This is a genomic window from Dermabacter sp. HSID17554, assembly GCF_003989295.1.
GTDB lineage: Bacteria > Actinomycetota > Actinomycetes > Actinomycetales > Dermabacteraceae > Dermabacter > Dermabacter vaginalis.
The window spans coordinates 115344-173014 of the sequence record NZ_RBLW01000002.1; the positions used below are offsets into that span (position 1 = coordinate 115344).

The window sequence follows — 57671 nt, forward strand, 5'->3', positions numbered from 1 at the left end:
CAACTTCAGCGCACGGGTCTGCCGATCCTCGTGGCGCTCACTCATGCCGATGAATTCCTTGAGCGCGGCGGCAGTGTGGACGTCGCGGCACTGTCGAAGGCGCTTGGCCACCGCGTTCTCGTCGTGACGGCCGGAAACCACCGAGAGCTCGACGCGCTGAAAGCCCAGCTGGCGTCGGAACGGGACTGGCCGAGCCCCGCCGTACCGGCGCCCACCAACCCGAAGGGCTCCGCCGCGTGGATCGAGTCGGTGCTCGAGGCTGCGCACTATCGCGCGCCCGGCACCCACGCCCGCACGCGCAAGCTCGATGCGGTGCTGCTGCATCCCGTGTGGGGCAGCCTCGTGTTCTTTGCGGCGATGTTTGCGCTGTTCCAACTTATTTTTACGGTCGCTGCGCCCATTCAGGGCTGGATCGAAGAGGGCTTCGCGCTCCTCGGAGATGTCGCGCGCGAAAATATCGCTCTCGACTGGCTCGCCGGTCTCGTGGCCGATGGCTTGATCGGTGGCGTGGGCGGCGTGCTCACGTTCGTTCCCCAGATTTTCCTGCTGTTCTTCGCGCTTGCCATTCTCGAGGCATCCGGCTATATGTCGCGGGCGGCGTTCCTCATGGATCGGGTCATGGCGGGCGCGGGCCTCGAGGGGCGGGCCTTCGTCGCGATGCTCTCGAGCCTCGCGTGTGCGATTCCGGGAATCATGGCCACACGTTCGCTTCCTTCGGCGAAGGATCGACTCGCGACGATGCTCACGATCCCGCTCATGACGTGCTCGGCGCGCCTTCCCGTGTACACGATGCTCATTGCGATGCTGATCCCGGCCGATGCCCGCCTCGGCGGAGTGATCGGCGCGCAAGGAGCGGCGCTCTTTGGGTTGTATGTCCTCGGGGCATGCTCCGCGATGGGCTCGGCGTGGGTGTTCTCGAAGATCTTCGGGCGCGGTCGGGCGAGCCTTCCCTTTTATATGGAAATGCCCACCTACCGCATCCCGACTTTGCGCGAGCTCGTGACGAACACGTGGATTCCCGTGAAGGGCTTTCTCACGAAGGTCGGTCGCATCATCCTCCTGCTCACACTCGTGCTGTGGACGCTCCTCAACCTCCCGGCTGTGGGCGATACGGAGCTCGCCGCCGCGGGCATCGACCAGTCAGATTCGGCGGCCGTCACGACCTACCAGCTCGAGCATTCCTACGCTGCGGGCCTCGGCAAGGCCGTCCAGCCCGTGTTCGAGCCTCTCGGTTTCGATTGGCGCGTGAGCGTCGGTGTCGTTGCCTCGCTCGGTGCGCGCGAGGTGTTTGTGTCGACGCTCGGCCAGATCGCGAGCGCCTCGGACCCCGAAAACCCCGGCGATGCTCTCTCCTCTCTCACGTGGGGCCCGGGCCCCCACGAAGGCCAGCTCCTCTTCACGCCTGGCACGATCGCCGCGCTCCTGGTGTTCTTCGTGTTCGCGCTGCAGTGCACGAGCACGATCGCGGCGCTGCGCCGCGAATCCGGGTCGTGGAGGTGGCCCGCCCTCGCCTTCTGCTACATGTTCGCGCTCGCGTGGGTGGGAGCGTTCATCGCGAAGGTCGCGGTGGGGGCGCTCGCGTGAGCCACGGGTCCGACGGTTCCTCGGCAAGCGTCGGACCCGACGCCTTGCCCAGCGAAGCCGAGCGATTCGCGCCAAGTCTTGGCCATGCCGCCTCCGTCCCGGCGAGCGTGACCGGGGCGGAGCGAGCGCTCAGGTGGAGCGTGCAGGGGGCGTCGTTGCCGCTCGGCTGGGAGCCAGTTCCGGAGGCGCTGCCGCAGCTTGAGCGAATCGTGGCGGAGCCGCACGGGCTCTGGGTGTGGCTGCGTGCCGGACGCTCATGGCGCGACGACGCAGACTCGGTGCGCGAGGGACTTGCCCGCTTGCTTGACGAGGCAGCGCCCCACTTCGCGAAAATGGAGGCGCAGATCGGGGCGGACAGGCACGCCGAGGCCTTGCGTCTCGCCGCGACGGATGTGATTGACGGTGACCTCGCGCCGTACATCGCCTCGCACGGGGGAGAGGTCCGCATCGTCGAGGTGGAATGGGGCGATACCGGGGGAGTGGTGAGCGTCGAGTTCGCGGGGGCGTGCAAAGGGTGTGAGCTCTCCGAGGTCACGCTGCACCTGCGTATCGAGAAGGCGCTCGCGAAGCGCGTGCCCACACTTGCTCAGGTGCGGGATGTGACGCCACGCACCGGGCCTCGGCTCTTCGAAGGGCTTTTTCGCCGGCCGCCAGCGTCCTCGTCGTGAGGGTATAGGCAGGTGCCTCATCCGCCCTCGTGGCGGGCGGCACGCGCACGCCTTGGCTGTTTTTTGGAAAAAAATTCACGTGGGCGTCACTTTTATTGCGGATGTTGGTCCCTCTTGTAGAGCACTGTAACTGCGTCCGGTCACCAACCACATTGAAGGGATGCCTCCAATGGTGCTCCACCTCCCGCTCCTCATGAAGGATCACGTTCGCGGCAAGCGCTCCGCCGTGACCTGCGCACTCAAGTGCGATAACCAGTGCGCGAAGCCCGCATGCAACACGAGCAACAACTCCTACCTCGGTGACATCGTCTCCGCCGCGATCAGCCGCCGCTCGCTCCTCGGCGGTGCTGCCGCGAGCGCCCTCGTGATCGCCGCCGGCGGCACGCAGGGCATGGGTCAGGCCGCCTTCGCTGCCGACCCGTCCGCGCCGAACCCCACGATCGGCTCCGCTCCTGAAGCGCCGAACGGCTCGAAGCTCCGCTTCACCCCGATCGCCCCCGTCAACAAGGATGTCGACGAGTTCAACGTGCCCGAGGGCTACCGCTGGGAGCCCGTCATCAAGTGGGGCGACCCCCTCTTTGACGACTCGCCTGAGTTCGACTGGAACAACCAGACTCCCGAAGCCCAGGCGAAGCAGTTCGGGTACAACAACGACTACACGGAGATCCAGGAGATCCCCGGCTCGGATGGCCTGCGCGCCGTCATGTTCGTGAACCACGAGTACACGAACGCGAACATCATGTTCCCGGAGGACACGCCGAAGCACGATCAGGTCGCCATCACCATGGCAGCCCAGGGCCTCACCGTCGTGGAGCTCGAGCGCAAGGACCGCAAGTCGCCCTACACCTACGTGAAGGGTGCGAAACTCAACCGCCGCTTCCTCCTCGACACGGAGTATGAACTCACCGGCCCCGCCGCGGGCTCCGACTTCGTGAAAACGAAGGACGACCCCGAAGGCCGCACGATCCTCGGCACCTTCGCGAACTGCTCGGGTGGCCTCACCCCGTGGGGCACGCTCCTTTCGGGCGAAGAAAACTTCCACGGCTACTTCGTTGCCGATGAGAACATTCAGTCGAACGCCCGCCTCGGCATCGACTCGAAAGAATCGGTGTACGGCTTCGAAATGATTGACCCTCGCTTCAATGCGACGAACCCCGGCTACGAAAACGAGGTCAACCGCTTCGGTTACGCTATCGAGATTGACCCGTGGGACCCCACCTCGACCCCGAAGAAGCACTCCGCGATCGGCCGCTTCAAGCACGAAGGCGCGAACGTCATCATCGCCGAGGATGGCCGCGCGGTCGTGTACTCGGGTGACGATGAGCGCTTCGAGTACATGTACAAGTTCGTCTCGAAGGAGAAGTACGTCGAGGGCGATCGCAAGCACAACATGACTCTGCTGAGCGAGGGCGATCTCTACGTCGCGCGCTTCTACGGCAACTCGCCCAAGGAAGAAATCGACGGCAGCGGTGCCGTTCCGTCGGACGGTCAGTTCGACGGCACCGGTGAATGGGTTCCGCTGATCCTGGGCGGCGAGTCGCAGGTTGAGGGCATGACCGTCGAGGAGATCGCGGTTAATACCCGCACCGCTGCCGACAAGGTGGAGCCCACCAAGATGGACCGCCCCGAGGACGTCGAGCCGTCGCACCACTCGCGCAAGGTGTACGCGGCCCTCACGAACAACTCGAAGCGTGAGATCTTCCAGGTGGATGAGGTCAACCCGCGCCAGAAGAACCGCGACGGTCAGGTGCTCGAGCTCGACGAGCGCGGCGACCAGACGAGCACCGAGTTCGCATGGAATCTTCTCCTCGTGGCCGGCGACCCCAACGGTGGCGACCAGACCTTCTACGGCAACGTCGATCCGAAGTCGGTTTCGCCCATTTCCTGCCCGGATAACCTCGCGTTCGACTCGGTGGGCAACCTCTGGATTTCGACCGACGGTGCCCCGAGCGGGATCGGCTACAACGACGGTCTGTTCCGCGTGACCCTCGAGGGAGACATGCGCGGCAACGTCGAGCAGTTCCTCTCTGTGCCTCGCGAGGCAGAGACGTGTGGTCCGATCGTTCGCGACGAGGATTACTCGGCATTCGTGTCGGTTCAGCACCCGGGTGAAGACGGCAAGTTCAGCGAGCAGCACTCCTTCTTCCCTGAGTACAACCAGACCGGCCCGCGCCCGACGGTTGTGCAGGTTCTGCCGATTTGGGAAGACGCTGAGGAGCCGAAGCCGGAGCCGAAGCCTGAAGAGCCCAAGCCCGAGCCGAAGCCGGAACAGCCGAAGCCTGAGGAGCCCAAGCCCGAGGAGCCGTCGGCACAGCCTGCGCCCGGCAAGGACCCGAGCGACGCGGCTGTTCCGGTTGCGCCCGCTCCCAAGAAGCCGGAGAAGAAGCAGCCGAAGAAGCCGGTCAAGAAGGTTAAGAAGGATGCAGAAAACAACCGTGGCCCGCTTCCGCGCACCGGTTTCGAGGCCGCTCCGGTTGCCGCAGGCGCCGCAGCTTTGCTCGCAGCCGGCGGCATGATGGCGGCAAAGTCCGCCAAGGACGCGGTGCCTGCAACCGAGGCTGAAGGTGACGGCCAGGCCGACGCCTGAGCATGAACCGCTGAGCCCTAGGGCTTGAACGGGAGGGGTCTCGCGCTGCGGCGCGGGGCCCCTCTGCTATTCCCGATCCGCTCGTGGCCCTCGTAGCGCCCCAGTGTTTGGTGGGGCAGTTTTTGAACCCCCTGAAACTGCGGGGCGATACCGCATGGCTGTGAAACGCGATCCCAGCGGTCAGCATGTGACAGGAAGCAAGACGCTGCAATGCTCTATCGTGAGTGTGCACCGGGGATCTGATACTGCACGATGTTTGGACCGCCGAAGGGTGTACCTTGCGTAGTCTTGCGTGCGGGACACGCATGATATCGGGGCGTTGGAAAAGCCTCGACAACGAGAACTGGAGCTGCGCCCCTTTTGATTGAAATGCTGTTGCTTATTGCCGTCATCGCCTTCACTCTGATGCTGGCGTACGTACCCGGCTACACCTGTATCCGGGTTCTTCGCGGCTCCGCGCTTCTTGCCGTGGCCTTCGCTCCCGCCATCAGCATGAGTATTGCTGGTCTCGCTGCCGTTGGCGCTGGCGCCATCGGTGTGCGGTGGGGGATGGTGCCCTTTGCGCTGGCGTTTGCGCTTCTCACCGCGTCATGCGGCGTGGCGCGAGGCCTTGGGATTACGCTGCCGCGCACGCACCTGCAGGCGTCCCTTATGGCATTCTCCTCGAAAAAATCGTTAGTGGCGTGGAGCGCGGCACTGCTCGCCGCGCTTGCGATCTGCCTCGGGCCGCTATTTATGGTGGCGCGAACCCCCGCGGCGATTCTCGAACGCTATGACGCGCTGTACCACCTCAACGCCCTTGCGTTCATTCGTGATCGCGGCGATGGCTCGAGTCTCAGCATGAATGCGCTCACGCGCACCGATCTTTCATCCGCTTCCTATCCGGCAGCCTTTCACGATCTCGCATCTCTAGTGCCGATCGAGCACATCCCGGTCGTGCTGAATGGCTCTGTACTGGCGTTAGCCCTTGTGCCGTGGGTTGTCGGCAACGCTCTTTTGGCGGCAGTGGTGTTCCCTCGCGTGCGGTGGGCGGGTCCGACGGCAGCCGTCGGCGCAGCGCTCGTTCCAGCGAGCCCCGTGGACCTGTGGATCCACCTTTCGCCGATCCCCAACCTCATTGGTTTCGCGATCCTCCCGGGGCTGCTCGCTGCTGCCTACGCCCTGTGGCTCACCCTCGAAGATGCTGTCCAGCCACAAGCCCCACGTGGAATCCTGAGTGCGCGAGCCTCGAGCTCTTTGCACGCTCCTTCCGGTTGGCGTAAAGCTGCGGCGTGGGTGAAGCCGCTCGTGTGCATGGGTGGCGTCGCCTTCCTCGCACTCGTGGGTCTCGCACTTTTGCACCCGAACACCGCGGTCACACTGCTTCTGCTTATCGGTGTGCTGAGCGCCGTACGGATTCTGCGCGCGCCAAAGCAACGGAGGGTGCTGTGGGCGATTCCGGTGCTTGCGCTTGCCCCCGTTTTCGCGGTGGCCTTCACGCCGATCGGCGCGCGTGCGACCGGCTTTTCCGGTGGTTTGCAGGTGCCGATGAGCACGGCATTCGGCGAGGTGTTCCTCGGTCTCCTTACGGTGTGGCCCATGCCGCTCGGGGTCGTGATGGTACTCCTGTGGCTGCCGGGGCTTGTTGTGAGCCTTGTACGCGGCGAACGTTGGCTCGCCGCCTGCTGGGTCGCCGTGGCGGTCCTGTACTTCGATGCTGCCGTTGATTCGCCGCTGAATCTTTCGGCCCTCTACTTCCGCGGCCAAGATCGACTTTCGATCCCACTCGCGATGCTCTCGATCGCCCTCATGATTCCTGGAATCGAGGCGTTGCGTGGGTGGCTGCGAAAAATTTGTGGCGAGCGGAGTCGTAAGCGTGCGGTATTCGTACGAGGTGTAGCGCTCGGGCTTGCCATCGTGGCCGCACTCAGTTCGATTCCATTCCGCTACTTGAATGCCGCGAAGAATCTCGAGCCCGAATATCCGGGTAGGGGAAGGTTCTTGCAAGTGGGGGAGCGCGAAGAGTTCGCGTCGGCACTGTCGACAATGGACCCTGAGCGCTCCATTCTCGCAAGCCCCTACTCGGGAGCGGCCCACATGTATGCGTTAGAGGGCGCCAAGGTGTATTTTCCGGTGGCGGGGATGGCGCTTTCCACGAAAGACCGCGCCGTGATCGATGCGGTGCCGCGTGCGGCTTCCGATCCTGGTGCGTGTGCCCTGCTCGAGGAGGCGGGAATTGGGTACGTGTACCAGGAGAGGGATCTCTATCAGTACGACCCGTCGTTCAATCCCTTAAACGTGGCACTTCCCGTGCCCGGAGCAACCATCTTTGAAACCGACCATTCTCGACTCATAGAGATCGATTGCCGCTAACGAGAAGAGTGGGGTGTCGCTGCTCGAGTGGAGCGGCGACACCCCCCATGTTAAGCGGTCTCTACGGCCGTGCGAACCGCATCGATCACGCGCTCAACATCGCTATCGCGCAGATCAGGGAACATCGGCAGGGAGATTTCCCGACGGTAGAAGTCCTCGGCAACCGGGCACATTCCGCGCTTGTAGCCGAGATCTTCGAAAACCGGGTGCCAGTAGGCAGGAATGTAGTTCACCTGGACGCCGATCCCCTGCTCGCGAAGCGACTCGAAGATCGCCCTGCGCCTCTGGGCGGGCACTCGAAGCGGATACAGGTGCCAAGCAGGCTCGGCTCCCTCGGGTGCGAACGGGATGTCAACACCGTCGAGGTCTGAGAGCGCCTCGTCGTAGGTCCGCTTGATTTCGGCTCGACGAGCCACGAAATCATCCAGACGCTGAAGCTGCGAATTGCCCAGCGCACAGAGCACATCCGGAAGGCGGTAGTTGATGCCGAAGGAATGAACTTCCTGATGCCACGGCCCCTCATCGGGATAGCGCTGGAGTTCCTTATCGCGCACAAGACCGTGATTCTTGAACCGCCGAGCTCGAGTGGCGAGATCGTCGTCATTGGTCACCAGTGCGCCGCCCTCGGCGGTGGTGAGGTTCTTGGTAGGGAAGAACGAGAAGCTTGTCATGTGCGCGAGCGAGCCTACGGGCTTGCCGTTGCGCTTAGAGCCGATTGAGTGCGCGGCATCTTCCAAAAAGAGCGCATCGTTTTTTTCGGCGAGGGCCCTGAGGGCGTCGGCTTCCACGGGAACGCCCGCGTAGTCCACCCCAGCGATGACTTTGGTGCTCGGTGTGACGGCGGCTTCAGCGGCGGCCGGATCGAGGTTACCCGTTTTGGGGTCGACGTCGGCGAATACGATCTTTGCCCCAAAAACGGCCGCCGTGGCTGCGGTCGCCACGAAAGTCAGGGGAGTGGTGACCACTTCATCGCCAGGACCTACGCCGGCTGCGGCGTAGGCGAGGTGGAGGGCTGCCGTTCCGGAAGTAGCGCTGACGGCATGCGCGGCGTTGGTGCGCTTCGCGATCGACTCTTCGAAACGATCCACCTCGGGACCGGTCGTAAGCCAATCGCTCCCGAGTGCTCGGGTGACCGCTGCTACATCGTCTTCGTTGATTGATTGACGACCGTAGGGAAGCATCTCAGATCCCTTCAGCAATGATGTCGGCGATCTGCTCGCGGGTATACCACGCGTCGTTGGAATCTGAACGGAAGGCGAAGCCTTCTTCCACAGGTTCGGCATCTGCCGGGGTCTCGTAGCCCCAGGTCGCGAGATCCGGCTGGATGATGTAGTACTTACCGCCAGCGATTTTGACCGCTCGGCGGCCCTCCTCGGGGCTGATCATTTCCTCGTGGAGCTTTTCGCCGGGGCGCAGGCCAACGTCCACGAGTTCCGCACCGGGCACGACGGCGTGGGCGAGATCGACGACCTTCATCGACGGGATGCGCGGGACCAAAAGTTCGCCACCCTGCATGAACTCGAACGAATCGGTCACCATTTTCACTGCCTGCGGCAGGGTGATGAAGAAGCGAGTGCAGCGCAGGTCCGTGATCGGCAGGGACTTGCCCTCTTCGCCGAGCTTGCGGAAGAACGGAATGACTGAGCCGCGCGAGCCCATCACGTTGCCGTAGCGAACAACAGCAAAACGGGTGGGGTAGGCAGCTGCGTAGTGGTTGCCACAAATGAAAAGCTTGTCGGCGGTGAGCTTAGTGGCACCGTAGAGGTTGATGGGGCTGGAGGCCTTATCCGTGGAAAGCGCTACGACCTTCTTTACGCCCGCATCGATCGATGCTTCGATCACGTTCTGGCTACCGAGAATGTTGGTCTTGACGAACTCGAAGGGGTTGTACTCGGCGGTGTCGACCTGCTTTAGTGCGGCGGCGTGAACCACGTAGTCCACTCCGTGAAGCGCGCGGCGAAGCCGCTTCTCGTCGCGAATATCGCCGATGAACCAACGCAGACGCGGATCGTTGTTGAACTGGTTGCGAACCTCGTACTGCTTGAGTTCATCGCGGGAGAAAACCACCACGCGGCGGGGGTCGTGGTTCTCGAGGACTTCCTTGAGGAACGCCTTACCGAAAGATCCGGTTCCACCGGTGATGAGGATGGATGAACCGCTGAGGATCGACATTTGGGTCTCTTTCGTTGATCGATGTCCACACGCCAGCTCGCCTGGTATGGCCGAGGCTGCTAGATTCGCGTTGTTGCGCGTGCCATTATGGCACGCTCATACCTGCATGTGCCATTATGGCGCAGTGAGTTCAAAGCGAGTTGTAGCCGTCATCCAAGCCCGAACGGGATCGTCACGTTTGCCTCGAAAGGTCCTGCGTCCGCTTGCGGGCCGGCCGGTTTTGGAATGGATGGTGCGGGCAGCTAGCGAAGCACACGGAATCGAAGAAGTGGTGATTGCCACCTCGACTGCCAGCAACGATGATGAGGTCGAGGCGCTCGGGTCGCAGCTCGGCGTTAGGGTTGTGCGTGGCAGCGAAGACGACGTGCTTTCGCGCTTCATGCTTGCACTAGAGGCTACGGACGCCGATGCCGTGGTGCGCTTGACTGCGGATTGCCCACTGTGCGATCCCGCACTGATTTCCGCGATCGTCAGTATGTGGAAAGTCGATCCCACCCTGGATTACGTGGCTACGACATTGATCCGCACGCTGCCGCGCGGGCTCGATGTCGAGCTTGCCTCGCGCAACGCATTGCGCATCGCCGACGCGGAAGCCGAGAGCTTCCATCGGATCCACGTGACCTCGTACCTATATGACAGCAAGAGTGCATTCCGCACGATGGGGCTCGTCGTCCAGCCAGCGGCGAACGATCTACGAGTGACGTTAGATACTGCTGAGGACGGCCAACTACTCGATGCGGTTGTTGCGGAGCTGGGGGATCAGCCTCCGGCCTGGCAAGACGTGGTCAGCCTCTTGCGTTCGCGCCCGGATATCGTCCAGATCAACGCCAAGATTCGACAGAAGAAACTGGCGGATGGCTGATGCACGTCCTTTTGCGTTGTGACGCTACCGATGAGGGCGGCAGTGGACATTTAGTGAGAGCCCTTTCGGTCGCCGACGCCGCTGTTCGCGGGGGCTACTCGGTGTCGTTGGCAGGTTCGATTCAGTCGCCGCTCGCGCGTCAGTTAGTTGCGCAGGCACAGATCCCGGTTGTGCCGGCCAAGAGCGATCTGGGCGAATTGGCGGCAGAGCAGGGAGCTTCCATTGTTCACGTGGACGACTACGCGGTGGGCAACGAGGCTCGCGGGCAGGTGCACGGGTGTGGCGCGTTGCTGTCGTCAATGGAGGATGGCAGTTACGGCCAGCGCGACGCCGATGTGATGATCGATTCGACGATCGGCGCGGAGCTTACCGATCGTGAACGGGTGGCGGGCGGCCGCCAGCTGCGAGGGATCACCTATGCGCCGATGCGCAGGCAGGTGTTAGCTGCCAGAGAAAGCCGTAAGAAGCACTTCACGTCATCAGCCGTTCCGCGAGTATTGATCGTCATGGGGGGAACCGACGCGACGTCTGCGGCAGCCACGATCGCAGGGCTGTGTGCTTCCCTCCCACAGCAGCTCGAACTTACGGTGATCGCCCCCAAGCGCCATTGGCAGGCTGTCACTGAAACCGCGGGCTCGGGGGTGGAGCTCTTGGAGCCGACTCCCGCGTTCTTGGACATCGCCGCCACGATGGATGTCGTGATTAGTGCTGCCGGGACGAGCGCATGGGAGCTTGCGTGCATCGGTGTGCCGACCTTGCTCGTTGCGGTCGTTGATAACCAAAAAGCGGGCTATGCCGCTGCGATCGAAGCAGAAATCGCGAGTGGCTTGGGCACTCTTGAAGAGATCCGCACGAACCTCGATCAGGCCGCTGTGCGTTTGGCGGATTTTATCGCCGCTCTCGATGCGGGAGAGGTGAGCACCAGCGAAGCCACGTCGAAGGTGGATGGTCGCGGAGCTGACCGCATTGTGCAGGCTTGGAGCGACGCTTTCGATGAGCGGTGCGCAGCAGCTCAAGGTTCTGACCTTGCTCACGGGGCAGGTGCGGCGATCACCGTGCGCCATGCCACGATGGATGATTGCCTCCATCTGCTTCGCTGGCGAAATGACCCAGCGACCAGGGCGGTTTCTCGCTCAACTGAGGCCATTGGGTTGGATTCTCATGCCCCCTGGCTTGAACGCACGCTTCAGCGTGACGATCGTGAACTGCTGATCGTTGAAGTCGAGGGGCGCCCCGTGGGAATGGTGCGGTTCGATGCAGAAGATTCCGCGTGGGAAATCTCCATCAACATGGCGCCGGAGTCTCGCGGGCGCGGGTTCGCCCGGAAGGCTCTTTCGGAAGCGGAACAGCTTTTTTTCCGACGCCACCCCGGTTCGAGGATAGTGGCGTTGATCCGCGCGGATAACGCAGCTTCCGCAGGCCTGTTCGATCGGGCCGGCTATGTGCCGTGGCCCGATCGAAACGAGCCTGAGTTCGGAGCTTTCCTTAAATCAGATCCCAGCTGAGGGCGGTCCCTTTAGCGGCGTCTGCCCTGAAGGTACGGCCCATCACCGTATCGTAGTAGCGAGGCTCGAGGCCGCCAGCGGGGCGAATAGAACGCACGTTCTTTTCGGTGACGACATCGCCGGCACGGACATCCTCAACCACGTACAGGGAGCGGCGTAGGCGCTGGCTTTCGGCTTCGCTCGCAACGGGACCGATGTGGACGTCGCCGATCGCGAGCCAGGCCGCGTAGGATTCGTCGACGAGCGCCTTGAGCTCTTCGGGCTCCAGGGAGAAGTCGGAATCCACGCCGCCGTCGGCGCGACGAAGGGTCACGTGCTTTTCGAGGATCGAGGCGCCGAAGGCAACGGCAGCGACGCTCACGCCGATGCCCTTGGTGTGGTCGGAAAGCCCGCTGACCACGTTCCAGGTGTCGCGCAATACCTCGATCGTACGGAGGTTCGAGGCATCCGCAGTTGCCGGGTAGGAAGAGGTGCAGCCTAGAACGGCGATGTTGTCGTTGCCTTCGGCGCGGATCGTCTCCACGGCAAGGTCGATGTCGGCCGCATTGGCGGCACCGGAGGAAAGAATGATCGGCTTGCCGGTTCGCGCAACGGTGCGAAGCAGCGGGATGTCACCGATCTCGAGCGATGCGATCTTGTACAGTTCGACATCCAGATCCTCGAGCAGGTCAACGGCTGTGGCGTCGAAGGGGCTTGAGAAGGGGACTAGTCCGTGTTCGCGGGCGCGCTCGAAGATCGGCTCATGCCACTCCCACGGTGTGTGTGCCTCTTGGTACAGGCTGTAAAGGTTGCGCCCACCCCATAGGTCGTGGCCGGCGCTGATCTGGAAGGCGGGGCCGTCGGCATCGATCGTGATGGTGTCTGCCGTGTAGGTCTGGAGTTTGACCGCGGGGGCGCCACTCTCGGCGATCGCATCGACGATCGCGAGGGCGCGGCCGAGATCGCCGTTGTGGTTGCCCGACATCTCTGCGGCGACAAACGGGCGGTGCCCTTCGCCGATCGTGTGTTTTTTGAGTTCGAGTGACTTAGATGTGTGCTGATGTTGCGACATGCCCCCGATCATACCGCCGCCTGGAGTATCGCTTTTTAAGCGTGGCGACGTGACCTTGAGCGCTCGTTGGTGAGGGGAGTTGGCAAGAGATCGGTCTTAGCGATTCGCGGGAGGGGGCCGGGTAGGTGGCTGAGAGGATGTTTGAGAAACGCAAGGGGCGAGTTTCCCGACCCTGCGTCTTGGGCGCCGTCGGGCCGTTTGACAATGCCCAACACCGCACCTGCCTTTCGCAGGGGAGCGCCGCACCAGTAGTCAAACCAGGGCCTCACGTGAGGCTTATCCCAACCAAGAAGTTCACGCAGCTCATTGGGCTCGCGCATGTCGTTGATGCCCAGTTCCGCAAGCGCAATGTCGGTTCGCGCCTCGACGGAACTCGATCCAAAGAATTCTGGCCACACCTGTTGCGTCCGGGTCGAGACGGTGGTGCCGAGTGAGCCGACTGCTACCGCTGGCCCGTAAATGTCAGTGGGGGTTCCTTCTGCCGCGGCGTACACGACCGCGGTGGAAAGCTGATTGGACACCACACGGTTCGCTGCTCGCACGAGGTACAGAATTCGGCCCAGGAAATTTGGGTCACGCCGGTCACCGGCGCTGACGACTTCGTGACCCTGATCCTTCCACACCTGCACTGCTGCCGGGTCCGCCAGGTCTTCGGGGTGTACGCATACGACTGCGGGGCCTTCGCGACGGGCAAGCTCCTCGGCGAAGCCGCTATTGGCGCTATCGATTTTCACGAGTCGCGTGGAGTGCACGGGAAAGGCGACAGTTTTCCCAAGGGGCTTGAGACACACCTCGCGCGCGAGAGCGCTGAGGTATAGCCAGGGCGCCCCGATAGCAGTCGTGGGGAATTGGTCGCGTTGGGCGTCCCACGCGCGCGAGTGGTGACTCCACACGAACCGGCGAGCAGTCCGGGGGAGCTTCGCGAAATCGGAAAAGTGTACGAGCGTGGGTGAGGCGACGGTCCAGCCGTGTTGAACCAAACCGTTAATGTGCCTCACCGACTTCTCACCCGCGTAACGGGCGAGGGCCGCACTGTGGCCGTAGTAGTGGTTTTGAATGTCCATGGCTGTCAGCCAAAGATTTCGTGCCGGGATTCTGGAACAGTGAAAGGCACGAGATCCGCGGGGGACTGCGCGAGGCGGAAGAGGCCGGACTCCACATCCTGCAACGTTTCCTCGTAGCCCGGAACCTCAATTACGAAGGTGGGTTTGCCGAGCGCTGCGGATTCCCACAGAGAGGTGGAGAACGTTCCCACGCTCATCCGAGACTTACTCACGGTGACCAGGGTATTTTCCGTGGCGATGTCGACGCGGCCTTCGAGCCCCGCCGCCGCGACCTCCTTGCCAATAATGGCGCGCTGTGCAGGGTGGGGGGCAACGACGATCGAAAGCTCGAGGCGTTCGTCAGCGATTCGTTTGACAAAGGCCAGGATCCGTCGGAGCACTCGCGGTTGGGAGATCACGCAAACGTCCCAGCGTGGTTCGTCGCTGCCGACGGCCTCCTGGGCGGCGACAAAGTCGCTTTGTTCGCGTGGGACGATCACGCACTCGTCGTAGACGTTGGTCCGTTCGGCCCACATGGGCGACCAGGCATGGAATCGGCTTGCGCCGTAATGCGGGGTGCCGCCGAACCAGAAGCTCGGTGCGTACCTACTAGTGAGCGCGTATTGAATATCGCCCACGAGTGCACCAGAGCGCTGCGCCGCGTTTACGATGCCCGCGCGCCAGTGGCTCGAGGCGATCATGACCTCTTCGGGCTTCACTCGTTCGAACACCGGGGTGAAGAAATCGCGTTCGAATTGGAACTTCGCCAGACGGTTGCGCAGGTGGTCGCCGAGGTCGACGTTCATGCCGAGCGCTGAGCTAAGGGCCTCCTCGAAGGGGCGCGCATCGACTTCCGGTACACGCAAGTGTGACCAGCGCTGGCGCCAGTGTCGGCGCCACTGGTCGAACTCAGCGAAGGGGTAGACGAGCGGGGAGTTTTCGACGCCGGGGTACCCGTTGGCATCGGCCTGCACGACAAACAGGGTGCTGTCATTGACATAGGGCGCCGTGCGGTATCCGCTCTGCCCGCGACGTACGTAGTCGAACACAACGGTGCGAGCCTGCGGAGCTCTGGTAAGTCGCTTGGGGCCGTCGTACTCAGATTTCACCGGGGTGCCGATCGCCTCAGCTGCGCCCCACAGGCCAAGGGCTTCGGCAAGCTGAATCACGAGGGCCGAGCGGCCAAGCTCCCACAGGTAGACGCCGTCGCGGGAGGTGATGTCGAAAAGACCGTACTCGCGTTCAGCCTCGCATAGGCGGTCAAAGAACTCGCCATAGGTGAACGGAGACGAGAAGGTGCGGGTGGAGAGTCCATCGCGCAGACGCACCTGGTCGTACTCGCCTCGCACGAGGACCGACGGGGCGTGGGTGAGCGTCCCCGTCTCGACCGCGACGGCGCCCGCCGTGTTGACGGGGGTGTCGAAGTTGTCGGTGCCGCCCGTGACCGGGAACCACGGGTGGGTGCCGATTTCGCGATGCGGCGCGGCGGGTTCTTTGACGGCGACAGCATTGCGCAGCAGCTTCAAGCCGGATCCCGCGTACGACTGAGCGACGCGAGTCACGTTTGTCACGAGCTTGTTGGAAAGCCCAAGCGTCTTGCCGAACTCGCGAAGGCCTTGGCCGAGCCCGCCGTCGGATTGCGTAGTGTGTGCCTGCGCTTCGGGCTCAGGGCTCTGTGCAGGAACAATCGATTTCGGTGCATTGGGCGTCGCGGTGGTGCGAGCCGCCGAGGTGGCAGGGTTTGCGGCCTGTGCCGGCCGCTCCTTGGTACGTGCTGCTTGCAGCTGCTTGTTGAGTTCGGTGGCGACCTGGCGAACTTTCCAGGAGACAGCTTCGGCACCCTTATCGAGGAAGGATACGAAGGCTTTCGGTGTCGTGGACCAAGACACGTGCTGGGCCCCGCCCTGGGCGGCGTGAAGGGTGTCCACAGGGGTGTAGTCGGCATCGCGGCGCAGGTGACCAAAGATCTTGAGCTCATGGCGGGTGGTCGTGTGGCCGAGGTAGTGGCGCTCTTGAGAGCCCGGTTCTGCGGTATAGGAAATGACTTCCTTACCGAAGGCAGGGAACTGGATCAGGGTTTCGCGGGTGGCTTGTGCGCCACTCCCACGCTTTGCGATGCGCTGTTTCACCGTGGGTGTACTCGTGCGTTCGGAGTTATCGATCTGTACGTCACGCAGAGGAGCATCGCCCTTGACGGTGATCTGGTGGTAGCGCGAAAGGCCTCGCCATTTTACGCGGTGGTTGATTTGCTCAGTGGAGATAGGCTCCTCGCCATTCGTGGCGAAGGCGGCGGTGAGGTCGATCGACCTGCCGTGTGGTCCAAGGAATTCTTGGTAGCGCTTGCCCACTGCTTCTTGCGAGAAGTTCGCGTTGTAGCGCTCACGGCCGGCAGCACCAAAGCGCTCGCGCATGGAGGCATCGGCACTTAACTGGCCGAGTCGCTGAGCGAGGAGGTCGACGTCGAGCATGGGAATAAGGAAGCCGGTGTGGCCATCCTCGATGGCTTCGCGGGCGCCGAAGTCAAAGTCGTAAGCGACCACGGGCAGTGAATGACTCATCGATTCCAGCAATGGATACGGGAAGCCTTCGGAAAGTGACGTCATGAGGACGATATCTGCTTCGGAGTACACGTCCTGTTCGGAACCGTATCCGCAAATATTCACGCGGTCGTTAAGTCCGAGCTGTGAGATTTCCTCGCGCACCGCACTCACGTAGGGGTTGAGCGGGTGCGCCGAACCCCAGAGGCTCAACCGCACCGAAGCGTCGTCGATTTTCGCGAGTGCGCGCACGGCATCCAGTTGGTTCTTGCGGTGCTGAAGAGAAGCCGGGAGAACGATATTCACTCCCTCGTGCGACATACGCGGGATCGCCGTTTTTCCCTCGCCCGGAAAGTTCGGGATGAACACCACGTTGGATTCGCCAAAAAGGTCGAGGAACTGCGCGCGCAAACCATCGGCCACGGTCTGCAGGCGGTCAATGCTGCGGCGCACTGACTTCAAAGGTTCCCACAGTTCCTTGTGGTGAGCGTAGTCGCCGTGAATTTGGAGAATCGTGTGCGGGCGACGCTTCGCATCCCCAAGCGCGTATTGGAAGGCGAGAACCTGGGCGGGGTTGGTGAAAATGATCGTGTCGTCTTCATCAAGAACGTCGTTGAGCTGACGAAGAACCGCCACCTGGTTTGCGGTGAAGGAGAACCGCAGAGCTCCGAGGTTCCCCGAGTACTCCGGGTAGACGCCGCGGTGTAGAAGCGAGCCTCCCTCGGCGGGTAGGGAGCGCACTGTGAAGGCAGGGATGTTCTCGTCTAATGGCCATGACGGGAGCATTCGCTCCCACACGTTGCCGCCACCCAGAAAGGCCATCACCGCGACGGGGTAGCCCGACTGATGCAGGCCATTCGCCAGTTGCACCACTGACTTGTGGTATCCCGTTGGCCCCGCCAACTCATTCGTGCAAATCAGAATCATGTCTCGCTACCTAACCATGCGGTTTTTTAAATCTTGGACTTCTTCAGTGCGGCCACAGAACTTCTCGTCAAGTACCAAGCGGCTTTCAATCGTGGCACACCTTCCTGCTCGCGTAGCACGCGCCACACCGCCCGGATCGCTCGGAGTCGATCATCGGAGTGAGAGCCTTCTTGCTCGGCGCGGTAGAGGGCGAGAGGTTCATGTACGCCGTGTGCTGCCCCATGTTCGCGCGTGATCGAGAGCCATAGAGCCCAATCTTCGGCTCCGGGACGGTCCGGCATTGTGACGTCACCAGTCACTTCGAGATTAACCATGGCCGTCAAGTTGCCGATTTGGTTGCCGGCGAGAAGATCGTCGTGTGTGAGTTTCGTCGGTACGCTGACCACGCGCCCTTCCGGCTCGAAGTCCGCAGCGCTTGCGTGGTAATCCGGTGCGATGCGGTGGTAGGAGCTGTAGATCAGCGGAGCTCCGGTACGTTCCGCGCACGCAATCTGGCGCTCAAGTTTGTGCGGCAGCCACATGTCGTCTGCGTCGCAAAACGCCAGGTAGCGGCCTTTTGCGGTCGCGATCCCCGTGTTGCGCGCCGCCGCGGGGCCACCGCTTTGTGACCGTCGTTTGAGACGTACTCGATCATCGGTTTGGGCAAGGCGGTCGGCGATCGCTGCGGAGTCGTCGCTAGAGCCATCGTCAACGACCACAAGCTCCAGATCGGGTACCGACTGCCTTAGAATGCTTGTCATCGACTGGTGTAAAGTCGCAGTGCCGTTGAAAACCGGCATGATGACACTCACGAGCGGCGACGATGGATCACGGTGGTTCACACCGACCGATCATAGCGAACACAGCGTTGAGACTGTGAGCCGCAACGTCAGGCCCATAGGAGCATAAATTTGGCTGAGACCAAGCCCCAAGTGGAGTTATCTCCACGATTGAGTTCTGCGGAAGCAGCGGAACTCGCGAGTAAGTCGGGCCTGAGGGAGATGGGCGTCCGGCCGCCGCTCGGGCGCTACATCGCGCAGGTGTGGCAGCGCCGCTCGTTTATTTGGCATCTTTCCGCCTCCCGCGCCTACTCCCGTAACCAGGGGTCTTACCTTGGGCAGGCGTGGGCAATTCTTCGTCCCATTTTGGACGCAGGGATCTATGTGGTGATCTTCGGGTTCCTTTTCCATGGCAGCGCCCCAGGTATCGATAACCGCGCGGCCTTCATCACCATCGGTACGTTTAGCTACACCCTTTTCCAAACGTCGGTGATGTCCGGAATCAACTCGATTCCCACGAATATGCAGCTCATACGCTCGCACCGCTTTCCGCGAGCGATCGTGCCGCTAGCCTCCGTTATGACTGAAGTTGTGCTTTTCGTGCCGATCCTCATCGCCATGATGATCATGGCGATGGTCACCGGGCTTTTGCCTGGTATGGGCCTCGTGGTCCCCACGTGGTCGTGGCTGCTGCTGCCCTTTGCTGCGGTGTTGTTGGCGACATTCTCGGCTGGCGTGACCATGTTTTTCGCCCGGCTCGGTGCACGTGCCCCGGACATCGCCAATGCTTTGCCGTTCTTCCTCACCCTGGGCCGTTATGCCTCAGGCGGCATGTTCCTCCTGAGCGCCATGGTGCCCGACAGCATGTGGATCAAGCCGATTCTCCTTCATCAGCCGCTCACGGTGTACCTGGACTTGTTCCGCGCTGTTTTCGGCAATGAGGCCCTCATCCCCATGACGCCGATGTTGTGGCTCGAAGCCATCGTGTGGGCGGTGGGCACTTTCGCGGTTGGCTTTGTGTTCTTCTGGCGAGTCGAGGAGACCTACGGACGTGACTGAAGATATTGACTTCGAAATTGACCCGAGCGTTCTTCCGAAAAAGGTCAAGCGTAAGCCTCTCGGGCCGCCGTCGGTGATCGCTGATGACCTCTACATCACCTATCGCGTGTTCGGTGGGCGCCGGGGCGGTACGGCAAAGCAGCGCAAGAGCCTGTGGGATAAGGCGATTAGCCTGGGGCGCCCCAGCACTGGCCCCATCACCCATGTGCCCGCGGTGAAAGGCGTATCGTTCGTAGCTCATCACGGTGAATCCGTGGCGATTCTCGGCACGAATGGTTCGGGTAAATCGACTCTCCTGAGGGCGATCGCTGGGCTGCTGCCGCCTACTGAAGGTCGTGTCTACACCTCGGCTGAGCCGGAACTACTTGGCGTCAATGCAGCGATGCTGCCGCGCCTCACCGGCGAGCGCAACATCATGATTGGCGGCCTCGCCCTGGGCCTCTCCTCCAAAGAGGTGCGTGAGAGCGTGGAGCACGTGGCTGATTTTGCCGAGCTTGGTGACTTCCTCTACTTGCCGATGACCTCATATTCCTCGGGCATGGCCTCGCGCCTACGGTTCGCGATCTCCACGATCCGCAGTCCTGAGATCCTCATGATCGACGAGGCACTTGCCACGGGCGACGCCTCCTTCCGCAAGAAGAGCATGGCCAGGATCGAGGAGATCCGCGAGTCGGCCGGTACGGTCTTCTTCGTGTCCCATTCGCTCGCCTCCGTGCGCGCCATGTGCACGCGTGCGCTCTGGATCGAGAAAGGCGTGCTCGTAGCCGACGGCGACGTGGATGAAGTTGCCGACGCCTACCAGGAGTTCGTGGATCGCCGCACGAATGCGTCTTCGGGAGCGAACCTCAAGTAGTAACCGTTTGGTGCCTTCAGCTTGAACCGCGGGTGTCCAAGGGCCTCTGGGCCTCGTGACCGTGTCGTTCTCGATCCGCACGCTCCGTGCGGTCATGACGAGAGCCAGCCCCGTTCGCGCGCCACGGTGAAGGCTTCGAAGCGGTTGGCCGCACCCACTTTTGCCATCGCGTTCGAGAGGTAGTTTCGGCAGGTTCCCGCCGCAAGGTGTGCTTCGGAGGCGATGTCATCGATCGAGAGGCCCCGCCCCGCTAGTTCCAGTAGTTCCCGCTCGCGGTCCGTGAGGGGGCTGTCGCCCTCGTTGATCGCGAGGGCCGCTGTTTCGGGGTCGAGGTAGCGCCGCCCGGCGTGGACGGTGCGGATGGCCGCGGCGAACTCTTTCGCGTCCGATGTTTTCGGGAGGAATCCCGCGATACCGCGCTCGAGCGCGCGCTTGAGGGCTGCGGGGCGTGCGTGGCTCGTCACGATGAGCACCTGCACACCGGGGTGTTTCTCGCGCACGCGATACGCGGTTTCGATGCCGTCGATCCCGCCAAGCTGCAGGTCGCACACGAGAACGTCGGCGCCGTCGGAATCTCGCGCCCACCACTCGAGTACCTCCTCGCCCGAGCCGCACACGGTGGCGATCTCGAAATCCTCTTCGAGCCCGAGCAGGGTCGCGAGGGAAGAGGCAACGAGGGTTTCATCGTCGGCGATGGCGATGCGGATCATGCGCTCTCCTCGGGTGTGTGGGTGGGGGCGGGTCCGACGCTTGCCGGCCCCTCGTCGAAGCTTAGCCGCACGGTGAAGTGCGGGGCGTCATGCTCGACGGTGATGCTTCCGCCCGCTACGGCCACGCGGCGGCGGAGTGACTCGAGGCCTGAGAGCGGGCCGGGGCTCTCATGCGCGCCGTCGTTCGTCATGGTCACGCTGCCCTCGGCAAGAGTGAGGTGTGCGGTCGTGGCGTGGGAGTGGCGGAGGATGTTGGTGGTGGCTTCGCGGACGAACCAGGCGGCATCCTCCCGGCGGCCTTCGGGAACGTCGAGTGAGTCGCCGTCGACGTGGACGTTGATGCGTGAGGCGTCAAGAAGCGCGCGAGCCTCGGCGATTTCAGTGGCGAGATTGATGTGCCGGTAGCCGTGGGCGACGGCGCGCATGTCGGCGGTGCTGGCCTTCACGAGGTCTTGGAGTTCGCGAAGTTCCTTCATGGCGTTCCTATCGCCACGTTCGACGAGGGCGATCGCCACCTGTGTTTTGAGGCTGATCGCCGCGAGCCTCTGCCCCATCGTGTCGTGAAGCTCTTGGGCGAAGCGGAGTCGTTCCGAGCTGACGTGGAGTTCGGCATCGAGCTTGCGGGCCCGGTCAGCGTCGCGCAAAACGTCGAGGCCCCAGAAGGCGGAGAGGGTGGCGGTGAGGAAGATGAGGGGAACGTAGATCGACGAGAGGACGGTGACGGCGTCAATCCTGAGCTGCGTTGCGCACGTGAGAAGGGCAGCGACGGTGACGGCGATCCACTTGTGTCGCATCCACGGCGCGTGGGCGAGTGCAAAGAGCGCGGTGCACAGAATCGCGTAGGCGCTAGCCCACGCCCCGATCGAAACGGGCGCGAGCACGGACACGAGGATGCACACGATCCAGCTCACGAGCACCAGAATGAAACTGACCTTCGCCCCGGGCGCGCGTCCTGGCCTTTCTGGGAACAGCTCGAGTGCGGGTTCGCGTAGAAGAGTGATGCTCACGAGGAGCGTGAGGGCGGCCGTGCCGACTGCCCACAGCAGAGGTGTGAGGCCCGCATGCTTCGAGGTTGTTGCCGTGATACTGGGGATAGCGAAGATGAGCCAGGTGACGGGTGCCGCAAGCGCGACGGACCACTTCGTGTAGAGCGCGTATTTCTCCATGCTGCGAACGCGCGCCGGTTCTGCAGTGTGATCGCCCGTGGCGGTGCTCATGCGGTGTCCTCTGTTCGTTGGCGGAAAAGGGGAGACTGGCGGGGCCTAGAGAAGCCCCACCAGTGTCCCACGGGTCGTAGCCGGCGGTTTACCGGTTGGATTCCCACTTCATGACCCTCGGTACGAGCATGAGGAGCGCTACGGCCCACAGGGCGAGCATGAGCATGGGGGCGGTTGCCGCCGCGAGCGCCGCGCCGGTGTCGAGCGGCTTGAACCCACCGGTGACCGTCGTTCCCGACCATGCCAGGTGTGCGAGGTCTCCCATGAGGGCGAAGGGCGTGCGGTCGATGATGCGCGTGACCTGTTCGGGCATGAGTGCGCGGAAGGTGCTTTGGGAGGCAATCGCGAGGATCATGACCGGCAGCGAGGTGATCTGGGCAGCTTCGGCGTTCATCGTGAAGGCGCTCGTGAGGAATCCGAGCGCCGCGCTCACGGCTATCCCGACGAGGACAGCGACGAGGAGAGGAACGACGGTGACGGGTGCGGGAGCACCGAGAACGATGAGGAAAATCGGGGCGAGCACCATCAACACGACGGCGAGGAGGGAACTCGGGGCGGCAATCGCCAGGAGAATATCCGAGTCCTTCGCCTCTCCGGTGCGCAGGCGCTTGAGGACCTTCTCGTCACGCCGCGTCGTCGACATCGAGAGAACCGAGTAGTACACGACCATAAGCACTGTCGTAAGGATGGACGTCTCGAGCGCGAGCGAGGCGGCGAAGGCCTTGTCGCCGCCCGCGGAACTGAGGGCGAACATGGCGACCGGGAGGCCAAGGGGGAAGAGAAGCGACGTGAACAGGAGAGTGGGGTTGCGCAAAAACTGCGTGAGCTCGGCGCGCGCGAGAGCAATCGTGCGGGAGAGGCGGCCCGAGCGGGGTGTGGACTGTGCTGTGGCTGTTGCCGTGGTCATGGGGTGTCCTTTCGGTGGAAGCTTTGGTGTCTACTGCGCTCGTCAGTTCTGCTCGCCTGCCACGCGCATGAAGACGGTCTCGAGGGATGCGGGGGTCGCGGAGAAGTCGCGCAGGGCGAGGCGCTCACCCTGCGCCCACTGCAAGATGGCGAGCGAGTGCTCCTGAAGGTGATCGGTTCGCACCTCGTACGTGGAGCCGGAGCGCGTGACCTGGGCGCCGGCAAGGGCGGGAGGTTGAGGGACGGTGGAGGCGCGGGTGGCGTCGGACCCCTCCTGGATGCCGAAGCGGATCACCGAGGCTTCCGTGGAGACGATGTCTCGCAGGCTGCCCTCGAGCACGATCGTTCCTCGGTGCATGATCCCGATTCGATCGCAGAGGCGCTCGGCTTCTTCAAGGTAGTGGGTCGTGAGGATCATCGTGACGCCGCGCGCCTTGAGGTCTTCGAGGAGCGCCCACACGCCGCGGCGGGATTCGGGATCGAGGCCCGTCGTCGGCTCGTCGAGGAAGAGGATCGAAGGCTGGCCCACGAGTGCGCATGCGAGGTCAAGGCGGCGCTGTTCGCCACCGGAAAGCGAACCGACTTTGACCTTCGCTCGGTGCGTGAGGTCGACGGCGGCGAGAGCTTGATCGGGGGCCATGGGATTCGAGCACGTTCCTGCCCACATGCGGATCGTTTCGGCGACGGTCAGTTGGGTGGGCAAGCCCCCGGATTGGAGCATGGTTCCCGTGTGGGCGCGAACCTTCGCGCGGTCTTTCGTGGGGTGCATGCCGAGGACCGATAAGCTCCCGCTCGTTGCGGGGGCGAGACCCTCGAGGATTTCGAGGGTCGAGGTTTTCCCGGCGCCGTTTGTGCCGAGCAGGCCGTAAACCTCGCCTTCGCGTACGTGAAAGGAGATGCCGTCCACCGCGGTGAAGGCTTTCTTTTTCTTTGCGCCCGCGTAGGTGCGGGTCAGGTTCGAGACAGTGATGGAGTCGTGTGTTGTGGTCATGCTTCTACTCTTCGGCACGCCAGACTCGGGTAATAGTGGAAAACGTCAGGGGCTTCTCGGCGCTTTGTCACGAGTGTGAATGACACATGTCACTGACGTCTCGCCTCGGTGTTCATATTTCGTCACGTGCATTCGCGCCCGTTCCTGGTATCGGTACGCTTACGAAGGTCATGAACTTTTGTGTCGCATGGGAGGCCCCGCAGTGAAGCCACTCGTTCTCCAATCGGATTTTGGATACGTCGACGGCGCCGTGAGCGCGATGTACGGCGTCGCCACGGGTGTGCACCCCGAATTGCGCATCCACGATGTCACGCACAACATTCCTCCCTATGACATTTGGGAGGGCTCCTACCGCCTTGCGCAGGTCGTGTCGTATTGGCCCGAAGGCACGGTGTTCGTTTCGGTCGTGGATCCGGGTGTTGGCTCGGATCGCTTGAGCGTGGTGGCGCGCACGTCGACCGGTCACTACGTCGTGACCCCGAACAACGGCACCCTCACCCACATCGAGAAGCTTTTCGGGATCGAGGAGCTGCGCGAGATCGACGAGCACTTCAATCGGCGCGAGGGTTCGGCGCATTCCTACACGTTCCACGGGCGAGACATTTACGCGTTCACCGGCGCGCGGCTCGCGAGCGGAACGATCACGTACGAGCAGGTCGGCCCGAGGCGCGAGGTGAGTGAGGTCGTGACTCTCCCGGTGCTTGCGCCGAAGATCGAGGGCAACGCACTCACGGGCACGATTGACGCGCACGATAACCGCTACGGCTCGCTGTGGACGTCCATCCCGCGCACCTTTTTTGAAGAGGCCGGCATTTGCCACGGCGATTACGTGCGCCTCACGATCACCCATAACGGGCAAACCGTTCACGCGACGAGCCTCGTGTATGCGCCGAGCTTCGCGCACGTCGAGGTCGGCGAATCGCTCATCTACGTGAATTCCCTTGATCGCGTGGCTGTCGCCATCAATCGCGGCTCGTACGCGAATGCTTTCCACCTCGGGCGCGGCAACAGCTGGCACGTCGCATTCGAGAAGGTCGAAAAGTAAAGGATCCCCACCATGTCTACCCCTGAAACTCCCACGTCCAGTGCACCGCTTCCCGTGACCCGCAGGGTCTCGCCCGTGACGCAGGTCGTCGCGATCGGCATCGGTGCGGCGCTGTTCTTTGTGCTGAGTCGATTCGTTGCGATCCCCGTTCCCGTGCCGAACCTCGCGATCACGTTCCAGTACGCCCTGCTCGCGGTCCTCGCGGTGCTGTACGGACCGTACGTTGCGGGCGTTGCCGGTTTTGTTGGGCACATTCTCGCGGATGCCACCGGCTACCTCATTTGGCTTTCGTGGGAAATTCCGACGGCTGTCTTCGGTCTCATCGTAGGCTTCTTCATGCTTCGTAACCGCGTGAACGAGGGGGAGTTTTCGCGCCGGGATCTTGTGCGCTTCAACCTCGCGGTCATCGTGGGCCACTTCGTGGCGTGGGGTGTTCTTGCGTGGATTCTGGACGTGACGCTCATGGGTGAACCGTTCGACAAGGTCATTGTTCAGGGCCTCGTCGCATTCGTTACGAACTCTGTTCTTACCTGCGTTTTTGGCTCCATCATCCTCGCACTGTATGCGAAGACCCGTACCCGCTCGGGCTCGCTCGAGGTGGGCGCTTAAGCGTTCCGCATGGCTCTTCCCTCCCATTCGCCCGAGGCGAACCGTGCCGCTCACGCCATCGTGTTCGATGACGTGAGCGTGCATTACCGCACCCAAAAACTTCCCTCGGTCGAGAACGTGAGCTTCACGATCGGCTGGGGTGAGAAGGTCGCGATCGTGGGGCCGAGTGGCTCGGGAAAGTCGACTCTGCTGCACGTGATGAACGGCCTCGTGCCGCATCGCTTCGAGGCAAGCGTGAGTGGCAGCGTGAGGGTCGGTGGCGTGGATCCGGTGCGCGCGCCGCTCGTGCGCACCGCCGGTGTGGCCGGCACGGTTCTCCAGGATTCGAACGCGCAGTTCGTGGCGCTCACGGTTGCGGAGGACATCGCCTTTTCGCTCGAGAACCAGGAGGTTGCGTCGGGCGACATGCCGGGCATCGTCGAGCGGGTCGCCAAGCGCGTGGGCCTCACCGAGCTTCTTGAGCACTCGCCGCACGAGTTGAGTGGCGGGCAAAAGCAGCGCGTCGCCGTCGCGGGCGTGCTCGTGGACGACGTGCCGATTCTCCTGTTCGACGAGCCGCTTGCGAACCTTGACCCGGCGACGGGTCGCGCGATGATCGAACTGGCTGACGACCTCAATCGGGAGAGCGGTGCGAGTGTGGTCATCATCGAGCACCGCCTCGAAGAAGTACTGCACAGGGGGGTCGATCGGATCCTCATGATGGCGGGCGGCCGCCTCGTTGCCGATACAACTCCGGATGAGCTCGTGACCTCCGGGCTCCTCACCGAGCACGGCATTCGCCGCCCGCTGCACCTCACGGCCCTCAACTACGCGGGGATCGAACCGCCAGCGTCCGCGCGCCCCGCTCGGCTCGACACCCTCCGCCTGAGCGAGAGCGAATGCGCACGGGTGCGAGAGTGGGGGCGTGAGCAGTGGTCCGCGAGGTTCGGCTCGGTTTCGGCTCAGGAAGTGCCGGGGGAGGGGTCCGACGCCACCGCGGCCATCAGTGTGCGCAATCTTCACGTGGTGCACGGCCACGATAAAGACCACGAGGGCGTGCACGCGCTGCGGGGAATCGACCTCGAGGTGCGGCGCGGGGAGATGCTCGCGATCCTCGGCAACAACGGCGCTGGAAAATCGACGCTCGCGAGCGCGATCACGGGTTTTGCGAAGCCGAACTCGGGCACCGTCGAGGTGCTCGGCGACGACGTTCTGAACTTGAGTATCGCCGAGATCGGTACGCGCGTGGGCTTCGTGCTTCAAGAACCGGGCCACATGATCTCGAAGCCGCTCATTTTCGACGAGGTCGCGCTCGGCCCGCGCGCCCACGGCCTCGACGAAGAAGAGGTGCGCCGGCGCGTGGAATCTGCCCTCGAGACGTGCGGGCTCGCCCCGTTCAAAACCTGGCCCGTGAGCGCCCTCAGTCACGGCCAGAAGAAGCGCGTGACGATCGCGGCCGCGCTTGCGCTCGAGCCCGAAGTCCTTATTCTCGATGAGCCGACCGCGGGCCAAGACTTCCGCCACTACACGGAGTTCATGGAGTTCATCCGCGGCCTCAACCGTGCGGGCACGACGATCCTGCTCATCACGCACGACATGCACCTTGTCCTCGAGTATGTGCCGCGCGCCGTTGTTTTGAGCGAAGGGGAGATCATCGCGGATTCTTCGCCCGCGCGAATCCTCGTCGACGATGACGTGACGAGGCGCGCGAACCTCGTGCGCACGAGCCTCGATGCGCTCGCGGCAGCCGTCGGACTTCCCGTTTCCACCGGTGACGGCGCCACCCAAGAGTGTGGCCGCAGCGAGTTTGTCGAGGCCGTGATCGCGGTTGATCGCGAGAGGCGGGAGGTGGGCGATGCCCGCTAAGTCCGTTCTCGGGTACGTGGATCGGCCGGGGTTCCTGCACCGAGTCTCGGGGCTTTCAAAGCTTATGCTCGCCGTCGCGAGCGTCGTGGGTGCGCTCGTGGGATTCGATGCGCGTTACCTTGCGGCGATGCTCGTGCTCAACGTCGTGCTGTGGGTTCTCAGTCGCGTGAAGCTGCGCGACCTCGCCGTTGTGCTCGTGATCATCGCCGGTCTCATGCTGCTCAACAACGTGTTCATTTTCCTGTTCGCGCCCGGCTACGGAACCGAACTGTATGGCACACGCACCGTGCTTCTCGATGGGCCGTGGCACTGGGACATCACGAGTGAGCAGCTTTTTTATCAGCTCGTTGTGACTCTCAAGTACTTCGCGGTGCTTCCACCCGTGCTTTTGTTCATCGCGACGACGCGCCCGCCAGAGTTTGCGCAGTCGCTGAGCCGCATCAGCGTTCCCTACAAGATCGCCTACTCCGTCTCGATCGCTCTTCGATACATCCCCGATATTCAGCGTGATTTCGTGACGATCTCGAAGGCACATCAGGCGCGTGGCCTCGAGACCTCGTCGAAAGCGGGTATCGCGACCCGCGCCCGCAACATCGTGGGCGTCATCATCCCGCTTTTGCTCGGCGCATTTGACCGCATCGAGGAAGTGGCGAGTGCGATGGAGCTGCGCGGTTTTGGGCGCGGCAAGCGGCGCACGTGGTACGGCAAGAAGCCTCTGACGTGGCGAGACTGGCTCATCATGGCCCTCTCCTTCGCCGTGCTCGCGGTGCCGATCGTGCTCGCGATCGTCAATGGCGGAAGGTTCTGGAACCCCTTCGCCTAAGAAACGACGTCAAAAACCTTGCGGTGGCGTCAAAAAGACGCCATACTTGGGTTATGGAGATGTCACAGAAAATCGACGCTCTTGTTGAGGATCTCGAGCATGTCGCTAACGTCGGTGGCGACGATCTCGGCTCCGCTATGAAGCGAGTGGGCCCCCTTGCCCGCCCCCTACTCAAGCTTGCCCTTCTCGATACGGTCACGACGGCGACCGCCGAGATTAGCGAGTCGCTCACGTTCGAGCGCGTGAGCGCGCGCCTCGCCCCCGAAGGCGTCAAATTTGATGTCACTCCAAAGCATCCTGACGCCACTCCCGCGACAGAATCTGCCGCCGCGGCGGATCAGGGACTCGATGAAGGCGATATTTCGCGGGTATCTCTTCGCCTGCCCGAAGGGCTCAAGGCCCGCGCGGAGAAGCGTGCGGAAGCCTCGGGCCAGAGTCTCAATGCTTGGCTCGTCCAGGCGATCCGCGATGCCGTTGTCGAACCCCACACTTCGCAATTCACGAAGAATTGGGGCTTCACCCCCGATAATCCGCCGAAAGGCACGAACCCCGTCAAGGGATGGATCTAAGGAAGGGTCCCGCCATGAGCACCACAACCTATCGTTACGACGCTGCCGGCGATGTGCGTGCCGAGCTCAAGTTGAACTATGCCGACGTCGCGATCACGACAAACACCACGGACCAGATCACGATCGACCTCGAAGGCGAAGAAGCCGCGGGAACGAGCGTGAAGTATCGCTTCGGGCGCCTCGAAATCAAGAGCCCTGACCGGAAAGCGCTCGACATTCTTCACCGCAAGCGCCCGCGCCTCACGGTGAGGCTTTCACTTCCCACCACGACAGCCCTCGAATGCGCAAGCGTCGCGAGCACGATCGAGCTTGAGGAGGTCTCACGCGAGGCACACTTCGATGCGGTCTCGAGCACCGTGAAGGCTTCCTCCTTGACCGCGCCTGTCTCGATTCAGGGGTTCAAGGTGAGGGCTGAGCTCGATTCTGTCTCCTCCCCGGTGGAGGTGAATGGTGCCGCGGCCAAGGTGAAGATCGGCGAATTCTCGGGCGCGCTCGACGCGAAGGGCGCCTCAATCACTGTCGATATCGCCCGCGTGCACCGCGGTGATGTGCAGGTCGAGGGCCTCAAGGCCGCGTGCACCGTCGGGGTTCTGCCCGGCGTACACGTCCACACTGATTTTGACGGCCTTGCCTCGTCGTTCAATTCGAGCCTTACTCCGCGCGGGGTCCCGCAGGAGGGAGCGCCCGTGTTCCGCGTCAAGGTGGGCGGAAAGCGCACCTCGCTCGAACTCAACGAGGTCGCCTAACACGAGAGGGCCGGGATGACGCTCAGCGTCACCCCGGCCCTCACAGTTACCTCGCGTGAGCGTTTACGGAGCGAGGCGGTCGACCTGCCAGCGGCCTTCTTCCGAATCCAAGGCCGTGAAGCGGATGCGGTCGTGCAGGCGCGAAGCGCCACCCTGCCAGAACTCGATGACGTGCGGGGTCAGTGCCCAGCCGCCCCAGTGCGGCGGGCGGGGAACGTCTTTACCTTCGAAGCGCTTGTCGGCACGCTCGTTCGCGAGCTGAATGTCTTCGCGTGAGTCGATGACGTCCGACTGCGAGCTTGCCCAGGCGCCGATCTGCGAACCACGCGGGCGCACCGCGAAGTAGGCGTCGGATTCCTCGGGGCTGATGCGGCGCACCTTGCCCTGGATGCGCACCTGGCGTTGAAGCGGAAGCCACGTGAAGTTCAGGGCGGCCTTGCGGTTCACGTCAAGGTCGTGGCCTTTTTGAGATTCGTAGTTGCCGAAGAACACGAACTTCTTGTTCTTGTGTTCCTTGAGCAGCAGCACGCGCGAATCCGGCCAATCCGTTTCCGGGTTGATCGTCGAGACGACCATCGCATTCGGTTCGAGCACATCGCCCTCGCGGTCGCGACGCTCGATCGCGTCTCTCATCCATTCGTCAAACAGTGCGTGCGGGTCGTTGCCCGCGAGCGTTTTGGTGAGTTGGCCCTTCGTGTAATTCACGCGTTCCGCGCGAAGATCGGGCGCACTAGCCTTCTCGTTCATGACCTCTCCTCGAAACTCGATGCGGATCGTCGTCGATCCCGATCTACCACTCTAGCCCCGCCCTCTGGCCGCTTGCGGGGACTAAGGGAAGCATCAATGCTCGAGAGCCTCGAGCGTGCTGAGGGCCAGCAACCGAAGGGATGACGGAGGGCACGGCGTATGGCGTAAACCACTGGGGGGGGGTAGGATCCTTGCTGTCTAAGTGGTGTTCCAGGATGAGGGGGATCGTTGTGATGCGTAGACGTGCAAGGTTGCTTCGGGCCATCGTGACGGGGGCTGGTTTTATGGCAACATCCGCCGATGCGGGATCTTCCTCTCAATGTTTAGTTCGACGGCTGCACCACTCAGCGGCGAGGGGCACGCGTCGTATCAATGGAAAACTTATGCTGGGCGCACTGGCGAGAAGCGGCGTAATAACTGAAACGGCGATGTGAACTGTGATTCGGCATGCTTCAGGAATGGCGCCCGTGAAAAATCTTGTCAAAACTTCCACTGTTCTTATGTCAATAGTTGTCCTCCTGAGTCCCAGCGTTTTTATGGAGATCTCCCGCGCTAATGGTGCGGTCGCCGATCAATTCTCCCTATTCACATTAGGGATATCGGATTTTCTGCCCTTCTTCATGCCAATTTTTGCCGCCCTGCTGTACGCGCCAGTGGTGATGCAGGAGGTCGGCACTGGGGGAGCGTGGGGGCCTATCATGGCAAGGCGGGGGCGCAGCCCCTACGTTGTTCGCCACGCGGTCCGCGCTGCGTGCGCTGGTTTTATCGTCTTCGCGGGAAGTGTCGCTCTCGTCGCTGTCCTGTCATACGGAATCCACCCGCACCTCATCCCCGTCGATTTTTTCAACCCTTTCGGTGACGATCTTGAACCGGTAGCAGAACGTCTAACATTCTCGCAGCTCTATGCTGTCTCCCCGGTACTGTACTTTGCATTCCAGTCGATATGGGTGGGGATCGGCGGTGCGGCATTATCGACGCTGGCAGCGGTAGGAGCGATGTTCTTTGAGAATCGATTTGTTGCACTCCTCTGGCTTCCTGTCGTCGTGCTTCTCTCCGAGTTTGTCGCGGGGGCTCTTCGGGTTGACCACTTCAGCCTTATACGATCATTCATTCCAACTGGTGTCACCCAACAAGATCCTCTCATCCCCGTGGTCGTAGGTCTTGTTGTTTTCCTCATCGCTGGAGTCGTTGCTGCTTATGCCGCGTTCTCAGCGAAGCTGCCGAAGGCCTTGTGCTGATGGGGGCTGTGAACCGTTTGCGTCCGGTAGCTGGGTGGGGGCTCATCTGCGGGATGTGCGCACTGCTCGCTATCGTGACGTCGTCGCAGCCCCTGCTCAAAGGCGACGTCGATTTCGATGCGGTCGTCGGCATCTCGCTGTGGGAACGAGAGCTTGCCTTCGGGCAAGACCCGTACTACTTCCATTACTTTCAATGGCCTCTGCTCATTATTCTGCTTTTGCGGCAGTGTGCCTTTGTGGCGAACCCGCTTGCGTTGTCTCGTTTCGGGTCAAAACGGCACGGACTTCTTGCGCTGTGGATGCGCGGCGCCGGGATAGCAGCGCTGCTCGGAGCGAGCAAATTGTTAGGGGTCTTGGCGACGTCGTCCGGATACACGTGGCGCATGTCCTGGACCCCGGAAGTGCTCTCTTTGCAGCCGGCGACAATATGGCAGGGGATTCTGCAGCCCTATGCCAGTCGACACCTAAGCCCTGTGGCCTGTATAGCGTACGGAATCGCGTTCGAGGTCGGGCTCGCTGGGCTTGCGGCGACCCTACTAGGGGTCCTTATCGTGAATACTCGAGTGAAGCCATGGATCCCTGGGGTCGGGGTAGGTTTTGTGCCGCTTGTGCTCGCCCATGTATGGCCGTTTCCGCAGTGGAGCAATCCCGATGTGGCCCTTTTGCCCTTCGCGGGTGTCAAAGAATTTGGCGCCCTATGGTGTGTTCCGCTTTTCTTCGCCGCCGCGACGATCCTGACTATTGGTGTGAGTGGATCGTCAGTCTTGATGCGCGCTCGGAAAGTCTTCGTGCGGACAGGGCCGTTCGGATTTTGGTGTATCGCAACCGTAGGTGCGGCGACTCTCATGAGTTTCTTGCGGCCCGACGGTGCCGACCTTTTCATGTATCTCACTTACGGTTCGGCGCGCGAAGAGTTTTCCTTTACGGCATGGTTCATGTACATGGTGCTAGTCTTCGGGGCTTCATATGCCGCGCTCGTACGTTTTGCGGGTGAGACGGCACCCGCAGCATCGCTGGTGGCGATCCGCACGGGAGACCCGTGGAAACTCTTCACTCGCACAATAGGGGGTTCGCTTGTCACTGCGATCGCTGCGCTCTCCCTTGTGCTTGTGTTGCTCGGTGGTGTTTCAAGCAGCATGGCTCATCACCCCACGGAGCTCTTGCCAGCCCTGCAGGTATGGCTGGGCTCGATCGTGACCGTAGTGGTGACGACACTGCTCTCAATGGCCGCTGCGTGGAGGTTTGGGTCGATGGCGGTAGCCGCCATAACTTTGGTCGTATGCGCGGCGCTCACGCTGCCGTGGTTGAACCCGCTGTGGCCGGCCCCATTTGCCCTGGGCTTTTATGGGGCCTTTCCGGCTACGGCAGGTGCCATTATTTTAACGGCGACAGTAGGAGTCGCCAGTGTTGTGTTTCTCCGGTTCGTGCTGAGCAATACCCGTATTCCTCAGTTTGATTCATGATTGTAGAGGTGCCGAATGGTCAATCTTGTTGATGTAAAAGACGTTTCGATCGCTTTCGGTTCGACTCCGGTCTTGAGTCATGCCTCGCTTGCAATCGATGAACACGATTTCATGGGAGTGCAAGGTCCTAACGGTTCGGGTAAGTCCGTGCTGTTCAAACTTATCGTCGGCTTCCTCAAGCCGGATTCGGGTCGCGTCGTCGTCTCACCAAAGCTGAAAAGTGCGGGCGAGGACTTCCCCTCCAAAATTGGCATCATTATCGATCGCCCAGGCTTCATCGGTGGTCTCACGGGGTTCGACAACCTGCGTCGGCTCGCGTCTATTCGCGGGCTCATTGGAGACGAGCACATAGAAGAGGCGCTTCACCGCGTGGGCCTTGCGCCGAACCTACGCCAGTCTGTTCGCCACTATTCTCTCGGCATGAAACAAAAGCTCGCTCTTGCCCAAGCGTTTATGGAAGGGCAACCGCTTCTACTTTTAGACGAGCCTTTCAACGGACTCGATAAGACGAGCGTTCGCGATATTCGTGCGCTTCTCCATGAGCTCCATGAAGAAGGGCGCACGATTGTGATGACCAGCCACAACCAAGAGGACATCGACGAGCTGTGCACAAGCGTGTACGAGCTCGATCGCATGCAGTTTGACCGTGTGCGTCCACCCGCAAGCGCTTCCTAACTGTGCAGCGCCTCGAGCGTGCTGAGCGCGAGCGCCGCTGGCCACGAGAGGGGCGCGACGGCGGCGGGGCGACCGTCGGCAAGGATTTTTTCGCTGATCGCCCCGGCGCTCGTGCGGTGGGCGGCGAGCCATTCGAGGATCTCGAGAGCGCGCTCGCGCTCCCCGAGGCGCGCATAGGCCTGGGCGAACATCGCCGTTTGCGGGGTCCAACTGATGCCGTCGCGTTTCCAGCGCGCGCCCGGAGCGACACCGCCCTCGGGGCGCTGCATCGCCTCGAAAGCCTCGTCGATGTGGCCGGCAATCGCTGGGTTGCGCTCGGCAAACCCCTGCGTTTGGTACGGCGGCAGGAGCATGAGCAGCCCCGCGTCGAAACCTCCGCCGTGCGCGTACCGCTGGAAGGCGCCGGAGCCGAAAGTTTCCAGGAGGGCGCGCTCGGTTTCCCGGGCACGTCTCTCGAGCATTTCCGTTCCGACGCCTGCCTCGCCCTCAAGCAAGCCCAGCTTTGAAAGGTGCGCCGCGCTCTCGAGCGCGCTGAGCGTCATGGCCGCCGTTGCGAGGGTAAGGCGCCGCTCGGGTACCTCCCAATAGTCGGGGCTCGGCTTCGGAAGCCCGCTCGCGGTGGTCGTGGCGTCAACGGCGGCGCGCGCGGAGCGTGCGAGTGCTCGTTTAAGAGTCGGGCTCGAGGAAGCGGGGGAGGCGTCGGAGGCCAACACCCCAAGCCTGGCGAGCCTTGCCGCCGCCCAGAGGAACCAGCCGATTCCATCGAACTGCGGTGAGCGGGCATCGGGCGCGCGTGTAGTGCCGGGGCGGTAGCGAGCCTCGAATGTGCCGTCAGGGCGCTGGATGCGCGCGAGGTGTTCGAGAAGGCCCAGCGCCCAGTCGTCGAAGCCGCGCTCGGCGAGGGCCACGATCACGTGGGCCGTATCGCGCGGCCACGTGTAACGCCAGTTCGGGCTGAGCGCCGCGATGGGGGAGGGAAGCGCCCACGTGAGGGTGAAAATATCGAGGAGTGCGGAGCGGTCGAGACTCGTGAGCGCGGGAGTGGGCGCGGGTCGTGAAGCTTTCTCGAGGAATGCTTGCGTGATCGCGGTGAGGGTCTCGGCGCCGTGTGCGGTGCTCAGTGTGCGTGTGCCCTCAATGAGCGGGGATGAATCAGGTTGAACGAACGTGCGCTCCACGCCCGGGATGTTCCCGGGGTGCAAAACAGACGCCCCGCCGTGCGCCTGGACCTCACGCGCGAGTGAATCCGGCACGGATGAGAAGGCGACGCCGAGGGAATAGAGGTCCTCGTGCGCGTCGTGCGGGAAGAGGTCGGCGATGCTGTCGCGCTCCACGTACAGGGCCGAGGCGCCGAGCGCGGCGAGAAGGCCGCCGCCAAGAAGAGTGCGACGCCGCATGGCTGCCTCCTTTGTCCTTTCTTGCCCGCACACGTGTGGCTTGAGCGTAGCAAGTGCCAGGCACGGTCCATAGGCATCGATGCTGCTGCGGCAGATGTCACCGAAGTCATGAGTGATGTTGTGCGGGAGGGGTTGGAAGGCCGCGAGACTTCCATAAACTTGACCGAGTGACAGACGATTCTCAGAGGAAAACCGACACCAGCGCACTCGAACTTGCGCGGCTTGCCGATGAGCGTGCCGCCGAGAGCCTCGCAACCGAGGAGCCGCGACCGCTGACGGAAGAAATTCCGCAGATCGCCTTCGCCAACCCCACCGACAACGTCTCACACGTGACCGGCCCGATCGAGCAGGTCGAGGAAGTCGCGACCGAGACAGCCGCGCTCCGCCTCCACCTGGGGCGCACAGAAAAGGTCACCTTCGGTTTCACGTTTGCGATGGCCTTGCTCGCGATGCTCGGCCCGTTCTCGATCGACATGATCTTCCCGGGCTTCCCGGCGATGAGGGGCGACTTCCACACCGACGCGGCGGCGATGCAGCAGGTGACGAGCCTGTATCTCATCTCCTTCGCGTGCATGAGCATGTTCCACGGCCCGCTCTCCGATGCCATCGGGCGCAAGCGCGTCATGAGCATTTCGCTCATCGTTTTCTCGATCGGCTCGCTCGGTGCGGCGCTCGCCGTCAATCTCCCGATGCTGTTCGCCTTCCGCGTGCTCCAGGGGCTCAGTGCGGGCGGAGCGACGATCGTCTCTCGCGTCGTGATCCGCGACCTTTACGGTGGCGGCAAAGCGCAAAAGCTCATGAGCCAGGTCATGATGATCTTTGCCCTCGCGCCCGCGGCGGCGCCGATCTTCGGCGGCTGGATCCTCCTGCTCGGACCGTGGCGTTGGATTTTCGGGGCGATGCTCCTTTACGCGCTCGTCACCCTCGTGTTCATGCTCATTGTCATCCCCGAGACGCTCCTTCCCGAGAAACGCCAGCCGTTCAACGCGAAGGGCATCCTCACGTCGCTCGGGCGCGTGCTGCGCTCGCCAGTCATCTGGCGCCTCTCGCTCGCGCTTGGCCTCGCAAGCCAGGCCGACTTCATCTTCATTTCGGCAGCCCCGATCATCGTTCCCGACGTGATGCACCTTGGCGAACAGGACTACTGGGTCCTGTTTATCCCGATCATCGCGGGCATGATCCTCGGCAACTACCTCGTGGGGCGCCTCGCCTTCGTCATGAGCCGTTCGCGCCTCATCACGATCGCCTTCATCACCGCGGTTCTCGGAGGGGTCCTCTCGGTGATCATTCCCATGCTCACCCCCGAACTCACCTCGCAGTTTGGTGTGTGGCACCTTCTGGTCATGATTGGCCCGGGCCTTCTTGGCATGGGCGCGGCGCTCATGATGGCGCCCGTGCAGCTCGAGGTTCTCGACATGTTCCCCGAGGAGCGCGGCGCCGCGACGAGCTTCGCGACGTTCGTGAACCTCATCGTCGCCGCGATTGTTTCCGGCGCCATGGTGCCGATGCTCGGCGCCGACCTGGTGAAGCTCGGTATCGGTGGGCTCGCTCTTTCGGCCGGCGGTGCCGTCTTCTGGTTCGCGCACGTGCTCATCGCCCGCCGCGCGCGGGTCTAGTTGTACTGACCGGGGACGTTGGTTAATCGCGAGAACGGCGGCTGGTTGCCGCAGGCGGTGTGTGGCCGGTGATGGTTGTAGTAGTGCAGCCAGCCGTCGAGCTCGCCCCGGCGTTCGGCCTCTGAGGTGTAGCAGCGGGCATAGGCCCAGCCGTCGGCCAAGGTGCGGTGGAAGCGTTCGATCTTCCCGTTGGTCTGCGGACGATACGGACGGGTGCGCTTGTGCATGATCCCGAGTTCGGTGCAGGTGTCTCGCCACAGGTGGGACCGGTGGCGCCGCCATTGTCGGACAGGACTCGCTCGACGCTCACACCGCGGGCGTTGACCCACTCGACAGCCCTCACCAGGACCGCGGTGGCGGTGATGGCGGTTTCGTAGTCGTGGATCTCGGCGTAGGCGACACGGGAATGGTCGTCAATGACGGTATGGACGTAGGTCTTGCCCATCAACGGGTCCCGGTACTTGTTCTTCTGCTTGTCCGGGGTGACGTGGAGTGAGTGCTGCATTGGCATGAGTCATGGCGGCATTCCCTTCGGTCGCAGCGACCATCCCGAAGGGTGCTTTTCAGTGGCTCTGGGCGTAGTGGCGCAGCGCTTGGGCGGCGAAGCCGGCGGCTTCTGCACCACCGAAAGCGGGATGGAAGTCTGGGTTGGTGGCGTAGAGGTTGGCCATGCCAGTGAGCATGGCGCGGGTCTTGTCCAGGTCGCCGGCATGCCCGGGCGTCCCGGGGATCTGGGCGAACCAGGCGGCATGGGCGGCTGCGTGCTGTTGGGCCTGGTCGCTCAATGGGGAGACACCCGACTGGTGGAGTTCGCCCCACCGCGCCAGGAGCTGTTCGGCGTCGGCCTGGAACTGACGTTGCTGGGTGAGGTTCTTGCTATGCCACCACCGGTTGGACTGCTCGAAGACCACGCGTCCCCATCGTTGGGTCACCTCGGCCTCATAGCGGTCGTTGAAGCCTTCGAGTACCATGTCCATCCGCGGTTGGCGTCCCTCGCGTCGCATCGTCACGGTGTGCTCGACGGACGCGATACGACGTTCCAGCGCTTCCCGCTCGTGCTCGAGGTGTACCAGGTGCGCCTCGAGGGCGGTGATCTCCTCGTCTGGGTTCGCGTCGCTTGCCAGCGCTTCGCCGATCGCACCCAGGGCCAGGCCGGCTTCACGCAGGAGCAGGATGCGTTGCAGGCGTGCCACGGCGACAGGTCCGTAGTAGCGATAGCCGTTCGCGCCGATCCGGTCCGGGACGAGCAGGCCGATCTGGTGATAGTGACGCAATGTCCTGGCGCTGATGCCGGCGCGGTCAGCGAGTTCTTGGACGGTCCACTCCATCATTTCGGCCTCTCTCGTCAGCGGGCTGGCATTGTCAGACCCAACTGTGGCAGTGCCACGGCCAGGATCTCGGAGGCGGGCGTGGCCACGGCCCTGGCGGGTGACTGTCCGGTGGCCTCCCGATAGGCGGACACGAAGCGTGCCCCGGCAGCGTAACCGGCCCCGGTGGGCAGCCCGACCGGTGTTGCGCCGAACAGGCAAGCGCTCGGATCGCCCAACACCCAAGCCGCGAAATCCTGCATGCCAGTCACGTCCAGGCCTTCGGTGACGCGACGCAGCACCTCGTCACTGGTACGGGTCTGGTCGCTGACGAAGTGCGTGAATCCCTGCTCGCCCACGAGGTCGGCGGCGAACAGGTCCGCGAGACCCTCAGCCACTACGTGCTCGCCAACCGTGACCGTCTGCGGGTTCCACACCACGCCTCCGGGCGAGTACCGCACATTGTGGTGAAGCTCGTGCAGGGCGATGCCCTCCAACCGCGCCAGAACCTCGTCGGTGGGCCAGATCGTGATGGCGATGTACCCGCTGATCCCACCGAAGGCCGACAGGCCGCGTATCTCATCCATGAAGTGCTTGTTGGTGGGATCCCCGAGCACGAGCAACACCGTCAGGTCAGGCATCGCCACAGTCGGATCGGCAGCGTTCAGCTCCCGCAGCCCCGTTTCGAGCGCTCGCTCGACACGGCCCCAAGCATCGGCGCGTTCCAAAGCGTCGACCGCGCCGAGGATCTTGTCTGCCGCTACGGAGGGTCCGAAACCGAAGTGTTGGCTGTGAACCGCGGCCAGATCAGGTCCACCGGGAATGAAGGAGTACATTCCCGCCATCGGCTCCCACAGCCTGCGAGCTGCGTCCTTCCACTGCTCCGGAGAACTGCTCACCATCGCCCGCATCCCAGCGGCACTGTCAATCATCGTCACTGTCATGCCCACGACGCTAAACATTGACGCTGCGTCAAGGTCAAGCTCCTGACCGTCGATCAACGTCTCCGGTCAGTACACTTAGTACACCTAGTCCACGAGACTGGCGGCGTGCTCGCGCAGATATTCGCGCAGGTACGGCAGCGCAAAATCAATGCGACCACGCCCAGCTTCGACGATCATTTCGGCATCGATAAGACGCCTGCGGTAGTTGCTGACGTAGGAGTCTGAGCGGCCGAACCGTGCCTTGAGGTCGGCGATTTCCGTAGGACCGTCGTCTCGCGCCATAAAAATGAGGAACGAGCGATCAACATCGGAAAGGTCTGCCAAGGCAGGTTCGTGAACGAGTTGGCCGAGTTTTCGTCGGGCCTTCTCTGCCCCTCGTTCGGCAGCTTCTCGCGTGATACTCCTCCCCTGAGCCTCGCGAAATGCCCACTGCCCGACGAGCTGGATCATAAAGGGGTAGCCCTGGCACGAGTTGACCGCGGTCTGGAGTGCTTCTTCCGTCCAAGAGATCTCTGCTTCGGCTAGCGGACTCTCGAGCGCGAGGCGCACGTCATCGTCCGATACGCGGTCGAGTTCAATTCTTTCGGCACGGCGCAAGAACGTGATGGGGTTCGGTCCTTCACTCTCGCTCGTTCGGCTGGACAGCAACGGTTTGATCGCCGAGGGGATCCCGGCCATTGCGACAGCGATGTCTTTTCCTTCGCGCACAAGGTGCTGAACGGTCGCACCGAACTCGATCAGTTCATCGGTGCGTTGGTGGTGCATTTCGTCGAGGGTAATGAGCACGCCGCTCGCGGGCTGTCCCGCAGAGCGATCGAGATCGGCCTTGTACGCGAGGTAGTCATCGAGGGCATTGCGCAAGGAATACGACGTTTCCGAGATCGAGGAGGAGTCCCAGGTGACAGAGCCGCCAACGCCGAAGATAGAGAGCCCTAGGCCCTTGAGTTGCGAGCGCTGGCGTGCCAAACGGCGAATGATCTCGCTGCGGATGCGCTCCACAAAGCCCTGTGTCGCCGTCTCACTTATGACGAACCACCCGTGCTCCTGGGCTGTGTCCTCGAATGCGTTGAGAAGCACCGTCTTCCCGATTCCCCTTGGGCCCACAATGAGCGAGATGCGTTCGTGAGCTCCGGGACCGTCATCGAGCGCGAAGGCAAAGTTCTGTACCGCTTCGTTGCGACCGACAAGAAGCGGGGGAGTAGCGCCGAGGGTTGCGCGGAAGGGGTTGCGTGCACCGGTCATACCTCAAGAGTAGGCCGCGGCGCCTATGAAGATCTATGAGTTTTATGAATTGCTTTGAAATTTATGAAATTTATGAAAAGTAGGGCCGGGGTGGCGGCCACAGAGCATCAGTAGGCGAAGCCCGCGAACGCGCCGCTGATCTCCTCGCGGCTCGCGCCGGCGGCGAGCAGAACCTGGAGCAGCAGCCGCGCCTTGTGCGCGCTCAATATGCCGGCCATGCACGCGCCCGAATTGATGAGATCTACTTCCGCGCCCGGGTAGGAGTAGTGGTAGGTCGACGTGCCGCCCTCGGGGATTCGTGTCGCGACAACGATCTGGATGCCGCGCTCGCGGGCCTCGCGCACGAGCGGCATGACAGCCTCGGGCACGTGCCCCATCCCCACGCCATTGATCACGATGCCCGCGGGCGGCTCGGGCTGATGCACGAGGGCCCCGAGCGCCTCGCCGCGATCAAAGAGGCCCGTCCCGATGAGAGGCACGGAGGGAAGCTCGGCGGGCACGGTGGGCAGAACGCAGTCCGACGCCTCCAGCGCATACATCGCGCGAATCCCATCCTTGCTCACGAGCGCAAGAGGGCCCGAGGGTTCCGAATCGAACGCGTCGATGCTTCGAGAGCTCACCTTCGTGACGCGATCGGCGGCGTGCACGAGGGAATCGAAAACCGCGAGAACGCCGAGGCCGCGCGCCTGCTCGCTCGCGGCGGTCACAATCGCGTCGTGAAGGTTCGCGGGCCCATCCGCGCCGGGGGCATTCGCGGGGCGCATCGCGCCCGTGACAACAAGGGGCGTATCGAGGTTCCAATAGCGATTGAGCAAGAACGCCGTCTCTTCGAGAGTGTCGGTGCCGTGAGTGAGCACGATTCCGCGAAAGCCAGCGTCGGAACCTTCCCGTGCCACCCGCAGAACCTCCCGCACGTGCGGGAACGTGACCGAGGGCGAACCCACGTTCGCGATTTCCCGAAACTCCAGCTCGATACCGGGGATGGGGAACATGCTCGCGTCTGGTTGTGCCGCGGGTGAGGCGTGCCCACCCGGCTGGTTTTGGCTCATGGCGATCGTGCCGCCGAGGCCGAGAACGAGAATGCGGAGGGTCGCGGTCATGGGTGCTCCTATGCGTGCCGGTGCGCGTGAGATCAGTGTAGAACCGGGCCGGGCGGTGACTCCCCGTGAACGGTGATGTGGCGGTGTTAGCCTCACCGGAGCTTGCTAGACGTGGTTCAACGGCGAACCGAGCACACCCGACGAAGGAAGTTGTTATGTCCTCATCCGCCCGCTCCGCACTCAATCCCACCTCGCGTGCCGCACACCTCGAGAAGCTTGCCGCGACGAGCGCCAACAACCCCCTCGACATCTTCATCGTCGGCGGCGGAGTCAACGGTGCCGGTGCCGCCTTTGATGCGGCAACCCGCGGCCTCAGCGTTGGCATCGTCGAGATGAACGACTGGGCAAGCGGCACGAGCTCGCGCTCGTCGAAGCTCATGCACGGCGGCCTCCGCTACCTGCAAATGCTCGACTTCACGCTCGTCGCCGAAGCCCTTCGCGAGCGCGACCTGCTCATCTCTAAGACCGCGCCGCACCTCGTGAAACCCATCAGCTTCATGTTCCCCATGAAGAACGTTTTTGAGCGCGGGTTCATTGGCTCGGGCATCGCCCTCTACGACGCGATGCAGATCGGCCACCGCGAGGTCCCGATCCACAAGCACGTCTTTTCCAAGGGCCTCGCAAGGGATTTCGCGGGACTCGACCCCGAAAAGAACTCCGGCGCGATCGAGTTCTACGATTCGCGCATGGACGACGCGCGCTTCGTGGCGATGCTCGTGCGCTCCGCCGTGAACCTCGGCGCCGCCGCCGCGAACTACACGAAGGTCACGCGCTACCTCAAGGACGGTGATCGCGTCGTGGGCGCTGCCATCACGGACCTCGAGACGGGCAACGAATACGAGGTGCACGCGCGCGAGGTTATTCTTGCCGGCGGCGTGTGGACCGGTGAAGAACAGGATCGCGCCGGCGCCGATTCGGGCCTTCAGGTGCTCGCTTCGAAAGGCATCCACATCACGGTGCCGCGCGAGGCGATTGAGGCGAAGGACAACACGGGCATCATCACGCAAACCGAGAAATCGGTGCTGTTCATCATCCCGTGGGACGAATACTGGCTGATCGGCACGACCGACACCCCGTGGAAAGAGGACGTCTCGGTGCCCACGGCAACGAGCAGCGATATCGACTACGTACTCGAAAAGGCCAACGACGTGCTTCGCCGCCCGCTCACGCGCGAGGACGTCATCGGCGTTTATGCCGGCTTGCGCCCCCTTCTTCAGCCCGTGAAAAAGTCCGACGGCGCCTCGACGAAGGTGTCGCGCGAACACACGGTGATGGAGGTCGAACCGGGCCTGAGCGCGATCGCCGGTGGCAAGTACACGACCTACCGCGTTATGGCTGAGGACGTCGTCGACTTCGCGCTTCGCGGAACCCCCGATGCCCCGAAGACCAAAACTCGCGACATCCCCGTCATCGGCGGTGCCGGCTACGAGGAGATGCGGGTGCGTGCAACCGCACTCGCGGAAAAGTACGGAATCGACGAGGTACGCCTCGAGCGCCTCCTCTTCCGTTACGGCTCGCTACTCGAGGATCTGTTTGCCCTCATGGACGAGAACCCCGAGCTCGCGACACCGCTCACGGACGCCCCTCGCTATCTCCGTGCCGAAATCGTGTACGCCGCCCGGAGCGAGGGCGTGCTTCACCTCGCCGACGCCCTCATGCGCCGCACGCGCCTCGACTACGAGGCGCGCGATCGTGGCGTGAGCGCTGCTCGCGAGGTCGCGGAGATCCTCGCGGAAGAACTCGGCTGGGACGAGGCGCGGCTCGAGGCCGAGATCGAGGCGTACTCGACGTTTATCGCCGCGCGCCTCGAGGCAGAGCACACGACGAGCGATGCTGATGCCGCCGCCCTCCTCGAGAACGTGCGCGAGATTCCCGCGCGCTGACCAACGCGCGCGAAAGCGCACCCACGATCAAGCGCGGGCAGCGATGCCCGCGGGAGCCGAAAGGACCGCTCATGCCAGAGACCTCAGACCAGAAATACATTCTCGCCATCGACCAGGGCACAACGAGCTCGCGCGCGATGGTGTTCGACCACGACGGCCATGCGGTGTCGCAGGCCCAGCTCGAACACAAGCAAATCTTCCCGCGCTCAGGGTGGGTCGAGCATGACCCGATGGAAATCTGGAGCAACACCCGTGAGGTCATCGCGCTCGCACTGAACAGGGCTGAAGTGAACCGGGATGACCTGGCAGCCGTCGGCATTACCAACCAGCGCGAGACCGCGGTTGTGTGGGATAAAAACACCGGCAAGCCCGTCTATAACGCGATCGTGTGGCAAGACACGCGCACGGCGCGAATCGTGCACGAGCTCGCGGGCGAGGAGGGCGTGAACCGGTTCAAAGAGGTCACCGGCCTGCCGCTCACGACGTATTTCGCGGGCCCGAAGGTCAAGTGGATTCTCGACCACGTCGAGGGCGCGCGCGAGAAGGCCGAGGTGGGTGATCTGCTTTTCGGCACGATCGACACGTGGCTTTTGTGGCACATGACGGGCGGAACGAAGGGCGGCGCGCACGTCACCGACGTCACGAACGCCTCGCGAACCCTCCTCATGAACGTGCACACGCTCGACTGGGAAGAGGATATTGCGCGCGAGATGGGAATCCCCATGTCGATGCTCCCCGAGATCCGCTCGTCGTCCGAGGTTTACGGCAAGGGGCGTAAGCGCGGCCTGCTCACGAACGTGCCGATCGCGGGCATCCTCGGCGACCAGCAGGCGGCCACGTTCGGCCAGGCATGCTTTGAGAAGGGCACCGCGAAGAACACGTACGGCACGGGTAACTTCCTCCTCGTGAACACCGGGAACGAGGCGCTTTCCTCGGATAACGGCCTGCTCACGACCGTGCTCTACAAGCTCGGCGACGCCGATCCCGTCTATGCACTCGAAGGCTCGGTTGCCGTCACGGGCTCGCTCGTGCAGTGGATCCGCGACAGCATCGGCCTGATCTCGAGCGCGAAGGAGGTCGAAGAACTCGCGACAAAGGTCGACGATTCGGGTGGCTGCTTCGTTGTGCCCGCGTTCTCGGGTCTGTTCGCTCCTTACTGGAAGGACGATGCTCGCGGGGCGATCGTGGGCCTCACCCGTTACGTGAACAAGCACCACATTGCGCGTGCCGTTCTCGAGGCCACGGCCTACCAGAGCGCCGAGCTGATCGACGCCATGAATGAGGATTCAACGGTGCCGCTCAAGGAGCTGCGCGTTGACGGCGGCATGACCGTGAACGAGACCCTCATGCAATTCCAGGCGGACATCCTCGGCGTCGACGTGATTCGCCCGAAGATTATCGAGACGACAGCGCTCGGGGCCGCGTATGCCGCCGGTCTCGCCGTCGGTTTCTGGGATTCGACCGATGACCTCGAGAAATACTGGGAAGAGGACGTCCGTTGGACCTCGTCGATGGACGCACACGTGCGCGAGCGCAGCATGCGCCTGTGGCGCAAGGCCGTCGAACGCACGTTCGACTGGGTCGATGACGACGTTGAGGAGGCCTTCGACCACGAAGGCTAATCGTTCTCGGGCGCGACGCGTGAAAGAAGAACGAGAGCCTCGTTGTGGGTGCTGTGCGGGAACATGTCGATGAGCCTCGCGCGTGCGACGCGGTAGTGCGGCATGCGCGCGAGATCTGCGGCAAGCGTTTCCGGATTGCAACTCGAGTAGGCGATGGTGCGAACCCCCGAGTCGTTGAGGTAGCGGGAGAGCGCTTCGCCGATGCCGCGCCTCGGCGGATTCACCACGATCGCGTCCGGGAGGGTCGCCTGACGCCTGGCCCAGTCGGTTGCATCGGCGGTCTCGAAGCGCACGCGAACGTGAGCTTCGGGGGCGGTGTGGGGTCCGACGGCGCCCGCGAAACCGTGCCGCTTCGCCGAACCTTGTGCGCTTTCGATCGCCTCATTCGTGATTTCGATGCCCGTGATGTCCATGTGCGCGCCGCGGGCGCGTGCTTCGTGGGCGATGCCGAGGGCGAAGCCACCTACGCCGCAGTAGAGGTCCCACGCGGTGCGGGCGCCCGCGTCGAGAATCCAGCGTGCGACCTGGGCGTAGAGTTCGCTCGCCACGGCGGTGTTGGTTTGCGTGAAGGAGCGGGGGAGCACGTCAACGTCGATATTGCCAAGGGGGAGGCGTAGACGATCGGCCCCCGCGAGGTGAATCTCTTCGGTCCCTTCGATGAGGGCCTCGTGCTCGGGGTGGATGTTCGCGCTGACGACGCTCACGCGAGGATCAAGGAGCGCGAGGTGTTCGCGGATCCTTTCGAGCGCGGAAGTGCTGCGCAGGACGAGGCGCACCATGGCTTCCGTTGGTGTTGCGGTGACGAGCACGTACTTGATCTCGCCGCGGCGTTTGTCGAGATTGTAGGGCGGCACCTGGGCGCGGCGAATGAGCGCGCGGGCACTTTCAACAACCTCGGTGACAAGCGGGGGGTACAGCGGGCAATCAGCGAGGTCAACGCCCTCGTGTGAACCTGGAAAGGAGAAGACTGGGGCCGCCGCCGTGCCACGCACCATCATCTTCGCCTTCGTGCGAAAGCCCCACGGTGCGCTCACGAGCGGCTCGTCCCACACGGTGGAAGGCGTCGCCACCTCGGCGAGGAGTTCTGTGAGCTGTGCATGCGCCTCGCGAACCTGGACATCGTGCGGGGTGCGCATGAGGCTGCACGATTCGCATTGCCCGGCAGAAAAGTACTCGCAGATCCCGCTGTCGGGGGTGATCCGAGGGTGCGGTCGTGTGGCCATGAACTAGCCGATGACGTCGAGCTGGGCGTTGTCCTTGCAAATGCTCGTCACGGAATACATGGCGCCACCGAGTTCGAATTGATCCCCAACCTGGAGCGGACCGAACTGCTGCTTGCCGCCGCCCTGGTTAATCGTGAACGTCGCTTCCGAGGAGCCGCCGTTTTCCTTCCACCCGTTGTACGTGAACGAGCCGTCGAAGCCTTCGAGCGCTGGATCAGGGGCACCGTGCAGCGGGATCTTCACCATGCCCTCGTCGCTGCAGGAATCGCCGAGCTCGGCATGATCGAGGCCTCCGGCGGTGATCTCGGGGACCGGTGGCGCGTCCCCGTCGCCCTCGGACTCATTGATCACGACGCTGGGACCGCCACCGTCGCTCGCCGCCGCTGCGCTCGACGCAGGCGGGGAGGATTGCGGCTCATTGGGGGAGCCGCAACCGGCAAGAGCAAGGGCTAGGCAGCCGCATGCCGCCAGTGCCCGCAGCGAGGTGGAAACACGCACGAATGTCCTCCTAAGGGTGAAATGAGACGAGCACCAGGTTAACCGCATCAACTCCGCGCGAGATGGACGTCTCACCGCGGTACGGTGGGGGACATGGCAGATTCACCGCGAGAAACGACCCGCCCGGGCGCACCGAGCCCCGCGGCCCTCGCAGGGCGTACGCGCGCAAAGCGAAAGGTACGCGCGGTGGACTACGACGCGGTCCCCGAGCTCGCGCGGCGCAGGGCGTCGGGGGAGGATCTCGCGGATCTTCTCGCCGAAGCCGAAAAGAGGCGCGAGGCACAGCGCCACCAGGCCGAGGAAGCGGCACGAGCGCCGCGCGCAAGCGCGGATGAAACGGAGACACTCGACATCGCTCGAGGCTTTGGTGCGCCTCCCGCAGGCACCGTCGTCACGCTCAATCCCACTGACCCGCGCCCCTTCACCCGCCCGCTGACCGTTCGCGAGGAGGAAGTGCGCACGGTTTCGGGGGCGAGTTTCGCGCGCATCACCCACGACATCATCGTGCTCACCGTTGCTGATCCCGAGGATGCGTGGACGAGTGACAACGGCGCGAGCGATCACTTCCAGCGCGGCGACTGGACCGTGCAGGTGAGGCGCTCCGATAACCACGTGATTGGCGCGTTTCCCACGGCCTACGCCCTTGCTGTTCGGCCCGAGGACGTCGATTCGTTCGATCCCGCGGATTTTGCGGGCCCGAGTAACCGCAAAAAGAAGGGCACGCGCCATCCCGGCGATCGCGCCGCGCTCAAACGCCGGCTCGAAGAGCACGGTTTCGTGGTCACGACTTCGGGCGCGACTCACGGCAAAATCACCCATCCCGACCTCCCGGGATTGTTCACCCCGTGGGCCTCGACCCCGAGCGATCGACGCCACCCGCAACTCGTGACGGCCCAGGTGAAACGGATCTTTGGGATCGATATTCGCGAGGCGCCGTCGGAACCCTGAGTCATTTTTGTACACATTCTGAGATTCGGCTGCGTGTTACGCGTTACATGCTTATGATCAAGCGCAACCCTTAACTGGGCTGCGCGTCACAGTCGTGGCGCGGGATCGTCACTACCGAAGAGGTGTCGGGTGAGATTCCCAGTACTCAAGCGCGCCGCCGCCGCATGTGTCGCAGCGTTCACAGCGCTCACGCTTACAGCCGCGCCCGTGGCCGCACAGCCGCACGTCAACGAGCCCCCAAAGGACCCGGCGCACGTCGAGTCCAACTCCAGCAAAGACCGGGTCGCCGTCCTCGTGACCCTCAAGAGCCAACCGGGCTCGCCCTCCACGAACGGTGAAAACCGCAACCTGCGCGAGCAAATCCGCTTGATCAACACGTGGAGCAACGCCTATGGCATCGAGGTTGATCGCCAGTTTGGCTTCCTCGTCAACGGCTTCTCGGCAACGATGCCCGCGGCCAACATGGCGAAGCTCCAGGCAGAGCCCGAGGTCGATTCCGTGCGTCGCGAGCGCCAGTATGAGCGCACCGAATACGAGGCTCGCGAGATGCAGCAGGTCTCTAAGGCCTTCGACGACTATGGCGTTGACGGCTCCGGCATGGTCGTTGCCGTTATCGACTCAGGCGTGGATCCCACCCACGAAGACATGCGCATCGACGACGGCGTCGATACGAAAATCGACAAGGTGAACCCGAACGGAGACTTCACGCAGAAGATCCCCGAGGGGTACAACTACGCCGACGAAAACTACGAATTCTGGGATACGACGACGAGCCAGCACGGCATGCACGTCGCCGGAATCGTCGCCGCCAACGCCCCCGACGGCAAGAAAGGCGGGCTCGAGGGCGTCGCCCCCAACGCCCAGATTCTCTCGTTGAAGGTCTTCTCTAACGGCGCCAACCCCTACGCCTCCGACTCCGACCTCATCGCCGCAATCGAGGATGCCGTCAAACTCAAGGCCGACGTCATCAACCTTTCCCTCGGGTCGACTAACGGCGTCAAGTGGGACTCTGACGGCTCGAACCTCGCCCTCAAGAAAGCCGAAGAGATGGGCGTACTTGCCGTCATCTCCTCGGGTAACGACGGGCTCAACTTCTCCGAAACCGGCGAGATCGACGACGCCCTCGGAAAGCTCGACGACGGCACGGTGGGTACACCCGGTATCCAGGGCAACGCCCTCACGGTCGCCTCGGTTGACAACAACGTCGTCTCCACGCCTCGCGGCTTCTACAACGACGGTGAAGACCACCCCTTCGGCTACCAGCTCCAGATCGGCGAAGCCACGAACGAACCCTACGAGGTTGCCTACGTGGGTCTCGGCAAGAAAGAGGACTACCCGGACGGCGCCGATCTAAGCGGGAAGATCGCCCTCATCGAGCGCGGCGAAATCTCCTTCACCGAGAAATTCCAGCGCGCGATCGACCACGGCGCCGCCGGAGTGCTCGTGTTCAACTCCGAAGAAGGCGGCGAGACCTTCGCCGGTATGGCCGGCATCGAGGACTTCACGATCATCGGCGGCTCCCTCAAGCACTCGACGGGCGTGGAGATCCGCGACGCGATCGAAAAAGCGGGGGACACGCCCGTCACGATCCGTCTCACAAAGGAAGTCGCCTCGGAGGCAAATCCCACCGCTGCCCAAGCGTCAAAGTTCTCCTCGTGGGGCACGACCCCCAATCTCGAGTTCGAACCCGAAATCGCCGGCATCGGCGGAAGCGTGTACTCGACGCTCAACGACAACAAGTACGGCACGAAGTCCGGAACATCCATGGCGGCCCCGAACATCTCGGGCATGTCCGCACTGCTCCTTGAGAACTACGCCGAACGCTACCCCGAACTCAGTGGATCAGAGCGGCTTGCCCGTGCCCGCACGGCACTCATGAATACGGCGATTCCCGTGAAGAACGGTGAACACGTTGCGCCGCCGCGTCAGGTCGGCGCGGGTCTCGCGCAAATGGCGAACGCTCTCGATACGAACGTGTACGCGACCGTCGACGGCGAGCCGGCCGTCGAGCTCAAAGAGGTCAACACCGTTCGCGAATTCACGGTGACCCTCACGAACCACTCGGGCGAGGCGGTCACCTACGACATCCCCGCGCAGACCGTACTCAACGAAACGAATACCAAGGGAGAAGAGACGACGAGCGTGGTCTCCCACGAGAGCCTGCAGGCGTCGGAAAAGTCCGTGACCGTTCCCGCCAACGGCACCGCGAACGTCACCTTCACCCTCAAGCCCGACCTGAGCGCCGGCGACCACTTCATCGAGGGCTACGCCGTGCTCACCTCAAAGAGCGCGCCCACCCTTTCGGTGCCGTACTTCGGATTCGTGGGCGACTGGAACGCGGAACCCATCGTGGCTGAGCAGGGTCACGGGTGGGACGCGCTCGGCGTGAAGAGTGAGGTCACGGGACTTTCCACGACCCTCGACCTGTTCGGCAGCCCATACCCGAGCACGCTTCCCGAGGGCGGCTGGCTCTCGCCGAACGGCGACGGCACACGTGACGAGGCCAGCGCGGCGCTTGCCATGATGCGTAACGCCGCCGACGTCGAGTTCAGCGTCCTCACGGAGGATGGCGAACCGCTCGTTGACCTCGGCGCCACCCACAGCGTTCCCCGCACCATCGCGGGCGACGTGCTCGACGTGAAGAACAAGCTCGCCCCCGAAGGATCGACCCTCATCAACGGCGGTACTTTCGACGGGCGCATGTGGGATCCGGCGAAGGGCGAATTCGTGAACGTCCCCGAAGGCCGCTACGTCTATCGCGTGAAGTCGCGCCTCTCGGAAGACTTCGACTGGCAGACGGTTGATATGCCCTTCGGCATCGACGTCACTCCTCCCGAAGTAAGCGTCGGTGAGCTCGAAAACGGCACCATCACGATCACGATCGACGATGAGCTTTCGGGCGCCAACCCGTCGCTCTCCGTGATCGACGCTACCGGTGAAGGGCTGCCCGTCAAGGCCAACGGCGATGGCACCTATACCGTGACAGTCAAGGACGCCGAAGCCTCGAAGTACCTGTGGTTCATTGCTTCCGACAACGCCTACAACAAGGTGGAGTTCCGCAAGGTCCTCGTTGACGGCGACCCGCTCGTGCTTCTCAACACGAAGACCTACAACGATCCCGAATTCGTGTTCGGCAATGCCTCCGACGCATACGTGGACGGAAAGTTCCAGTTGAGCGGAACCGTCTCGAGCCAGGTGGCCAAGGTCGGGGTCGAAGGCAAGAGCTACGACATCACCAACGGTGGCTTCACGGCGCTCGTGGACGTGACCCCCGATGAGGAAAACTCGATCACGGCACGCGCCTTCAACGAGGCCGGCGAAGAGATCGACTCCGAAACCCTCACGTTCTACTACGATGCGCAACCGGCCGAGGTGGATATTTCCGCCTCAAACCTCGATGAGGATGGCCGCATCATCCCGAACGAGGATGGCTCCTTCACGATCAAGGGCACCATCAAGGATCCGGAGCCCTCCAACCCGGTCGCGAAGAAAGGTGGCCTGTGGGCCGGTGTGAACTGGGACTTCGTGGGTGCTGAACCCGATGGTTCGTTCGAGGTGACGACCTCCTCGGTGGAAGCAGAAGAACCGCTCTTCGTTCTCCAGGCAGGCGACAATGCCAACTTCACCTATCTCGTCGTGGAGATCTCGGGGCGCGTCAAAGGCTCCAAAGCCACCCCGACTCCCGAGTTCGAGAACCTTGAATGCCTCCAGGGATTCGCGCTGTGCCTCGTGTCGCCTGAATCTGGCGACCTGAGTGAAGACGGCTCGACCTACACCCTGCGCGGCAAGGGCGGGCAGCCCGGCTCGACCGTGACCCTCACACCCGGTGCGCGCGCTGAAGGCGAGCACATCGGTAGCCTCGAGCCCATCACGGCAACCGTCGGCGAGGACGGTACCTTCACCGCGAAGGTTCCCGTCGAAACCGGAGAGAACCACTACGAATACGTCGTGACGAACCCCGAAGGCGAGGTGAAGGGTCGCCAGATCCTCAACATCTGGTTCGACGTCAACGCACCGACCGTGCGCTTCGACAGCCCGAACCTCGTGAACGGAACCCTGTTCACGAACAAAGACGAGGCAACGTTTGCGGGAACCGCGGAGGATGACGGTTGGGGCTATGGCCTCCGCGTCAATAACCAGCAAGCCGTGGACATCCACGTTCCGAACGCGATCGGCCCCGAGGCCAACCGCCGTGAATTCTCCGAGACAGTTGCGGTCGCCGATGGCGACACGATCCTCGTGACCTTCTCCGATTCGATCGGCAACACGAGAGTCGCCGCGATCCCCGTGATCGTCGACAAGGTCGCGCCCGAGGTGGCGATCGACACCGTTGGCGATGGCGAGCGCATTACCGACGGCCGCACCCTCACCGTGAGCGCTGCGGACCCGCACCTCGCGAGCCTCAACGCGCGGTTTGCGGGTGCGACTGCCGACGGCAACCTCACGCGTGAATTCGTGAACGAGAGTGTTCCGCTCGATGCCGAGAAGGTGACGGTCGAGAACGTTCTCGTGGATATCGACGAGGTCGACGACGGAGAGGATTCTAAGCCGCAAGCAGAGCATGCTGACGGTGTCGAAGCACCCGCGGAGGACACGGTCACCCCGGGTGAAGGCGACGATGTGACCGCCGAGGGCACGCTCGCCGTTCCCGAAACGACGCATCTCTCGGGTGAACTCGAGACGTCGAACTTGCCCGCAGGACGCTATACCGTGAGCGCGACAAGTACCGACTTCGCCGGCAATGAGGGTTCTGAGACACGCACCTTCGATGTTGACGCTGAGCCCGTGATCGAGGGCGAGGATGCGCTCTCCCTCACTGTGAACCGGAAGGACCTCGCGAACGATGAGGCGCTTGCTGCGCAGATCCTTGAGGGGTACTCGGTCACGGATGACGGTGCCGTTCTCCCCGATGGGACCGTTGTAAAGGGTGACACGACGAGCCTCGCGCTTCGCGAGGGCACGATTCTCGCCCCCGGCGAGAACACCGTTGCTCTGGTGGCGACCGATGCGGCCGGTCGCCAAGTGGTTCGCAATGTCAAGGTCACGATCGACCTGGAGCAGGTCACGCTGCACGCGGGCGACCTGAGTGCCACGTCGACGTTCCGCAGCGACGATGTGCTGACCGCTGATATCGCGAGCGAGAACGGCGTGCACACGATCGCGGTGTCGAACGCGTTCGGCCCGCTCGAGGCGACCTTCACGCTGCCCGTGCCCGAGGGGTCGACCGTCGCGCTTGTGCGCGAGGACGGCACCGTGGAGCCGATCGGCTCGACTTGGGCCGATGGCACCCTCACGTGGGCAGGCTCTTCGCAAGCGACCTATCGAGTGAGTGAGCTGGCACGCACCGACGGTGGCGATGACGGCAAGGAGATCATCGCCCCTGCGAAGCCGGGCCCGAAGGGCGGCTCGGGTGATGCCGGTGCCGGTGCACACCCCGATAAGCCGGGTGATTCCGGTCGTGCGGAGGGCTCCGGCGGTAGCGGCGAGGGTGAGGGGCCGACGGCTCCCGGCAGCCAGCGTGGCAAGAATCCCAGTCGCGGCAAGGCGAAGGGTGCATCGGGCTTCATGCCCCGCACGGGCGCCGAGGTCGTAGGGCTCATGCTCGTTGGCGGTGCTCTCGTCGCTGGTGGCGCGGTGCTCGTGGTGGGTCGTAGGCGCGGCCACAGGTTGTAAGGCCGGTGCCTCTTGGGAGGGCCGCACGGGAGTGGATCCCCGGGCGGCCCTTCTTTTCCCTCCGGTCAGGGCAGCTTTGCCGCTTCGAATAAAAGAGGGCGCCGGCTCGTCCCCACGAGCCGGCGCCGTATCCCTTTCCCCCGCGCTAGGGCTTCGAGTACGGATCCTCTCCTCAAAGGATCGGTACGCCGCTAACGCGTGAGTACATGTAATCGCCCCATTCTTCCCGGCCGCTGTATTCGGCCTAGCAAAATGCTGGGAGCGCGGTGCTTTACTTGCATGACTCGCTCGCCGAGTTGATGTTTGTGCTGGTAGTGCCGCGATTTTGACGCTGGAGCCTGGGAATCGTGGTTGAGGTCACGGTAGGATTGCCGCGGTTCCTTACGAAACCTTTACACGAAGGCCCGGCGCCCCGAGGAGAATGCACGTGAATCAGCCCGTAAAACTCGACTGGCCCACTCCTACTACCGATGTTGAGACCTCGAAAATGCGGGCGGCCCTCGAGCGGCTTGCCGTTGCCGTGGCCGCCTCGAATGGCCTCGCTGAACCGATCGACCCCGAAGAATCCGGGGCCGATGTTCCCCCCGCTCTCAAGGACCTCGCCGATGAAATGGCGGGCGCACGCGTCGGGGAGGAGTTTGAACTGAATCTTCTGGCCGAGGAGCGCACGGACCTCGGCCCCTTCACGTTGCTGGGCGAGCCGACGTCGTACTACCCCCTCTTCGAGACCGTTGACGACGCCGTGATTCTCACGCTCAATGATGAGGGCATCCCAGGTGGCGTGTGGTGGATCGACGAGGAGCTCGACATGCACCTGCTCGCCACGAGCCTCGACGAGTACGTGGATACCGTCACGCGTGCGATTGCCGCGCTCAGCCCCGAAGCTAGCAATCCGGGTGAGGATGTGTGGCGCGCCGTCACCGCGTCGCAGCGCTCAACGTTCACGGTGCTCGAATCGGTTGATGACCTCTCCTCCCATGTCGAATTTGCTTCCGATGGCCTGAGCGCTCGCCTCGTCGCAGATCGGGCGTGATCGCGTGAGGCTCACGCGCACATCCACCTTCAAGCACGCTCCCGAAACGCTTGCTCGTTACCTCGACACCCATGCCGCACGCACGCGTATCGCGATTGCGGGAGCCTCGGGATACGACCGACGGTGCGGGCGTTGTTCAGGTCGTGGTTGAGCGCAGGGGGATGTAGCCCGCGATGATGACAGCCGCGAGCAGCGTGAGCGCTGCCCCGGTCGCCGTGAGCGGGGAGAGGTGCACGCTCGGGTCGAGCGCATCGAGCATGACCGATCCGATGATCTGGCCCGCAATCGCCGCGCCGCTCAGCACGAGCACGCCCGTGTACCGCACGAGGGCGGCGGAAGCGGCGATGTAGGTGAGGCCGATCAGGCCACCGAGGTAGAGAACCGGATTGGTGGGAAACGCCCCACCTAGCGGGGTGAGCGCGAAGCTCACCGCCGCGGCTATGCCGAGCGCGAGTGAGCCGAGCGTAAAGTTTCCGAGAGCCGAAACGAGAAAACTTCCCGTGTGCGCCGTGACGATGCCGTTGGCTCCCGTTTGGAGGCCGACGCCTATGCCCGCGAAAAACGGCAGGATCAGGTTGAGCCACGGGACGGCATTCGTGAGCCCGGAGGCAAGCGCCAAGGCGACACTGGCGACCATGAGGGCTGAGCCGACAAGGCGTGAGGTGCTCAAGCGACGAGGCTCACCGGGGCCGAAACCTCCGCGGTCAAGAGCGGCGCCTGCGAGAGTTTGCCCCGCGACAACGCTCACGATGAACAGGGCAACCCCGAGCACGCCGACCGTGAGGGACTGGGTGAAAACAAGGAAGGCGCCGCCTAGACCGCCGATTGCGTACCGCCAGTCGAAGCGACCCGTCGCGATGTCGCGCGCGTATTCTCGCGCCGCACGCCGCTCAGCGGGCAGAGCAAGCACGATCACGAGAAGTCCAAGGCAGCCGATACCGAAGCTCACGAAGGCCGCGAGATAAGGGTTCTCGAGCTGGCCCGCAAGATCGGCGTTAATCCGCGACTGGAGTGCGGCGAGAACGCCTCCTGCCATGATGATGGCGATGGCCCACCACGGCGCGCGAGGTGTGGCGACTTCCCCCTGGTGCTCATCTGCCACTGCTGTTTGCGTACTCATGTGCACCATTGTCTCGCGCAGAAACTCCCCGCAAAAGAGGGCGCGAGGGTGGCGGGCAGGCGTCGGACCCCTACGATGGGGGTATGGAACTCGATCCCGGTTATTCGAACGTACGTGTGGGCGTCAAGGCGATTATTGTGCGCGGAACAAGCGTGCTGTTCAACGAAAACATCGATGTTCACGGCAATCGTGTATTCGTGCTGCCCGGCGGCGGGCAAGAGCACGGCGAAAGCCAAGTGGAGGCGCTGAAGCGCGAATGCGAAGAGGAGATCGGCGCAGCTGTGCGCGTCTACGATCTCGCGTGCACGTTCGACCTCATCAGCGCGAAGGTGGGCCGCCACCGCGACACAGGGCAAGTGTTCCACCAGCAGAATCTTCTCTTTTGGTGCGACCTCGAGCCCGGTAGTGAACCGCGCATGGGGGAGGGCCACGACCCGCACCAGGTGGGTGTCAAGTGGATCGACATCAACGACCTCCACACAGTCGACGTTCGACCGCGCGAGGTTGGCGAGTGGTTGCAGTCGGATCCGAGTATCCGCCCGCGAACGCTCGGCACGATCCGCGAGCAGTCACTGTAGGGGGCGGGGCCGACGGTTGCCCCCCGAGTACTGCCACACAACCGCTGCAATGTATACACAGGTCAGGGGGCTTTTTCGTTTCCCGCGGGAGTGTCGACGTGCGAAGATTAAGCTCGCCTGCATACCGCAGAGTTCGGAACTTTACTGACATCGAGGGAGTCGTGCATGAGCGTTGAGGCGCAGCCTGGCGCACACGAGAGCCCCTACTCGGTGCGCCACGAGATCACGCAGGGTGCGCTCTTAATTCTCCCCGCGGGTCTCGGCATGATCCCGATCGGCATTGCCTTTGGCCTTCTTGTGGTGCAGTCGGGGCTTCCGTGGTGGATGGCGCCCGCCCTCTCGTTTTTTGCGTACGCGGGCTCACTCGAGCTTCTGCTCATCACTCTCATCACGTCGCTTACGCCGCTTGTGACGATCGCGGCGGCATCGTTCTTCGTGAACTTCCGCCACGTGTTCTACGCGTTCAACTTTCCACTCAAGATCGTGAAGAACCCGTTTTTGAAGTTCTACGCGATGTATTCGCTCACCGACGAAATCTTCGCGGTCACGGTCGCGAACCCAAAGGGGTGGACCCAGCCGCGCGTGATCTCGGCTGGTGCCGTGCTGCAGATCTGCTGGGTGGGTGGCGGCCTCATGGGGGTACTGCTCTCGAGCTTCATCCCCTTCCAGATCCGCGGCCTGAGCTTCGCACTGTGCGCCCTGTTCATCACTCTGACCCTCGATGCGTGCCGCACGAAACAGGAGATCCCCTCGCTTCTTCTTGGCGCCGCGGCTTTCGGTCTCGCGCTGCTCCTCATGCCCGGCCAGCCGATCTTCGCGGCGATGATCGGCTTCGTCGCCACCCTCGCGGCTCGCTACACGATCGCCGTGCGCCTCACGAGGCCACTCCCGGCAGAGATGGAGAGCGACGATGCAGCTTGACATCCCCTTCTGGTACCTCGCCTCGGTTCTGCTCATCGCCTTCGCCGTGACCTTCACGCTGCGCGCGCTCCCGTTCGCGATTCTCGAACCACTGCGCAAATCCCAGTTCGTGCGCGTCATGGCCGTGTGGATGCCCGCGGGCATCCTCGTGATCCTCGCACTCGCGACCTTCAAGAGCACCCTCGCCGAGGAACCCGATGGGTTCGTTCACCTGCTGATCGCCTCAGCAGTCACGATCGCCGTGCACCTCTTCGGTGGGCGCCGCACCCTCGTGAGCGTCGCCGCGGGGACCCTCGCCTTTGTGCTGCTTGTGAACTTCTTCTAAACGAAAGCGTTGGGGCGGCAGGGCGCCGCGGAGGCAGGAGCGCTCTCGGCTCGGTTGCGTGGTTCGGTGCGTGCAAAAATGTCTGACGGTAGCCCGGCAACCGTCGGACCTAATTGAACCCAAACCGTTTGCGGATGACCGAGTACGTGGTGCGGATAAACCGGTGCGCACCCGGCCCGCGCGCACTGAGCGCCATGCTCATGGGTGTGCGGCGATACGCCCGATACGCGGGAGGGTTGTGCTCCTTGAGATAGGCGAGAAGGTCGCGTCCCTTCGCCGTCGCCTCGGGGGCCTTCGCGAGTACCGCGAACGTGAGCGAGACGCTCGTAATGATCGTGAGGTAGTGAAGGAGATAGCGGCGAAGGGAGCGTGACGCGATGTTGTCGATGCGTAGCTCGTCGATCATGATCCGGTTGACGCGCAGCTGCTGATCAAGCCGCGAAATCATAATTTTCTCGTTGACGCTCTGATCCTCGCGACCGATGAAGTAGTAATAAAGAGGCACGGGCAGGTAGTAGAGGGTGTGCGTATACCGCAGAGGGATTGACGCATAGAGGTTGTCCACATAGAAGGTGTGGCGGGGGAGTTCGAGGCCTGAGTCGAGGAGAATGCTGCGCTTATAGAGGATGGCGTGCATGAGGAAGTAGCTGCCCATTCGGGGCCTCGAGACCTGATCCCATGTGACGGTTCGGCGCGCGG

The 57671-nt window shown here is 63.1% G+C and carries 46 protein-coding genes and 1 pseudogene (2 of these 47 cut by a window edge); 26 read left to right on the forward strand and 21 right to left on the reverse strand.

The window, feature by feature from the left end:
* The 4 genes from feoB to D8M36_RS03595 form a co-directional block, all read left to right on the forward strand.
* A protein-coding gene (gene feoB / locus D8M36_RS03580) for a ferrous iron transporter B (RefSeq protein ID WP_126846794.1) crosses the window boundary here: on the forward strand, positions 1-1584 show its 3' portion. It extends 363 nt beyond the left edge of the window; 1584 of the gene's 1947 nt are visible here — the last part of the coding sequence; the start codon falls outside the window, past its left edge; its stop codon occupies positions 1582-1584.
* On the forward strand, positions 1581-2252 hold the full coding sequence (locus tag D8M36_RS03585; protein WP_126846796.1) for a NifU family protein: 672 nt from the start codon (positions 1581-1583) through the stop codon (positions 2250-2252). The genes feoB and D8M36_RS03585 overlap by 4 nt, the downstream gene beginning before the upstream one ends.
* 169 nt (positions 2253-2421) lie before the next feature.
* Positions 2422-4839 carry a PhoX family protein gene (locus tag D8M36_RS03590; RefSeq protein ID WP_126846798.1) on the forward strand — a complete coding sequence of 806 codons (2418 nt, stop codon included), beginning with the start codon at positions 2422-2424 and terminating at the stop codon, positions 4837-4839.
* Positions 4840-5208: 369 nt separating this feature from the next.
* The gene (locus tag D8M36_RS03595; protein WP_126846800.1) at positions 5209-7191 is read left to right on the forward strand and encodes a DUF6541 family protein; all 1983 of its coding nucleotides are present in this window, start codon (positions 5209-5211) and stop codon (positions 7189-7191) included.
* Between the two features lie 50 nt (positions 7192-7241).
* Here the strand turns inward: D8M36_RS03595 and pseC are convergent, their stop codons facing one another.
* A complete protein-coding gene (gene pseC / locus D8M36_RS03600) occupies positions 7242-8372 on the reverse strand; it encodes a UDP-4-amino-4,6-dideoxy-N-acetyl-beta-L-altrosamine transaminase (RefSeq protein ID WP_126846802.1) in 1131 nt (376 codons plus the stop codon).
* Position 8373: 1 nt separating this feature from the next.
* The gene (gene pseB / locus D8M36_RS03605) at positions 8374-9363 is read right to left on the reverse strand and encodes a UDP-N-acetylglucosamine 4,6-dehydratase (inverting) (RefSeq protein ID WP_126846804.1); all 990 of its coding nucleotides are present in this window, start codon (positions 9361-9363) and stop codon (positions 8374-8376) included.
* Between the two features lie 124 nt (positions 9364-9487).
* Between pseB and D8M36_RS03610 the strand changes: the two genes are divergently transcribed.
* Together D8M36_RS03610 and D8M36_RS03615 are read left to right on the forward strand one after the other, a co-directional pair.
* Complete coding sequence (locus D8M36_RS03610) at positions 9488-10225, forward strand: cytidylyltransferase domain-containing protein (protein ID WP_238638369.1); 738 nt, start codon at positions 9488-9490, stop codon at positions 10223-10225.
* A 53-nt stretch (positions 10226-10278) separates the two neighbouring features.
* Positions 10279-11730 (forward strand): bifunctional UDP-2,4-diacetamido-2,4,6-trideoxy-beta-L-altropyranose hydrolase/GNAT family N-acetyltransferase, encoded by a 1452-nt coding sequence (locus D8M36_RS03615; protein WP_238638370.1) that lies wholly within the window; start codon positions 10279-10281, stop codon positions 11728-11730.
* On the opposite strand, the gene pseI is transcribed toward D8M36_RS03615, so the two are convergent.
* The 4 genes from pseI to D8M36_RS03635 are packed head-to-tail and all read right to left on the reverse strand — an operon-like array spanning position 11711 to position 18067.
* Positions 11711-12781, reverse strand: a complete 1071-nt coding sequence (pseI, locus tag D8M36_RS03620; RefSeq protein ID WP_126846808.1) for a pseudaminic acid synthase — start codon at positions 12779-12781, stop codon at positions 11711-11713. The two genes, D8M36_RS03615 and pseI, sit on opposite strands and share 20 nt — an antisense overlap.
* 35 nt (positions 12782-12816) lie before the next feature.
* Positions 12817-13845: a hypothetical protein gene (locus D8M36_RS03625; RefSeq protein ID WP_126846810.1), complete on the reverse strand. Its 1029-nt coding sequence runs from the start codon at positions 13843-13845 to the stop codon at positions 12817-12819.
* A 5-nt stretch (positions 13846-13850) separates the two neighbouring features.
* A complete protein-coding gene (locus D8M36_RS03630) occupies positions 13851-17288 on the reverse strand; it encodes a glycosyltransferase family 4 protein (protein WP_126846812.1) in 3438 nt (1145 codons plus the stop codon).
* A 26-nt stretch (positions 17289-17314) separates the two neighbouring features.
* Complete coding sequence (locus D8M36_RS03635; RefSeq protein WP_126847379.1) at positions 17315-18067, reverse strand: glycosyltransferase family 2 protein; 753 nt, start codon at positions 18065-18067, stop codon at positions 17315-17317.
* 150 nt (positions 18068-18217) lie between these two features.
* Here D8M36_RS03635 and D8M36_RS03640 point away from each other — a divergent pair, with 150 nt between their 5' ends.
* Both D8M36_RS03640 and D8M36_RS03645 read left to right on the forward strand, forming a co-directional pair.
* Positions 18218-19105 (forward strand): ABC transporter permease, encoded by an 888-nt coding sequence (locus tag D8M36_RS03640; RefSeq protein WP_238638372.1) that lies wholly within the window; start codon positions 18218-18220, stop codon positions 19103-19105.
* Complete coding sequence (locus tag D8M36_RS03645) at positions 19098-19958, forward strand: ABC transporter ATP-binding protein (RefSeq protein WP_065248557.1); 861 nt, start codon at positions 19098-19100, stop codon at positions 19956-19958. Before D8M36_RS03640 ends, D8M36_RS03645 begins: the two co-directional genes overlap by 8 nt.
* Before the next feature lie 92 nt (positions 19959-20050).
* On the opposite strand, the gene D8M36_RS03650 is transcribed toward D8M36_RS03645, so the two are convergent.
* The 4 genes from D8M36_RS03650 to D8M36_RS03665 all read right to left on the reverse strand — a co-directional run bounded on the left by D8M36_RS03650 (position 20051) and on the right by D8M36_RS03665 (position 23782).
* The gene (locus D8M36_RS03650; protein ID WP_126846814.1) at positions 20051-20668 is read right to left on the reverse strand and encodes a response regulator transcription factor; all 618 of its coding nucleotides are present in this window, start codon (positions 20666-20668) and stop codon (positions 20051-20053) included.
* Entirely contained in the window at positions 20665-21885 is a 1221-nt protein-coding gene (locus tag D8M36_RS03655; RefSeq protein ID WP_126846816.1) for a sensor histidine kinase, read from the reverse strand. Before D8M36_RS03655 ends, D8M36_RS03650 begins: the two co-directional genes overlap by 4 nt.
* 88 nt (positions 21886-21973) lie before the next feature.
* Complete coding sequence (locus D8M36_RS03660) at positions 21974-22792, reverse strand: ABC transporter permease (RefSeq protein ID WP_126846818.1); 819 nt, start codon at positions 22790-22792, stop codon at positions 21974-21976.
* 42 nt (positions 22793-22834) lie between these two features.
* Positions 22835-23782, reverse strand: a complete 948-nt coding sequence (locus D8M36_RS03665; protein WP_126846820.1) for an ABC transporter ATP-binding protein — start codon at positions 23780-23782, stop codon at positions 22835-22837.
* Between the two features lie 187 nt (positions 23783-23969).
* On the opposite strand from D8M36_RS03665, the gene D8M36_RS03670 reads away from it, so the two are divergent.
* Genes D8M36_RS03670 through D8M36_RS03695 form a run of 6 tightly spaced genes read left to right on the forward strand, consistent with a single transcriptional unit; the run spans position 23970 to position 29419 of the window.
* The gene (locus D8M36_RS03670; RefSeq protein WP_202974865.1) at positions 23970-24827 is read left to right on the forward strand and encodes an SAM hydrolase/SAM-dependent halogenase family protein; all 858 of its coding nucleotides are present in this window, start codon (positions 23970-23972) and stop codon (positions 24825-24827) included.
* A 12-nt stretch (positions 24828-24839) separates the two neighbouring features.
* Positions 24840-25436 carry an ECF-type riboflavin transporter substrate-binding protein gene (locus D8M36_RS03675; RefSeq protein WP_126846822.1) on the forward strand — a complete coding sequence of 199 codons (597 nt, stop codon included), beginning with the start codon at positions 24840-24842 and terminating at the stop codon, positions 25434-25436.
* A 9-nt stretch (positions 25437-25445) separates the two neighbouring features.
* Positions 25446-27281, forward strand: a complete 1836-nt coding sequence (locus D8M36_RS03680; RefSeq protein ID WP_126846824.1) for an ABC transporter ATP-binding protein — start codon at positions 25446-25448, stop codon at positions 27279-27281.
* Entirely contained in the window at positions 27271-28104 is an 834-nt protein-coding gene (locus D8M36_RS03685; RefSeq protein ID WP_126846826.1) for an energy-coupling factor transporter transmembrane component T family protein, read from the forward strand. Before D8M36_RS03680 ends, D8M36_RS03685 begins: the two co-directional genes overlap by 11 nt.
* Before the next feature lie 59 nt (positions 28105-28163).
* The gene (locus D8M36_RS03690) at positions 28164-28673 is read left to right on the forward strand and encodes an Arc family DNA-binding protein (protein ID WP_161970197.1); all 510 of its coding nucleotides are present in this window, start codon (positions 28164-28166) and stop codon (positions 28671-28673) included.
* 14 nt (positions 28674-28687) lie between these two features.
* Positions 28688-29419, forward strand: a complete 732-nt coding sequence (locus D8M36_RS03695) for a DUF4097 family beta strand repeat-containing protein (protein ID WP_126846830.1) — start codon at positions 28688-28690, stop codon at positions 29417-29419.
* 63 nt (positions 29420-29482) lie between these two features.
* Here D8M36_RS03695 and pdxH read toward each other — a convergent pair whose 3' ends face one another.
* On the reverse strand, positions 29483-30166 hold the full coding sequence (gene pdxH, locus D8M36_RS03700) for a pyridoxamine 5'-phosphate oxidase (protein ID WP_126846832.1): 684 nt from the start codon (positions 30164-30166) through the stop codon (positions 29483-29485).
* A gap of 467 nt (positions 30167-30633) precedes the next feature.
* Between pdxH and D8M36_RS03705 the strand changes: the two genes are divergently transcribed.
* The 3 genes from D8M36_RS03705 to D8M36_RS03715 all read left to right on the forward strand — a co-directional run bounded on the left by D8M36_RS03705 (position 30634) and on the right by D8M36_RS03715 (position 33542).
* Positions 30634-31404, forward strand: a complete 771-nt coding sequence (locus D8M36_RS03705; RefSeq protein WP_126846834.1) for a hypothetical protein — start codon at positions 30634-30636, stop codon at positions 31402-31404.
* Positions 31405-31478: 74 nt separating this feature from the next.
* A complete protein-coding gene (locus D8M36_RS03710; RefSeq protein ID WP_126846836.1) occupies positions 31479-32867 on the forward strand; it encodes a hypothetical protein in 1389 nt (462 codons plus the stop codon).
* Between the two features lie 15 nt (positions 32868-32882).
* Positions 32883-33542 (forward strand): ABC transporter ATP-binding protein, encoded by a 660-nt coding sequence (locus tag D8M36_RS03715; protein WP_034371140.1) that lies wholly within the window; start codon positions 32883-32885, stop codon positions 33540-33542.
* Here D8M36_RS03715 and D8M36_RS03720 read toward each other — a convergent pair.
* Entirely contained in the window at positions 33539-34939 is a 1401-nt protein-coding gene (locus D8M36_RS03720; RefSeq protein ID WP_126846838.1) for a glycoside hydrolase family 15 protein, read from the reverse strand. The two genes, D8M36_RS03715 and D8M36_RS03720, sit on opposite strands and share 4 nt — an antisense overlap.
* 167 nt (positions 34940-35106) lie before the next feature.
* On the opposite strand from D8M36_RS03720, the gene D8M36_RS03725 reads away from it, so the two are divergent.
* Positions 35107-36555 (forward strand): multidrug effflux MFS transporter, encoded by a 1449-nt coding sequence (locus D8M36_RS03725; protein ID WP_126846840.1) that lies wholly within the window; start codon positions 35107-35109, stop codon positions 36553-36555.
* Here D8M36_RS03725 and D8M36_RS03730 read toward each other — a convergent pair.
* From D8M36_RS03730 to D8M36_RS03750, 5 genes and pseudogenes are all read right to left on the reverse strand, one after another.
* Positions 36552-37039: pseudogene (locus tag D8M36_RS03730) on the reverse strand (integrase core domain-containing protein); the annotation flags it as partial. The gene D8M36_RS03725 and the pseudogene D8M36_RS03730 overlap by 4 nt on opposite strands.
* Before the next feature lie 79 nt (positions 37040-37118).
* Positions 37119-37886, reverse strand: coding sequence for a MerR family transcriptional regulator (locus D8M36_RS03735; protein ID WP_126846842.1), 768 nt, complete (start codon positions 37884-37886; stop codon positions 37119-37121).
* A 14-nt stretch (positions 37887-37900) separates the two neighbouring features.
* Positions 37901-38806 carry a DUF2268 domain-containing protein gene (locus tag D8M36_RS03740; RefSeq protein WP_202974866.1) on the reverse strand — a complete coding sequence of 302 codons (906 nt, stop codon included), beginning with the start codon at positions 38804-38806 and terminating at the stop codon, positions 37901-37903.
* 84 nt (positions 38807-38890) lie between these two features.
* Complete coding sequence (locus D8M36_RS03745) at positions 38891-40048, reverse strand: ATP-binding protein (RefSeq protein WP_126846845.1); 1158 nt, start codon at positions 40046-40048, stop codon at positions 38891-38893.
* 107 nt (positions 40049-40155) lie between these two features.
* Entirely contained in the window at positions 40156-41148 is a 993-nt protein-coding gene (locus D8M36_RS03750; RefSeq protein ID WP_126846847.1) for an asparaginase, read from the reverse strand.
* A gap of 155 nt (positions 41149-41303) precedes the next feature.
* Between D8M36_RS03750 and D8M36_RS03755 the strand changes: the two genes are divergently transcribed.
* Together D8M36_RS03755 and glpK are read left to right on the forward strand one after the other, a co-directional pair.
* Complete coding sequence (locus D8M36_RS03755) at positions 41304-43031, forward strand: glycerol-3-phosphate dehydrogenase/oxidase (RefSeq protein ID WP_126846849.1); 1728 nt, start codon at positions 41304-41306, stop codon at positions 43029-43031.
* 71 nt (positions 43032-43102) lie between these two features.
* Complete coding sequence (glpK, locus tag D8M36_RS03760) at positions 43103-44653, forward strand: glycerol kinase GlpK (RefSeq protein WP_126846851.1); 1551 nt, start codon at positions 43103-43105, stop codon at positions 44651-44653.
* Here the strand turns inward: glpK and D8M36_RS03765 are convergent.
* Positions 44650-45789, reverse strand: a complete 1140-nt coding sequence (locus tag D8M36_RS03765) for a methyltransferase domain-containing protein (protein ID WP_238638373.1) — start codon at positions 45787-45789, stop codon at positions 44650-44652. The genes glpK and D8M36_RS03765 overlap by 4 nt on opposite strands.
* 90 nt (positions 45790-45879) lie before the next feature.
* Positions 45880-46374 (reverse strand): hypothetical protein, encoded by a 495-nt coding sequence (locus D8M36_RS03770; RefSeq protein ID WP_126846855.1) that lies wholly within the window; start codon positions 46372-46374, stop codon positions 45880-45882.
* 93 nt (positions 46375-46467) lie between these two features.
* Here D8M36_RS03770 and D8M36_RS03775 point away from each other — a divergent pair, with 93 nt between their 5' ends.
* The 3 genes from D8M36_RS03775 to D8M36_RS03785 all read left to right on the forward strand — a co-directional run bounded on the left by D8M36_RS03775 (position 46468) and on the right by D8M36_RS03785 (position 54028).
* Positions 46468-47322, forward strand: coding sequence for a hypothetical protein (locus D8M36_RS03775; RefSeq protein WP_126846857.1), 855 nt, complete (start codon positions 46468-46470; stop codon positions 47320-47322).
* A gap of 129 nt (positions 47323-47451) precedes the next feature.
* Complete coding sequence (locus D8M36_RS03780; RefSeq protein ID WP_126846859.1) at positions 47452-52995, forward strand: S8 family serine peptidase; 5544 nt, start codon at positions 47452-47454, stop codon at positions 52993-52995.
* A 427-nt stretch (positions 52996-53422) separates the two neighbouring features.
* Complete coding sequence (locus tag D8M36_RS03785; RefSeq protein WP_126846862.1) at positions 53423-54028, forward strand: hypothetical protein; 606 nt, start codon at positions 53423-53425, stop codon at positions 54026-54028.
* A 136-nt stretch (positions 54029-54164) separates the two neighbouring features.
* On the opposite strand, the gene D8M36_RS03790 is transcribed toward D8M36_RS03785, so the two are convergent.
* Positions 54165-55148, reverse strand: coding sequence for a DMT family transporter (locus D8M36_RS03790; protein ID WP_126846864.1), 984 nt, complete (start codon positions 55146-55148; stop codon positions 54165-54167).
* An 83-nt stretch (positions 55149-55231) separates the two neighbouring features.
* On the opposite strand from D8M36_RS03790, the gene D8M36_RS03795 reads away from it, so the two are divergent.
* The 3 genes from D8M36_RS03795 to D8M36_RS03805 all read left to right on the forward strand — a co-directional run bounded on the left by D8M36_RS03795 (position 55232) and on the right by D8M36_RS03805 (position 56972).
* Positions 55232-55726, forward strand: coding sequence for an NUDIX domain-containing protein (locus D8M36_RS03795; protein ID WP_126846866.1), 495 nt, complete (start codon positions 55232-55234; stop codon positions 55724-55726).
* Positions 55727-55891: 165 nt separating this feature from the next.
* On the forward strand, positions 55892-56647 hold the full coding sequence (locus tag D8M36_RS03800; RefSeq protein ID WP_126846868.1) for an AzlC family ABC transporter permease: 756 nt from the start codon (positions 55892-55894) through the stop codon (positions 56645-56647).
* Positions 56637-56972 (forward strand): branched-chain amino acid transporter permease, encoded by a 336-nt coding sequence (locus D8M36_RS03805; protein WP_126846870.1) that lies wholly within the window; start codon positions 56637-56639, stop codon positions 56970-56972. The genes D8M36_RS03800 and D8M36_RS03805 overlap by 11 nt, the downstream gene beginning before the upstream one ends.
* 109 nt (positions 56973-57081) lie before the next feature.
* Here D8M36_RS03805 and D8M36_RS03810 read toward each other — a convergent pair whose 3' ends face one another.
* On the reverse strand, positions 57082-57671 hold the 3' portion of the coding sequence (locus D8M36_RS03810; protein ID WP_161970198.1) for a glycosyltransferase family 2 protein. 445 nt of this gene lie beyond the right edge of the window; only the last 590 of its 1035 coding nucleotides appear in the window; its start codon lies off the right edge, out of view; its stop codon occupies positions 57082-57084.

What these genes read in the sequence shown, in the direction of transcription:
- D8M36_RS03680 (WP_126846824.1), top strand. Translation starts at nt 25,446, where the DNA reads ATGGCTCTTCCCTCCCATTCGCCCGAGGCGAACCGTGCCGCTCACGCC.
- D8M36_RS03670 (WP_202974865.1), top strand. Translation starts at nt 23,970, where the DNA reads ATGGGAGGCCCCGCAGTGAAGCCACTCGTTCTCCAATCGGATTTTGGA.
- pdxH (WP_126846832.1), bottom strand. Translation starts at nt 30,166, where the DNA reads ATGAACGAGAAGGCTAGTGCGCCCGATCTTCGCGCGGAACGCGTGAAT.
- D8M36_RS03590 (WP_126846798.1), top strand. Translation starts at nt 2,422, where the DNA reads ATGGTGCTCCACCTCCCGCTCCTCATGAAGGATCACGTTCGCGGCAAG.
- D8M36_RS03630 (WP_126846812.1), bottom strand. Translation starts at nt 17,288, where the DNA reads ATGATTCTGATTTGCACGAATGAGTTGGCGGGGCCAACGGGATACCAC.
- D8M36_RS03660 (WP_126846818.1), bottom strand. Translation starts at nt 22,792, where the DNA reads ATGACCACGGCAACAGCCACAGCACAGTCCACACCCCGCTCGGGCCGC.
- glpK (WP_126846851.1), top strand. Translation starts at nt 43,103, where the DNA reads ATGCCAGAGACCTCAGACCAGAAATACATTCTCGCCATCGACCAGGGC.
- D8M36_RS03625 (WP_126846810.1), bottom strand. Translation starts at nt 13,845, where the DNA reads ATGGACATTCAAAACCACTACTACGGCCACAGTGCGGCCCTCGCCCGT.
- pseC (WP_126846802.1), bottom strand. Translation starts at nt 8,372, where the DNA reads ATGCTTCCCTACGGTCGTCAATCAATCAACGAAGACGATGTAGCAGCG.
- D8M36_RS03655 (WP_126846816.1), bottom strand. Translation starts at nt 21,885, where the DNA reads ATGAGCACCGCCACGGGCGATCACACTGCAGAACCGGCGCGCGTTCGC.
- D8M36_RS03765 (WP_238638373.1), bottom strand. Translation starts at nt 45,789, where the DNA reads ATGCGCACCCCGCACGATGTCCAGGTTCGCGAGGCGCATGCACAGCTC.
- D8M36_RS03775 (WP_126846857.1), top strand. Translation starts at nt 46,468, where the DNA reads ATGGCAGATTCACCGCGAGAAACGACCCGCCCGGGCGCACCGAGCCCC.
- pseI (WP_126846808.1), bottom strand. Translation starts at nt 12,781, where the DNA reads ATGTCGCAACATCAGCACACATCTAAGTCACTCGAACTCAAAAAACAC.
- D8M36_RS03790 (WP_126846864.1), bottom strand. Translation starts at nt 55,148, where the DNA reads ATGAGTACGCAAACAGCAGTGGCAGATGAGCACCAGGGGGAAGTCGCC.
- pseB (WP_126846804.1), bottom strand. Translation starts at nt 9,363, where the DNA reads ATGTCGATCCTCAGCGGTTCATCCATCCTCATCACCGGTGGAACCGGA.
- D8M36_RS03635 (WP_126847379.1), bottom strand. Translation starts at nt 18,067, where the DNA reads ATGCCGGTTTTCAACGGCACTGCGACTTTACACCAGTCGATGACAAGC.
- D8M36_RS03740 (WP_202974866.1), bottom strand. Translation starts at nt 38,806, where the DNA reads ATGACAGTGACGATGATTGACAGTGCCGCTGGGATGCGGGCGATGGTG.
- D8M36_RS03650 (WP_126846814.1), bottom strand. Translation starts at nt 20,668, where the DNA reads ATGATCCGCATCGCCATCGCCGACGATGAAACCCTCGTTGCCTCTTCC.
- D8M36_RS03755 (WP_126846849.1), top strand. Translation starts at nt 41,304, where the DNA reads ATGTCCTCATCCGCCCGCTCCGCACTCAATCCCACCTCGCGTGCCGCA.
- D8M36_RS03805 (WP_126846870.1), top strand. Translation starts at nt 56,637, where the DNA reads ATGCAGCTTGACATCCCCTTCTGGTACCTCGCCTCGGTTCTGCTCATC.
- D8M36_RS03685 (WP_126846826.1), top strand. Translation starts at nt 27,271, where the DNA reads ATGCCCGCTAAGTCCGTTCTCGGGTACGTGGATCGGCCGGGGTTCCTG.
- D8M36_RS03675 (WP_126846822.1), top strand. Translation starts at nt 24,840, where the DNA reads ATGTCTACCCCTGAAACTCCCACGTCCAGTGCACCGCTTCCCGTGACC.
- D8M36_RS03800 (WP_126846868.1), top strand. Translation starts at nt 55,892, where the DNA reads ATGAGCGTTGAGGCGCAGCCTGGCGCACACGAGAGCCCCTACTCGGTG.
- D8M36_RS03665 (WP_126846820.1), bottom strand. Translation starts at nt 23,782, where the DNA reads ATGACCACAACACACGACTCCATCACTGTCTCGAACCTGACCCGCACC.
- D8M36_RS03695 (WP_126846830.1), top strand. Translation starts at nt 28,688, where the DNA reads ATGAGCACCACAACCTATCGTTACGACGCTGCCGGCGATGTGCGTGCC.
- D8M36_RS03690 (WP_161970197.1), top strand. Translation starts at nt 28,164, where the DNA reads ATGTCACAGAAAATCGACGCTCTTGTTGAGGATCTCGAGCATGTCGCT.
- D8M36_RS03795 (WP_126846866.1), top strand. Translation starts at nt 55,232, where the DNA reads ATGGAACTCGATCCCGGTTATTCGAACGTACGTGTGGGCGTCAAGGCG.
- D8M36_RS03750 (WP_126846847.1), bottom strand. Translation starts at nt 41,148, where the DNA reads ATGACCGCGACCCTCCGCATTCTCGTTCTCGGCCTCGGCGGCACGATC.
- D8M36_RS03715 (WP_034371140.1), top strand. Translation starts at nt 32,883, where the DNA reads ATGGTCAATCTTGTTGATGTAAAAGACGTTTCGATCGCTTTCGGTTCG.
- D8M36_RS03735 (WP_126846842.1), bottom strand. Translation starts at nt 37,886, where the DNA reads ATGATGGAGTGGACCGTCCAAGAACTCGCTGACCGCGCCGGCATCAGC.
- D8M36_RS03720 (WP_126846838.1), bottom strand. Translation starts at nt 34,939, where the DNA reads ATGCGGCGTCGCACTCTTCTTGGCGGCGGCCTTCTCGCCGCGCTCGGC.
- D8M36_RS03745 (WP_126846845.1), bottom strand. Translation starts at nt 40,048, where the DNA reads ATGACCGGTGCACGCAACCCCTTCCGCGCAACCCTCGGCGCTACTCCC.
- D8M36_RS03595 (WP_126846800.1), top strand. Translation starts at nt 5,209, where the DNA reads ATGCTGTTGCTTATTGCCGTCATCGCCTTCACTCTGATGCTGGCGTAC.